This window comes from Halobacillus sp., from assembly GCF_049282395.1.
In the GTDB taxonomy this organism is placed as follows: domain Bacteria; phylum Bacillota; class Bacilli; order Bacillales; family Halobacillaceae; genus Halobacillus.
Map to the genome: position 1 here is coordinate 1 of NZ_JBAPTY010000379.1, position 45,429 is coordinate 45,429.

Genomic DNA, 45,429 nt, shown 5'->3' on the forward strand with positions numbered 1-45,429 from the left:
AGCTTTGTAATTTTTTTTGAAATTTCTTTCGGACAACAGACTTCCTCCTTCCATCCGGTACATTATACTACAAAATGCGAGAGCCTTTCCACAGCAGTGGTATAATTTCTATGGTCCAGAAGCTTCACAAAAGAAAAAGCCTGCAGTTCGCAGGCTTTTTCTTTCTTTAGTTATTATTTAGGTTAAATCCTCATCTGTTAAAGTATTCAGCATTTCTTCAACCATTTCCCATTCCTCATCCGATTCGATCTGGTAGAGAGCAAGATCATCTTCTTCATTTCCTTTTTCTTCATATCGAAACGCAAAAACTTCTACCTCGTCTCCCTCATTCTGCTCAGCAGGAATGACGGCAATATAGGATTGTTCCGTCTGCTCTACATCGAATGTGAACAATACTTCAAATAAATGTTCCTCTCCATTTTCATCTGGAATTACAATACGTTCTTCTTTTTCTAGTGCCATGATAAAACGTCCTCCTTATTGTTTGGAATCTAGATAACTTTGCAGAATGATAACAGCGGCCATTTTATCAATGACTTTCTTTCGCTTCTTTCGGCTGACGTCTGCATCCAGCAATACCCGCTCTGCTGCCATTGTCGTTAAACGCTCATCCCAAAGATGGGATGGTATTTTATATTCTTTTTTTATCCACGCAGCGAAACGCTGGCTGGCTTCTCCTCTAGGTCCTACTGTCCCGTTCATGTTCTTAGGAAAGCCTACCACTGCTTCAGTGATGTCATGCTCTTCCATGATCTTTTGAAGCGGTCCGCGAACCGTATTAAAATCAGTTTCATCCCAATGAATAGTTGTTAGTCCCTGGGCTGTCCAGCCTAAGGCATCGGAAATAGCCACTCCTACCGTTTTTTCGCCTACGTCTAGACCTATTTTTTTCATTCATTGCCCTCATTATTCTCTCTAATATAGAACTTAACTAACTCTTCGATTAGTTCATCACGTTCAATTTTGCGAATTAAGTTTCTGGCATCCTGGTGACGCGGGATGTACGCTGGATCTCCGGAGAGTAAATAACCGACTATCTGGTTGATAGGGTTGTAACCCTTTTCTTGAAGAGCACTGTGTACAGAAAGCAGTACAGAGCGCACATCCTGGTCAAACGGTTCTTCTGAGAAGTTAAATCTCATTGTTTTATCCATTGAGCTCATTCATGTCACCTCGCACTTGTTAGTCTTTACTCCATTATATACCTAAGTTTACTTAATGGAAAACTAAGAACCTTGATTTGCATACTCTTTTGCAAATTCTAAGGCCTCAGGAATCTTAGAAACATCCTTGCCTCCAGCCTGAGCCATGTCCGGACGGCCTCCGCCGCCTCCACCGCACCTGGAAGCTGCTTCTTTAATTAAATGTCCTGCATGGTAACCTTCTTCTACTAAATCTTTTGATACTCCTGCAATTAGCTGAACTTTATTTCCATTTGGTGCAGCAAGCAGTATAATACCAGATTCAATTTTTTGTTTTAAATCATCAATCATGGAACGCAAGGCATTCATATCCTTCACATCCACTTGTTTTGCCAGCACCTTGACGCCGTTAATCTCTTCAACTTCGTCAAGAATGGTTGAAGCTTCCATATTAGAGATTTTAGCACTTAGGGATTCATTTTCCCTCTGCAGATCCTTAATCTCCTTATGAAGGAAATCTATTCGTTCAGGTACTTGCTCCGGCTTCGTCTTTAAGCGTTCACCAGCTTGCTTTAACAACGATTCCTTACTATTCATATACAAGTAAGCATCTTTAGCTGTCACAGCTTCCATACGTCTGGTTCCAGCGCCAATACCTGTCTCTGATACAATCTTGAATAAACCAATTTCAGCGGTGTTTATCACATGGCACCCTCCGCAGAGTTCCAGGCTGTAGTCACCTACTTGCACCACACGAACAGTGTCTCCGTATTTCTCTCCAAATAATGCCATTGCGCCTTTTTCTTTGGCTTCCTCGATAGAACTATATTCTACTCTTACAGGAATGGACTGCCATACTTTTTCGTTTACGATAGCTTCAATCTTCTCTATCTCCTCATTGGAAACGGAGCCAAAATGCGAGAAATCAAACCGTAGACGATCCGGAGCCACAAGAGAACCCGCCTGATTTACATGATCGCCTAATACGTCCTTCAATGCTTGATGGAGCAAATGGGTAGCTGTGTGATTCTTAACTATAAAGGAGCGGGATTTTTCATCTATTTCTGCATGAACCCTGTCTCCTTTATGAAGCGTACCTTTTTGGATCACGGCTTCATGCATATGCTGACCATTTGGTGCTTTTTGAACATTTGTTACTTCCAATAGGACGTTATCATTTTCTATACGGCCTTTATCAGCAATCTGACCGCCGCTTTCTGCGTAGAAAGGTGTTTTATCCAAAAATAAGTAGACTGTATCGTCTTCTTCTGCTTGTTCACTAAACTCTTTACCTTTAATCATTTCGACAATTTCTGCTTCCGTACGAAGTTGATCATAACCGGTGAATTCACTGGCTACACGAACGTCCCCAAGTACACCTTCTTGAATCTGCATGGAACCAGTTTTCTGACGAGCGTTCCTGGCACGCTCCCGCTGCTTCTCCATTTCAAGCATAAACCCATCTTCATCAATGGTAAAACCAGCGTCAGCTACATATTCTTCCGTGAGCTCCTTAGGAAAACCATACGTATCGTAGAGACGAAATACTTCTGTCCCAGGGAATACATTACTCCCTTTTTCTGATTCCTGCTTCATAATTGTCGATAAGATGGCAAGTCCATCATTTAATGTTTCGTGGAAACGTTCCTCTTCCGTTTTAATTACGTTTTGGATAAAGGACTGCTTCTCTTTTACTTCAGGATAGAAGTCGACCATAATTTCAGCTACTTCAGGTACTAATTTGTACATGAAAGGCTGATCTATACCAATTTGTTTAGCAAACCTTACAGCCCGGCGCAGCAAACGGCGCAGAACGTATCCTCTTCCCTCATTGGACGGCAGAGCTCCGTCACTGACCGCAAAAGATACCGTACGCATATGATCAGCTATAACTTTAAAGGAAGAATTTCCTTCCTCACTTTCTCCATACTTTCTTCCCGAAATAGACTCTGTTGCTTCAATTAAAGGTTTGAATAAATCTGTTTCGAAATTGGTAGGCGTATCTTGAATAACGCATACAATTCTTTCCAGTCCCATTCCTGTATCAATGTTCTTCTTAGGTAAGGGTGTGTAAGTGTCATCAGGATTATGGTTGAACTGTGAGAATACTAAATTCCAGATTTCTAAATAGCGTTCATTTTCTCCACCCGGATAAAGTTCAGGATCGTGAGGATCATTCCCGTATTTTTCACCGCGATCGTAAAAGATTTCAGTATTTGGACCACTCGGGCCTTCACCAATATCCCAGAAGTTTTCCTCAATACGGATAATTCGCTCTTCATCAATTCCGACAATATCGCGCCAAATAGTATAGGCTTCATCATCTTCTGGATGAACGGTAACAGATAACCTGCTTTCGTCAAATCCGATCCAATCTTTACTGGTCAGGAATTCCCAACCCCACTTCATCGCTTCCTCTTTAAAATAATCTCCAATAGAAAAGTTACCCAACATTTCAAAGAAAGTATGGTGGCGGGCTGTGAACCCTACATTTTCTATATCGTTGGTCCGAATGGATTTTTGTACGTTCACAATCCTTGGATTTTCAGGAATAACCCGCCCGTCAAAGTATTTTTTCAGCGTAGCCACTCCACTGTTTATCCAAAGGAGTGTAGGATCTTCATGAGGAACAAGAGAAGCACTTGGTTCCACACTGTGATTTTTTTCTTTAAAAAAGTCCAGAAACATTTGGCGGACTTCAGCAGATGTCCATGATTTCATACCATTACCTCCTTATTGTTAAATGCATCAAGCTTCATGCTCTTTTATAAACACTCTATTTTATCTGTACGAACAAAAAACTCCCGTCCCTGCCATCGGCAGGGACGGGAGTTTAAATCCGCGGTACCACCCTGATTATAGACATTAAACTGTCTATCACCTCAGACGCCAGTAACGAGGCGCGACTCCGGCGGGGATTAACCGCACTCAGGAATAGCTTTCAGCAACCCTGTCCATAGCATACTTCTCAGCCTGGAATATGCCTCTCTAATTATGGGTAATTGCTTACTTATTTCCTTCACTGTTTTTCGTTCGTATAGTGTCGATATGCGCTATTATAGATAACTGTTCCCTATCTGTCAATATGAATGCGTCCTTTATGAACTTCACTAACAATTACTTTTAGACATGTAAGAACCGGTACAGCTAAAATTAATCCGGGAATTCCTGCAAGTTCACCACCTGCAAGCAAAGCAAAGATAATGACCAATGGGTGGATGTGAATACTTCTCCCCATTATATATGGCGAAAGCAAATTACCTTCAAGCACTTGAATTACAAGGACCACCAGGAGACTAAGAATAAGCGTTTTCACTGAAATGGTAGCTGCTACTATTAGTACCGGTACAGCCCCAAGCAAAGGACCAAAATAAGGAATAATATTCGTTATTCCTGCTATAATTCCAAGAATAAGAGGATACGGCAGATCTACCAGCCAAAAACCAAGCGAGGCAAGGGCCCCTACAAAAAGACTGATTAGAAGTTGACCGCGAATATATCCTCCCAAAGAGTGACTAAGTTCCCTGGTCAGTCTCTGAGCTTCATCATGCCAGGAATCAGGTAATAAACTCATCAAAGAGCGTCCAATCATTTTGTAGTCCTTTAAAAAATAGAATGTCATTACGGGAATGACAGCAACTAAAAAGACCATATCGAAAATACCGCTTAAACTTGTAAGCAAGTTCATTAATTTTGTGCTAATCCATTCTTCGAAATCTGAAAAACTGCCATCCAATTTTTTATGAATACCATCTGGAAACCTTTCAGTTTGAGCATATAACTGCTTCGTCCATCCTTGATAAGATTCCGTTAAAGCAGGAACCTGCTCACTCAACAGTCTTACCTGTGTTAACAGACGGGGATAGCCTTTATAGATTCCTAAACTTACTAAAGAAAAAAATGCGAGGAATATAAACAAGATAGCAAGAGGCCTTGAGATTCCCGTCTCTTCCAGCAGGTTCACAAGAGGATGAAGCAGTAAGGAAAGCACTAGAGCCAAGACAAAGGGCAGAAGGATTCTTCCAATCATGATAATAATATGATCATAATAGGGAAACAGCCATGCTAGTAGTAATAGACTGAGAAGTATAATGAAGAAGATGACGAACCGACGTACCCACTTGGCTGCTTGATCACTCATCCTTGCTTAAGATCCTTGTTGATAGAATATGTCATTGAGAGAGCTTAGACTGCCATCTTCTTCAATTTGATTTATGTTCATTTTGCCATCTTCAATAGCTAACTCCAGACAACAATTCCAACAATAATATTGCTCGTTTCCTATTTTACCAAGATTTTTGCTCTTACAATTCGGACATTTCATGGGGAGCCATACTCCTTTTTTACAAAACAGTATGTCCCTCCGAAGTAAATTCATACATTATTCTATAAGATTATGAAGCCACTCCATTCCTTCCACCACATATGCTTCAGATGGCCTGGAGTGAGGAGTATGCTCCATGATAAAATATCTTCCTTTTTTTTCAGCCAGTATTTCAATCATTGACTTCATATCAAAGGAACCTTCTTTTGTGTTTGGTTCTGGATGAATCGGCACCCAGTAATATTTATCATCTAAAAAACTTACATTATGTACGTGGATAACTGTTGTGTAAGGAAGCAAAGGAACGATGTACTCTTTCCACTTATCACCCGCTGCCATTCGATAATCTCCCATGTCTAAACAGAGAGATAATTGATAGGTGCCCCACACCTCTTCAGGGAATTGCTGAAGGTAGTGGATCCCTGCAGAAGAGCGGTTATGACCAAGTTTAGGTTCGCAGACAATAGAGATTTTGTATTTTTTCTGCAGCTCAGAGAGGTAACGAAGTCCTTCTTCAATCATAGGCTGAGGGTTTGAACGAACAGGACCTTTAACGTATGGAAAGTGAACTAAAATGTATTCCGCCCCGACTCTTGCTGCCAAAGCGACTTCCTGTTCAAAATTTATTCGAGCATCCAGAGGATCGACAGATACATGTTCAATTAGATCGTACTTGCTGTTCCCTCTAATAAGGGGCGAATGAATTCCAAAAGAGACTTGATTCTGTCTAGCCATTGTTAGAAAACGATAAAAAGATGCTTCATCTGGAAATTCTCCAATTTCAATATGACCAATTGCTGACTTAAATAACTGATCAAACTGAGCTGGGTCACTTAAAATGGTACTGCCGGAGATCCCCAATATAGATTTCATAGCTTATCTCCTCATTAACTTCACATAAAATCGTAAGGGGACAATTCTTCTTCCTCATCTTCCGGCACTTCCGGGACCACCTTCTCCTGAAGTTTTTCTTTTAGCCTTGTATAACGAAGGTTTGTATCCGTAAACTTTACGCCTTCGAGAAATGCATTGCGGTCTCCACAGATGATCAGAGATTGCTTAGAACGGGTGATAGCTGTGTAGAGCAAATTTTTCCTAAGCATCCTTTTGTAGCTTCGGACTACTGGAAGAATGACAATTGAAAACTCACTTCCTTGAGATTTATGGATCGATGTGCAATAAGCGAGCATTACATTTTTCAAATCTTTTTTTGGATAAACGATTTCTTTTCCGTCAAAATCAACGACCACCTGTTCTACACCATCTACGTTTTCTTCCTCACGAAATATCGCAACAATTTCGCCTATATCTCCATTATAAACTCCGTCTTCGGGCTGGTTAACCAACTGAATGACTTTATCCCCTTTTCGATAGGTCTGATCATTAAATTGGATATCCCGCTTCTGTTTACTTTTGGGATTTACCACTCGCTGAATCTCTGAATTAAGCTTATGAATGCCAACTTCTGTGCGGTACATCGGGACAAGGACTTGCAATTCTCTAAGGTTAATACCTTTATCGATCGCTTTTTTTACAATATGGGTAACTATATCAGCAAGCTGATTCTCCCGAGCAGGTATAAAATTGAAATCATGCTCCTTAGCCAGTGATACCGCAGTACACTGATTATTTTTAATCTCATGTGCAAGCTGGATGATTTTTGAACCTTCTTTTTGCCGGTACACTTCCGTCAGTTTGGAAGATGGCAGCTGTTCGGAGGCAAGCAGATCGGCAAGTACTTGACCGGGGCCAACAGAGGGAAGTTGATCTTCATCACCTACGAGGAGGACCTGCATACCTGAAGGAACAGCACGGAACAATTGGTTGGCCAGCCAAATATCCACCATCGAAAATTCATCAATGATGAGAACCTTACCTTCTAAAGGATTATTCTGGTTGCGTTCAAATTGTTCATGTCCATCCCATCCGAGCAAACGGTGGATGGTGCTTGCAGGCATACCGGTGGATTCCGTCATACGTTTAGCAGCCCGTCCTGTTGGCGCAGCCAGGACAAAAGGAAAAGGTTGATCGGAGTCATAGTCTTCCGGGTCAATCGAGACGTCATTTAACTCTGCATAAGACTGGATAATTCCTTTAATAACCGTTGTTTTTCCAGTTCCGGGTCCTCCAGTCAGAATCATAAGCTTGGACTGTAACGTTTTCTCAATTGCATTAAATTGGTCTTCTCCATAACTCATTGCTTCCTCTTCTTCAATGCTTCCAATAATTTTCATGAGATCCGCCTGAGTATGCTGGGCTTCCAATTCTTCATCAAGAATACGATCGATATTACGGCAAAAACCGTTTTCTGCGAAATAAAGTGTTGGTAAGTAAATGCGATCCTCTTCCATATATACATATTTTTCCTGACCCAGATGGATGATTTGCTCGGACAGCTGCTCGTATGAGATAGAAGCTTCAAGTCCAGTGTTTAGTAACTGATCAACCTGCATTAGACATTCTTCGGTGGGAAGGTAGGTGTGACCAGCAGACATGCTTTTTTGCATCATGTACAAACATGCTGCTCGGAGTCTGGTAGGGTGATCATGAGAAAGATTCTGCATCCTCGCCATTTCATCTGCCCGGTGAAAACCAAAACCTTCGACTTTAAATACAAGTTGATAAGGATCTTCTTCAATAATGGCAAGAGTTTGATCCTTAAAGACTTCATAAATTTTCTGAGATAACTTCAACCCGAACCCGTATTGGGAAAGATGAATCATCACGTGTTCAAAACCTTGATGTTCCTTTAGGGAATTGTATAATTGATCCGCTTTTTCCTTAGTAAGCTTAGGTACTTTATCTAAAGCAGCTCTGTCTTCTAATATAAACGATATCGCTTGTTCTCCTAATTGATCAACGATACGCTCAGCCGTCCTTTTACCTATGCCGTGAAATAAATCACTCGATAAATAGTGAATAAGCCCATCTTTTGTTTCAGGCAAGACACGATTATACATCTCTACCTCGTATTGCAGTCCGAATTTCGGGTGGTTACGAAATTGACCATAAAAGATATAGGTTTCTCCTTCTTCCAAAGGAGAAAAGTGTCCTTTAATCACCAGTGAGTCCACATCTGTATATTCATTTGTTTCACTTACAGTGATCGCCGCGATGGAAAAATGCTCAGCCTCATTATGAAAGATCATTCGATTGAGTTCACCTTTAACATAAGGACGTTCTTCATTGGATTCAGAAAAGAGCGTTTGTTGTGTCATGCCATCTTTCTCCTTCAATAATTACTCGTTTAACGCTTGTTCCACTTGGGCCTTTGCATGAGAAGCCAGCATGTGCTCAGGCTGAATTTCAAGGGCTCGATTAAAATGGAAGAGTGCTGATTTCGCATCTTCTTTATGAAGAGCGACCACCCCTAAATTGTAGTAAGCGTCACTATGTTCTTCTTCCAATTGTAGCACACGTTTCATAGCCTGTTCAGCACCGTCAATCTGCCCGTTCTGGGCTAAACAGAGTCCATATTGAAATTGGATATCTACATCGTCAGGAGCCAGTTCAGCCGCTCGCAGTAAATAAGGAAGAGCAAGCTTCGTGTATTCCTGATGCACAAAAGTCATCCCAAGCATAAAGTGGACATCGGCTTCATCTAAACCATTTTGAATGGCTTGAATAAACTGCTCTTGAGCTTTCGTGAACTTTTCTTGTTCATAATAAACATTCCCCAGACCGTAATAAGCTGTAGCTGCTTCTCCATCAAGCTCAATAGCTCTATTAAAAAAACGGGCTGCACGTTCATAATCATTCATGTGAGTAAGCAAGTTTCCAAAGTTAATATAACCTACCGGCTGTTTAGGATTTTCATCAATAGCTTCTGTGAAAAGACGGGCCGCCTCCTCATAATTATGATTTTGCATCTCTTCAATACCTTGCTTTAATTTATCCATGTATCTCTCTCCTTCTTTTAATATGTAAAAAAGTCATGTCCTGAAAAACGGACATGACCATTTGCTCAGCCAACATATGTGACAGCAGCATCCTCTTTTAAGACCGTATCAATCGTGGCACCGCCCAGGCAAACTTCTCCATCGTAGAACACGACAGCTTGTCCAGGGGTAATGGCTCTTTCCGGTTCATGAAAGATTACTTTCCAGCGTCCATCTGTCATGGGTTGCACAGTTACGTGGCTGTCCTCTTGTCGATAACGGAACTTTGCTGTACACTCCATGGCTTCTCCAGGAACTTGTCCAGTTGTCCAGTTTGCTTCAGAAGCAATTAAACCATCAGAGTATAAAGCATCGTGATGAAAACCTTGTCCAACGTATAATATATTTGCATCCACATTTTTACCTACCACAAACCAGGGATCTCCAGCGCCTCCAATTCCAAGACCTTGGCGCTGACCGAGGGTATAATACATAAGCCCCTCGTGTTGTCCCTTCACTTCACCATCCAGAGTTTCCATGTTACCAGGCTGGGCCGGAAGATATTCACTCAAAAATTCTTTGAAATTCCGCTCACCTATAAAGCAGATTCCTGTTGAATCTTTCTTTTTAGCAGTAGCCAGATCATGCTGCTCTGCTATTTCTCTCACCTGTTTCTTTTCTAAATGGCCGAGAGGAAACATGACTTTTTCAAGCATTTCCTGGGTCAACTGGTTCAGGAAATACGTTTGATCTTTATTCCTGTCTATCCCGCGGAGCATTTCATACACCCCATTATTCTCCTGCACCTGAGCATAATGTCCAGTAGCTAGATAATCAGCCCCAAGAGATAAAGCATGGTCTAAGAATGCCTTAAATTTGATCTCTTTATTACACATAACGTCAGGATTAGGCGTGCGGCCCGCTTTGTATTCCTCAAGAAAATAAGTAAATACTTTATCCCAGTATTGTTTTTCAAAGTTGACGGCGTAATAAGGAATATCGAGTTGATTACACACTCTAATTACATCTTCATAATCTTCTGTTGCCGTACAAACTCCATTTTCGTCAGTATCATCCCAGTTTTTCATGAAGATTCCGACTACATCATAGCCCTGCTCTTTTAACAAAAGAGCAGCTACAGAGGAATCGACTCCTCCGCTCATTCCGACCACAACACGAGTGTCTTTCGGTTCTTTCATATTTTTCACCTTCCTGTTATGCTCAGTCTTTGTACGATTTGACTGATTTTCTGTGCTGCTTGTATGAGATCCTCTTTGCTATTACTTTGGCCAAAGCTGAACCGAATTGAATTAGTTGTTCGAGGGTCGCCAGTTCCATACATAGCCGAAAGTACATGTGAAGGTTCTACGGATCCAGCTGTACAAGCACTGCCGCTTGAAGCAGCAATTCCCGATAAGTCAAAGTTTGTGAGCATTGTTTCCACGTTCATTTCTGGAAAACTAATGTTTATAATGGATTCAATACTATATTCTTCCGCACCATTAATTGAGTAATTTACGCCTTCTTTGTTTAAAGCATGCAGAAATGTTTCTTTTAATTCTTTGAACTGCTTCCTTTTTTGGCTGCGCTCTCCTTCAATCAGTTCTACTGCTGTTTGGAGTCCTTTCACAGCCGGAAGGTTCTCCGTGCCTGCACGCCTTTTTCTTTCCTGCTCTCCACCATGCTGCAGGGACGCAAGCTTAGTTCCTTCCCGGACATAAAGAAAACCAATCCCTTTTGGACCATTTATTTTATGACCTGACACCGCCATCAAGTCCACCGCCAGCTCTGTTACATCAATTTCCATGAGACCGTATGCCTGAACAATATCAGAATGAAAAGAAGTAGAATGTTCTCTCAGGAGTTCAGCAACTTCTTTTACAGGCTGCATAACCCCTGTTTCATTATTTACCATCATGATGGAAACCAGAATCGTATCATCTCTTAAAGATTTCTTTACATCTTCCGCACGAACGGCTCCATTTTCATCAACAGGTAAATACGTAATATCAAAACCTTCTTCTTCAAGATATTCGACTGCATGTAATGTAGCATGATGTTCAATTGGAGTGGTAATAATATGCTTACCTTCCTGTTCGCGGGCTCTGGCTGTACCAATTATTGCTAAGTTATCAGCTTCTGTACCGCCACTTGTAAAAACTATTTCTTTTTCGTTTGCATGAATGCTCCTCGCAATTACCTTTCTTGCTTCATCAAGAATTTTCCTTGCCTGCCTTCCAAATTGGTGAACACTGGAGGGGTTGCCATAGGTCTCTTCCAAAACAGGAATCATGGACTTAACTACCTTTGGGTGAACGGGAGAAGTAGCAGCATGATCCAGATAAATTCCCTTCATTCATTCTCACCTCCACCTATTAAATATAAAACATGTACGCATCCTGAGTCTGGTCGTCTACATGATCTTTCAAATCTTCAAGAGTGGTTGTGTCCAGTACATCCTTAACGGCATCACGCACTCTTTTCCATAGAGCTTGTTTGGCGGGTTCCTCATCTTCAATGCCTTCCACAGGTGTAATCGGTCCTTCCAGGATACGAATAACATCTCCTGCAGTAATCTCATGAGGTGCTTTTGTCAGCATATAGCCGCCGTAAGCCCCCCTTACGCTTTTAACTAAACTTGCATTTCGTAAAGGAGCAATTAATTGTTCCAAGTAATGTTCAGAAAGTCCATTGTCTCTTGCAATCTGCTTTAGAGATATTGGACCATCTCCATATTTCCTGGCTAATTCAATCATAATGGTTAGACCGTAACGGCCTTTGGTAGATATCTTCATATAAGTCACCTTTCATTATTAAAAACTGTAACAATCGTTGGGACGCTGGTAGCGTATATCCTACAAAAGTTCCTAAAAATAACGCAATAAATACAGTTCCAATTCCTACCGGACCGCCAAGAGCGAAACCAAGCACAGCCACTGTGATCTCAATGCCGTTTCTTACGGTTGAAACTTTCCAACCCATTGCTTCAGAGATCATTAACATTAAACTGTCTCTCGGTCCCGCTCCTATGCCGGAAGATACATATATACCAATTCCTAAGGCAATAACAATAGTACCTAGAATAAATACGATAATTTGAACGGTCAAGATTTCAGGACTTGGAAGCAGCCAATTAAAAAAATCAATAAATATACCAATAAAAATCATGTTTAATATGGTACCAATCTGCGGGAGTTTCTTCTTATAGAAAGCATGTAAAGTGACGATGAGAAGCCCGGCGATAATAGACCAGGTTCCTACTGTTAAACCAAACTGGAGAAACAGTCCGTAATGGAAAACATCCCAGGGCCCAATTCCAAAATCTTTTACTTGCATGGTCATGGATATACCAAGACCAAGGATAATAACTCCTACTATAAAAAAAGTCCACCTAATAAATTTTTCACGCACCTGAGGGTGGTTTAAACTCAACCTAACCCCTCCTCTCTCTATTATACCAAACGTTATTATAGCATGAATGGCAAGTCTCTTGCATTTTCTCAGTAATCCATCTAACCTTACATTTATAACTAAATCTGTTATAGTTCAATGTTGATTTTTTCGTAATATAAGTACCCTTACTATATATAAACCCTTTGTTCGGTTTGAATAGGATTGTACAGCGGTTCCACAAAGAGACGTTCTTCATCGAACATCATCTTCACATATCCTTGTCGAGCCAAGAAGCGTGTAAAAGGACTTATTCCCAAACGTATCTTTCTATGCACCGTATCACGGAATATCATCAAATCAGCAATCAACTTTTGCATAAACATACTTAAAAAGGAGCTTGATTATGAGCCAGCAACCACTCGCATTCCGCATGCGTCCTTCCAATTTAAACGAAATCATTGGACAGTCCCACCTGGTGGACGAAGGTAAAACGATTCACCGAATGATAACAGCAAATCGCCTGGCTTCCATGATCCTATTCGGTCCTCCCGGGACGGGTAAGACATCGATGGCTACCGCACTAGCTAAAAGTCTAAAAATACCCTTCAAAAATTTAAATGCAGTCACTGATAAAAAGAAAGATATGGAAATTGCTGTTGAAGAAGCCAAGATGCATGGACAGCTCGTCCTCATCCTTGATGAAGTCCATCGCCTGGATAAAGCAAAGCAGGATTTTCTTCTTCCTCATCTTGAAAGTAATCGGTTAACTCTAATCGGCTGTACGACAAGTAATCCATATCATTCCATTAACCCAGCGATCAGGAGCCGCTGCCATCTATTCGAACTTTACAAACTCACTCCTGATGAAATTAAACAAGCGATTCAACGAGCCATAGAAGATAAAGAACAGGGGATTGGAGATTTAGAACTTGAGCTTACCTCCGAGGCTCTCGATCATTTTGCACATGCAGCGAATGGAGACCTTAGAGCCGCCTTGAATGGACTAGAGCTCGCCGCTTTCTCCACCCCTATGGAAGACAAACGTATCCCTATTGACTTGGAAATTGCTGAGGAGTGTATGCAAAAGAAAAGCTTTTCTCATGATAAGGATGGAGATGCCCACTATGATGTACTTTCTGCTTTTCAGAAATCAATTCGAGGGAGCGATGTAGACGCATCTCTTCACTACCTTGGACGTTTGATAGAAGCCGGAGATCTCGATAGTATTGGGCGCAGACTTGTGGTTATTGCCTATGAGGATATCGGGCTTGCCAACCCCCAAGCTGGTCCAAGAGCACTTTCCGCTATACAGGCAGCAGAAAGAATTGGTTTTCCCGAAGCTCGTATTCCTTTATCTGTTATTGTTACGGAACTTGCCTTGTCACCTAAGTCAAACAGTGCCTATAAAGCACTCGATGCAGCCCTATCAGACATTCGTAATGGTAAAAGCGGAGAAGTTCCTGCCCATTTGAAAGACTCTCATTATAAGGGAGCTTCACAATTAGGCAGAGGACTAGAATATCAGTATCCACACAATTTTGAAAACGGCTGGGTGGATCAACAATACTTACCTGACACCATCAAGAACCGCACGTATTACGAACCAAAAGCTACCGGAAAATTCGAACAAGCTCTTCAGCAGGTATGGACAAAAATAAAAAATCGTAAATCTACTTAAGTATATTTCCACTTTCTGTTGGCTACACTACAACTAAATCTGAAAAACTACTTTTCTAGGTGTGGACAAAGCAAAGCATTCCAACTTAAAAAAGAGCTTTATCATACAAACCTGGAAAAACATACAGGAGTGGAAAATATGCCTAAAGTAAGACAAGATGCATGGTCTCATGAAGATGATTTATTACTAGCCGAAACGGTTCTTCGCCATATTCGCGAAGGAAGCACCCAATTAAAAGCATTTGACGAAGTAGGAGATGCATTAAACCGTACATCCGCTGCTTGCGGATTCAGGTGGAATGCCGAAGTTCGTCAAAAATATGAGCAGGCTGTAGAACTGGCTAAAAAGCAAAGAAAAGAGAAGAAACGTAACGAAGCTCACCAAAAGCCCGTTTACAAAGAAATACCTGCACGTATGACTTATGAGTCAGAACCTGCAGAAGAACCTGTTATATTCGAAGAAAGTAAGATTGTGAGTGAGCAGCCAGCGATGCAGTATCAGCCAGAACCCGAGATCCAGCTCTCCCATGTCATTCGATACTTGAAAAACCTTCAAAAAGAAACCTTGGGCAGTGATTCAGCTAAAAAACAATTGTTCGAGCTTCAAGAACAAAATAAACAACTGATAGGTCAGAACCAGCAGTTAAATAGACAATTAGAAACTATGACAGAAGATTACCAGGCATTAATCCAAATTATGGATCGCGCTAGAAAAATGGTTATGTTTGAAGAACAGGACTATGCTTATAAACCTCAGTTCCGTATGGAGAAAAACGGTAATCTGGAAAATGTAGCAAGATAAAAAAGGAAGCCCTCTCTTATAGGGCTTCCTTTTTTGTTCTTATGTAAGTAAATTAAAAGACCAATCCCAATTGTGCCGTTGTATCATGAGTTTTGAACCCGCTCCAGGCAGGTGGGTGCCCTGTTCCACACTTCCTGCGTCCTCCCATCAGTGATGGTTAAGAGGCATGCATTCCGTATGGAAACACCGGGCTCCCGTTTCAAAAATGTTCGGTCAAAACGTACATTCGAACAACGTACACATCAGGATTGATCCGTTTAATTTGTAAAACAATCATAGCATATATATATATCCTTATCAACAATAACAAGCTAGATTTAAGACAGTTTTTCTTTTTATTCTTCAGGCTTTAATTGGAGGTGAAGCTCGTCTAATTGAGCCTTGCTTACACTTCCAGGTGCATTGGTCATTGGATCTGCTGCTGAAGCTGTCTTTGGAAATAAAATGGTATCTCGAAGATTCGTACGACCGGCCAGAAGCATAACAAATCGGTCAAATCCAAGAGCAATACCTCCATGAGGCGGTGCTCCATATTCTAAAGCTTCAAGTAAGAAACCGAACTGTTCCTCCGCTTCTTCCTGACTGAATCCAAGAACTTCAAACATTTGATTCTGTACCTCTCTTTGATGGATACGCAGAGAACCTCCGCCCAGTTCATAACCATTTAATACAATGTCGTAGGCTTCTGCATGTACATTCTGAGGATTTGTGTGCAGCTGGTCCATATCCTCTTCCGCTGGTTTCGTAAATGGATGGTGAGCTGCAAAGTATCTCTGTTCCTCTTCATCGTACTCCAGCAGCGGCCAGTCGGTGACCCACAAGAAATTAAAGCGATCTTCTTCAATTAAATCTAGACGACGGGCTAACTTCTGTCTCAGTGCTCCAAGACTGTCATATACGACTGATGTTTTATCGGCTACAAATAGTAGAAGGTCTCCGTCTGATGCTCCTGTCTTCGCTTTAATTAGGGACGCTTCTTCTTCTGTAAAGAATTTAGCGATAGGTCCGTTAAATTCCCCATCTTTTACTTTAAGCCATGCCAGTCCTTTTGCACCGTAGACTTTAACATCTTCCGTCATTTTATCAATATCTTTACGAGAGAACTCATCAGCCTTACCTTCAACGTTAATGGCGCTAACCTGACCACCTGAAGAAACAGCCCCACTGAATACTTTGAATCCAGAATGCTTAACCTCTTCCGACAAGTTTACAAGTTCTAAACCAAATCGTGTATCGGGTTTATCCGAGCCATAACGCTCCATTGCCTCTTCGTAGGACATCCTTGGAAAGGGAGTAGAAACCTCGATTCCTTTAACTTCTTTCATTACTTTCTTCATCATGCGTTCGGTCATAGTCATAATTTCATCCTTAGACATGAACGATGTTTCAATATCCACTTGCGTAAACTCTGGCTGTCGGTCCGCGCGTAAATCCTCATCGCGGAAACAACGGGCAATCTGATAATACTTTTCGAAACCAGACATCATCAGCATTTGTTTAAATAACTGAGGTGATTGAGGTAATGCGTAAAACTGTCCTTCATGTACACGGCTTGGTACAAGATAGTCTCTTGCTCCTTCCGGCGTGCTCTTTGTAAGCATAGGCGTTTCCATTTCCAGGAATTCCTCTTCATTTAAAAAGTTACGGATGGATTGGGTGGCTTGATGGCGAAGCTTAAAGGTCTCCTGCATTTCCTTTCTTCTAAGATCAAGATAACGATATTTCAAACGAAGATCCTCAGAAACTTCGGACTGTTCTTCAATCATAAATGGCGGTGTTTTCGCTTTGTTTAGAATCGTAACAGATTGAGCTGCCACCTCGATTTCTCCTGTGCCGATACTTGGATTAATCGTCTTTTCATCCCTGGCCACTACTTCTCCTATTATTTCCAGCACGTATTCACTGCGAACATTCTCAGCTGTATTTAATGCTTCCTCAGATGTTTCAGGATTAAATACTACCTGAACAAGTCCGGACCTGTCGCGCAGGTCGATAAAAATCAAACCTCCCAGGTCCCTGCGCTTTTGCACCCAGCCTTTCAAAGTGACTTCTTGACCTAAATGGTCTTTACGTAAGGATCCGCTCTGTACACGTTCCATATTTATTCTCCTCCTAACAACTGATTCTTCATATGAGTTTCAATATCACCCAGTGGGATTTCTTTTTGCTCTCCACTTACCATATCTTTCACATTTATCACATTTTCTTCTACTTCACGATCACCCAGAATAAGAACAAATTTTGCACCAAGGCGGTCGGCGGCTTTAAATTGGGCTTTCATTTTTTTGCCCAGGTAATCTTTATCTACCTGAATGCCCGCTTTTCTCAATTGATAAGCGACACGGACTGAAACCTTTTCTGCTTCTTCGCCTAAAGCTACCAGATAACAATCCAGCCCTTCATCAATCGGAAGCTCAACACCTTCTGCCTCCAAAGCCATTAATAATCGTTCCAGACTCATGGCAAAACCAATGCCCGAAGTAGCTGGACCTCCAACTTCTTCCACGAGACCGGTGTAGCGTCCACCGCCGCTCAAAGTGGTAATGGCTCCAAATCCTTCAGCGTCGCTCATAATTTCAAAAGCAGTATGATTGTAATAATCCAGCCCACGAACCAGGTTAGGATCGATCTCATATTCGATGCCCATCAAATCTAAATATTCTTTTACCTTATCAAAATATTCTTTTGAATAGGTATTTAAATAATCCAGGATAGAAGGGGCCGTTTCCATGGCCGGGTGGTCTTTGTCCTTCTTGCAGTCTAGAACGCGAAGCGGGTTCTGATCGAGACGGACTTGGCAATCTGCACATAATTCCTCCCGATGCGGATCAAAGTGGCGAATTAGGGCGTTCCTATGTGCTTCTCTACTCTCAAGATCCCCAAGACTATTTAACACAAGTCGTAAGGAAGTCAATCCCATCTCCCGGTAAGAATCAAGAGCCAGTGCCAGCACTTCAGCATCTATAGCTGGATCATCGCTTCCGAGAGCTTCAATTCCAAATTGGACAAATTGTCTTTGTCTTCCTTGCTGAGGTCGCTCATATCGAAACATAGGACCAATATAAAAATACTTAGTCGGCTGATTAGGTGACCCATGCACTTTGTTTTGAACGAAGGATCTCACTACCGAAGCCGTTCCTTCAGGGCGCAGTGTAATACTTCGTCCCCCACGATCCTCAAATGTGTACATTTCTTTCTGGACAATATCTGTACTATCTCCAACTCCGCGTTGAAATAATTCAGTATGTTCAAAGATAGGAGTGCGAATTTCTTTATAGTGATAGCGGTGACATAATTCCACCAATTTTTTCTCTACATACTGCCATTTTTCTGAGGCTCCAGGAAGAATATCCTGTGTACCTCTTGGGGCATTTATACTCATTAATACTCCTCCTTTATACTTTCCACCATAAAATACCATAAAAAAATCCCCGTCCCTTTTCCTGCCAATAGGAAAAGGGACGGGGATTTACCCGCGTTGCCACCCTGATTGAAGCATTCAGCTTCCACTCAAAGACAGTTAACGCCTGCGGTACGTCTACACCTACTTCATTTCGATGCAGAACCTAAGAAATGTCTTTCATCCATCCATCATAAAGGAATGCTTTCAGCCTTTCTGGCATTCCATCTCTGGTTACGTGGGAATGGACTACTTTTTCCCTCAATGGTTTTAGTCGTATCATTATAGAATTGATTACTATCATATAAGCTTTTTCCTTAGGATGTCAAGCCATTCTCTAAAATATTTATTACTATATTTTAATTCCTTGGGCAGGTACGTTTATCATGCCTGTCGAATAATACACGTGGCCAAAAAATAAGGAGGTGAAATTAATATGAAGAAAACATGTTTTATGCTACTTGTTCTAATCTTCGGAATTCTTAGTTCAGGTGATTTCATTGTCTATGCCGATCAGATGGTCGTCAAAGAGGACGTGGTCAATGTTAGAAGCGGTCCAGGGACAAACCATGAACAGATTACCCAGGTTCATAAAAATGAGGTTTATGAATACATAAATGAACAAGGACAGTGGGTTCAAATTCAACTCAGTAATGATCGTCAGGGCTGGGTAGCCGGGTGGCTTGTTCAGAAAAACGATCAGGCAATGGATAAGAAGGAAAACTCACATTTATCGTTGAATTACAATGGCACCAATATTAGAAGCGGTCCTTCTACAGAAGCCTCTATCCTGGGGCCCGGTCATAAGAATGAGCAATTTAAAATTATCGGAAAAGAAGGTTCCTGGTATGAAATCCGTTTTCAGAATCAAAAAGCTTACGTGGCAGACTGGATTGTGAAAACCCAGCAGAAGCAGCCAGTAGATTATGAAACGGCTTCCGATTCCCAACCTAATCTGAATGGTAAAACCATCATAATTGATGCCGGCCATGGCGGACGCGACCCCGGGTCCATTGGTTTCACAGGAATCTTGGAGAAAGACTTAACGTTACAAACCGCTGATGCTTTGAAACACCAGCTTCAAAGTCAGGGAGCAAATGTTATATTAACACGAAAGAAAGATGAATACTTGGCGCTTGCTGTCCGCAATTATCATTCTTTAAATTCACAAGCTGATGCTTTCATCAGCCTCCATTTTAATAGTGCCCCTGTAAATATTTCTGCAAATGGAATCAGCAGCTACTACTATCACTTTAAAGATAAACATCTCGCGGCATTAATTCAGCAGGAAATGGTTCATGAGACTCGTTTGACAGACAGAGGGGTAAGGCTTGGAAATTTTCATGTGTTACGCGAAAATAATAAACCCGCTGTACTCTTAGAACTTGGCTTCCTTTCCAATAAGTCTGAGGAAGGTGTAGTGACCTCACCTTCTTATCACACAACTGTCGGCCAAGGAATAGCCAGAGGGTTAGTTCGGTACTTCTCAGATTAATTTTTCAAAATATCTAAAACGAAACATAAAGCCCTGGAAGTTTATAACGACTTCCAGGGCTTTATCTTCTTATCTTTCTTTACTGTCCAGTATCAACGTCACTGGACCAGAGTTAGTCAGAGCAACATTCATCATTGAGCCAAATTCTCCTGTTTCGACTCCAACCCCTTCATTTTCAACCATATGATTGAACGTTTCATAGAGCTTTTTAGCCTGATCAGGTTTTGCTGCCTGCATGAAATTTGGGCGACGGCCTTTACGGCAATCTCCGAACAAAGTGAATTGAGAAATAGACAAAAGCTTCCCACCCAAGTCTACAAGTGAATGGTTCATTTTTTCATCATCATCTTCGAATATTCTCAGGTAAGGAATTTTCTTAGCTAAATACCTTGCATCTTCTTCCGTATCTTCATGAGACACTCCAAGAAGAACGACTAGTCCTTTTTGAATTGAACCAACATCCTCGTTATTAACTTCTACACTCGCTCTTGAAGCACGCTGTACCACTGCTTTCATTTCAATGCCACCCCTTTTGTGTCCTATTACTGCATAACCCGTCGGACCGTATAAACCTCTTGAATCTGCTTGATACGCTCCACAATTCTCCGTAGATGACTCGTGTTTTGGATCAGAATTGTAATATGAATGGTGGCCATCTTATTTCTGTCAGATTTACCAGAAACCGCGGTAATATTAGTTTTTGTCTCATTAACTGCCTGGAGAACTTCATTCAGAAGTCCTCTGCGGTCATATCCCCATATTTCAAGGTCAACATGGTACTGTTTTGAATCCGTGACAGAAGTTTCCCATTGCACAGGAAGGAGCCTGGTTTGTGCTTCTTCCGTTTTCACATTAGGACAATCCGTTCGGTGAACAGAAACACCTCTCCCTTTCGTGATGTATCCCACGATATCATCACCAGGTACAGGGTTACAGCACTTAGACAACCGAACGAGCAAGTTGTCTACTCCCTCCACACGAACTCCTGAATCTTTCTTACCGCTCTTCGCAGGCGTTTTAATTTCAGTTGTACTCACATCCGCCAATGTTTGTTCCAGGTTCTGCTGTTTTTGTTTCTGTTTTCTCCATCTTTCTGTAATCCTGGTTGCGATTTGGGCTGCTGTAATTCCTTGATAACCTACAGCAGCAAACATATCATCTTCACTGCTAAAATTGAACTTCTCAGAAACACGAATTAAATTATCAGGAGTAAGTACATCTTTAGGCTGAATTCCGAAATTCCGAATTTCCTTTTCAACCAGCTCTTTGCCTTTCCCGATATTTTCATCTTTTCTCTGCTTTTTGAAAAATTGCTTAATTTTGTTCTTTGCCTGGGAAGTTTGTGCTAATTTAATCCAGTCTTTGGAAGGACCGTACGAATGTTTGGAAGTCATGATTTCTAGAATATCTCCGGTATTGAGAACATAATCTAATGGCTCCATTTTACCATTTACTTTAGCACCGATCGTTTGATTGCCTACTTCAGTGTGTATACGATAAGCAAAATCAATAGGGACAGAACCAGAAGGCAGTTCAATTACATCCCCTTTCGGTGTGAACACATAGACCATATCTGAAAATAAATCGACTTTCAAAGATTCCATAAACTCTTCGGCATCATGAGTTTCACTTTGCCACTCCAAAATTTCTCTAAACCAGGTCAGTTTTTCTTCAAACGATTGTTCCGCCGCACTTTGACGCCCTTCTTTATAAGCCCAATGTGCAGCAATTCCATACTCCGCTATCTCATGCATATCATGGGTGCGGATCTGAACTTCCAAAGGATCGCCTTTTGGACCAATTACAGTCGTGTGCAGAGATTGATAAAGGTTAGGTTTTGGCATAGCAATATAGTCTTTGAAGCGACCAGGCATCGGCTTCCAGCAAGTGTGAATGATCCCAAGAACAGCATAACAGTCCTTTATACTGTTTACCGTAATTCTGACAGCAAGCAGGTCATAAATTTCATTGAATTGTTTATTCTGCAAAACCATTTTTCTATAAATACTGTATAAGTGCTTAGGTCTTCCATTAAGATCTGCATCAATATTAACGTCCTTTAACTGACTGCGAATCTCATCCATAACTTCTTCAATGTAATGTTCCCGCTCGTTTCGCTTTTGTTTCATTAGGTGAACAATCCGGTAATATTGCTGTGGATTTAAATAACGCAGCGCTGTATCTTCGAGTTCCCATTTGATTGTAGATATACCAAGACGATGAGCCAAAGGTGCAAAAATCTCCAAGGTCTCATTGGAAATTCTTCTTTGCTTTTCAGCAGGAAGGTGCTTCAACGTCCTCATATTATGAAGGCGGTCAGCCAGCTTGATAAGAATGACACGGATGTCTTTGGCCATTGCCACAAACATTTTCCGGTGATTCTCCGCTTGCTGAGCTTCTTTAGATTTGTATTTAATTTTTCCTAACTTCGTAACCCCATCGACTAGCATGGATACTTCCGTATTGAAGGCTTTCTCTATTTCTTCAATACTCACTTCTGTATCTTCAACTACATCATGAAGAAACCCTCCTGCTATCGTTTCCGGATCCATTTCCAGGTTCACAAGAATCCCTGCCACTTGAATAGGGTGGATTATATAAGGCTCCCCGGATTTACGGAACTGGTCGCTGTGTGCCTCTTCAGCAAACTGATAGGCACGGCGAATAAAGGCAAGGTCATCCTCATTTAAGTATGTGCTTGCTTGTTCTATTACTTCTTCAGCTGTTAGAACTGTATCTTTCGCCATTCAATCACCCTGGTTTCTGTAGACTTTCTTTAAAAAGATATTTGATTTATATTATCAAAAAAAGCAGGTGAAATGTAAAGAGATAGACGCTGTCCCCTCACCTGTAAAACAAAGAGCGCCCTATTTGAGGGCACTCCTTCTAAGTTAGTATTGCATTAATGTTAATACATCGTACCCATCAAGCTTACTGCGTCCATCTAAATACGTAAGTTCTATCAGGAAAGCACAGCCGGCAACCACTCCGCCCAGCTGTTCTACAAGATTAATCGTCGCTTCAATTGTGCCCCCGGTGGCAAGGAGATCATCTACAATCATGACACGCTGACCTGGTTTAATAGCATCTTTATGAATCGTAAGGATGTCACTGCCATATTCAAGGCCATAATCTACTTTGATCGTCTCTCTTGGAAGCTTCCCTTCCTTACGGACAGGAGCAAAGCCAATTTCTAAAGCATAGGAAACAGGACAGCCGACAATAAATCCGCGTGCCTCAGGTCCAACTACGATGTCTATTTCTTTATCGTTTGCATACTCAACGATATCGTCAACCGCCGATTTAAATGCCGGACCGTTGTCCATCAAAGGAGTAATATCCTTGAATTGAATGCCTTCTTTAGGCCAGTTTTCTACAATAGCGATATGTTCTTTATAATCCATTAACTACTTCCTCCTTGGAATGCTTGGAACTCTGGTTCAAATAAATGTTGAACCATTCTTTTAACTCCTTGTACGTGGAATAATACAAAGTTTGTTCCATGTATAAACGCTCTTCACGCTCTTTATATAAGGTAGATTCTGTTAAATCTTTCTGTGAAGGTTTTGAATTTATCGTTACAATTCCATCTTTTATTCTAACAAATTCAAGTTCAAAAAACACCTTCGAAATAAATTCAACCATAGAGTGATCCCAGCCTTTTCTCTTAGCCAGCTGTTCACCTTCCTGTCTAAGATTGAATTCCTTACGCTTCAACAGCATACCATAAAACCATTTGAAATGATCACGGGTCGGCCAGGTTTTTAAAAAGGTGCTTTCTTCCAGACGGTAACAGGCAAAAACTTTACTTACAGAAACACGACTGAGAAGTTCCTCTAATTGACTTATCCGCTCAGGTAAATCTAATAGCAGCAGCCCATCAATCATGTTACCCTCGGTAAATTCTTCAGGGGGATACACAGGAATATTGTGAGGTGCATTAACTTCTCCCTGAAATGATACCGCTGCATAATGCTCATTTGCAGGTATTACAAGTTTTTTCTCCACATGTTTTGATCCCCGCAGATCAAATAACTGCCAGTCATTCACTCGTAAATCTTTAACCATAATCTGAAGGTTTTTTCGACCATTCCATTCGTTAATTCCCAATTCGCCGACTACCTCTAAAGAGTCTGAAGGAGTCAGGTGCGGATAAACATCTCCCATACCGAATGCAATACCATCCACTCGTGACTGTTCTTTTTGAAATTGCAATTTCAAATGATTTTTTTTACTTCCGATCAGTCTGAGCTCTTTAGGAGTATGCTTTAAGTGAAACAGCGGTTTAGGATTTCCCATCCCAAAAGGCCGGAGCTGATCGATTTCTTCGATCTGTTTTATAGAGATGTCATCCAGTTCAAGAGTGGCTTCAATATCCAAAACTTGCTGGTAGTCATCCTCCGTTAACTTCTGTTCTGCGAGATCGTTCAGTGCTGTTCTTAGTTCGTCAATTTTCTCTACTTCTAAAGTCATCCCTGCCGCTTGGGCATGACCTCCAAAATGAAGAAAACGATCCCTGACTTCCATACAATTAGCAAAGAGATCAAACGCATCGATACTTCGAGCAGATCCCTTTGCTTCTCCTTTTTCAGGGTCAATTCCCAGAACAATAGCAGGTCTGTCGAATTGACGTACAAGTTTAGAAGCAACAATTCCTAAGACTCCCGGGTTCCAACCTTCTTTAGCAACCACAATTACGTTCTCAAGATCCTCAGACCTTGAAGATAGCAGTTCTTCAGCCTCTTTGGCAATCTCAGCCACTATTTTCTGACGTTCCTGGTTAATTTGATTAATGAATGAAGCGATTTGCTGAGCTTCTTCCCTCTCATTAGAAAGAAGCAATTCTACTGCAGGCGTAGCATCTTGCAAACGTCCTACAGCATTCATACGAGGACCGATGGTAAATCCAATCGTTTCTTCATTCATCTCACCTTCAATACCGCAAACTTCACGCAAAGCCAGTACCCCCGGGCGTTTTGAGCGGGAAATAGCTGCAAGTCCCATTGAAGCAAGTACTCGGTTCTCTCCCTGAAGCGGAACCAGATCAGCAATGGTTCCAATCACGACCAGATCCAGATAATCCTTAGGAAACCTTCCCAGTAAAGCTTCCGCAAATTTAAAAGCAACACCTACCCCTGCCAATTCTTGAAATGGGTAGCGGCTGGACGTTTTTGGGTGAATGATGCTATAGGCATCTGGTAATACTTCTTGAACTTCATGGTGATCAGTTAAAATCAGATCTATTCCTAGCTGTTTAGCTACTTCAGCTTCATGGATGGCTGCAATTCCGGTATCTACTGTAATGATAACGGAATATCCAGAATCCTTTGCGAATAAGAACGCTTCTTCATTTGGTCCATATCCCTCTGTAAAGCGGTTCGGTATATAGAAGTCACAATACGCTCCAGCTTCTCTTAAAGCCTCAATCATTAAAGTTGTTGAACTTACACCGTCCGCATCATAGTCTCCAAAGACAAGAATGGATTCTTCCCGATGAATTGCGGTTTTAACTCGCTCTATTGCCTTCTCCATTCCTTCCATAAGGAATGGATCATGTAAATAATCAATAGAGGGGTTCAAAAACTGTTCAACAGCGTCTGGCTCAACAATTCCGCGCTTCTCAAGCATTTGCTGGGTTAGCGGGGTAAGTCCCTGCTGAACCTCGAATCCTTCGACATTCTCATTATATGTAAACTGCCATTTCATCTTACTTTGTATCATAAGTTCACCCCTGACCCATCTATTATACAAGAGGGGACCAGGGGTGGCAAACGCCTTTTTTACGTTACATTTCTATTCTCGTTATCTTCTTTAGCCTCAACCGACTCATCCGGGGCTTCATCAAAACCGGAGGAAGTTGCCGGCTCGTTAGATTGATCAACTTTTTGCTTTAAAGAGCGATTTTCTCTCTTTAACTTAAAGTAACGGACGGCTCCTACAGATGCCGTAGCAAGCCCGCCTAATAATACGGATATTAAGATAACCAGGATCAGGGGTGCTTCACCTGTACCGAACATATAATTAACTTGGACAGGGTCCACATTGATCACAGCAAAGATAGCAATAATTAAAGCAAAAACAAAAGCAAAAATAATATAAGATTGCCCTTTCACGTTTTTTCCTCCTTTAGCCATTCGACTTTGATTTTCATATGAAAGAACATAGATTACCTGTTTAGCCTTTGATCTATAAAACCAAAATCATACATACAGTTCATTAGATCAACTAATACCATTCATTTATCTATACCCAAATTCTCTATTTTTCAATCAAAAAAGCAGCCTCACCTGTTGGTGAGGCTGCTTCATATAATTATACTTGAGGTCCATCAGTTTTCTTCTTCTTAACAAACTGAATCGGGTTATCTTTAATGTTCTTCCCACGCCAGATCAGCCATAACTGAGAGGCAATGAATAAGGAAGAGTACGTTCCTGCAAGGAGTCCTACCACAAGAGCAAAGGCAAAGTTTGTGATCGATGAAGCTCCAAAGAACAGGAGCATAATCGCTGCAAAGATTACAGTGATGACCGTATTAATACTCCTGGCTAATGTCTGCATCAAGCTGTCATTTACAACTTTAGCAAGTTCCTTGAAGGACTTGACCTTCTTCTTCATCTTTAAGTTTTCACGAATTCGGTCGAACGTAACAATTGTATCGTTAACTGAGTAACCAACAATCGTTAAGATAGCAGCTATAATTGTAATATCAAACTCGAGTCTTGTAAGACTGAACAATGCAATGATAAAGAAAGCATCGTGAAGAAGGGCGATGATAGCTGTCAACGCAAAGTAAAATTCAAATCGAATGGTTACATAAATAATAATCCCAATTGAAGCATACAAAACAGCTAATGCAGCATTCTTCGCTAACTCCTGACCAACTACAGGGGAGACAGTGCTTACATTTGGCGTATTACCGAATTCATCTTCATAGTAACTTTGAATTTCTCCAATTTTATTTTTGCTTAATTCGCTGTCAAAGCGAGCAACAGCAATTTCATCATTGTCTCCAGAGATTACTACTTTCTTAGGGGAAACATTAAACTCTTCTTCCATGGTCTCCTCAACTTGTGAAGCATTAATATTGCCATCGGATAAAATGGAGACCCTTGAACCGCTTGTAAAATCAATACCCAGGTTCAGACGGAAAACAGCAAGAGCCAGAATGCCGGCTGTAATCAAGACAATAGAAATTGTAAAGAATCTTTTCCTTAAACCAACAAAGTCGAACTTACGGTTCATAACTGTAGCTTCAACTTCTTCGCCTTCTTCTAGAGAATGGATATCTTCCGGCTTCACACCGAACCACTTCGGACGTTTATTTAAAAAGCGGCTCTTCACCCATAATCCCATAAGAAGACGCGTACCATATACAGCTGTAATAAAACTGACTAAGATACTTACGATCAGCATCGTAGCAAAGCCTTTTACAGAACTTGTGCCAAAGATGAAAAGAACAGCAGCTGCAATCAGTGTGGTAATGTTCGCATCGAGAATGGTGGCGAGGGAACGTTTATTACCAGCTTTAAAAGCTGACATTACTGATTTGCCGGCTTTTAATTCTTCTTTAATTCTTTCATAGGTAATAATATTGGCATCCACCGCCATACCTACACCGAGAATAAGTGCAGCTATCCCTGGGAGGGTCAGCACCCCGTTCATGGCTTCAAAGACCACTAATATTAAATACACATATGCAGTCAATGTCACAACAGCTATAACTCCAGGAAAACGATAATAAGCCATCATGAATAAAAATATTGTGGCTATACCAATTGCACCAGCAATGATTGTTTTATTCATTGCCTGTTCACCGAATTGAGCTCCTACTGAGGTAGAATAGGTTTCTTCAAGATTTACTGGAAGTGAACCTGCATTTAAGAGATCTGCTAATTCTTTTGCTGACTCTACGGTAAAGTCCCCAGTAATCTGTACGGAAGAACTTCTAACAGGTCCATTCTGAAATTTAGGTGCTGAAAGGTAAGCCGGATCAGCTTTTCCATACTCCTCAGCAAATGATGTCTCTTCATTATAGTCCAGCCAGATAACTAGAACGTCTTCTGGATAAGGCGTACTTGGATCATCCGGCGTATTATAAACTTCTTCAGAAACGTCATAAAACTTACCAGGATCTTTTACGCCAAGAGAAACGGCCGGACTATTGTTCTGGTCATAAGTTTGCTGGGCACTTCCCTCAACCAAGTCTGATCCGTCTAAATATTCTTCTCCATTCGCGCCGCGGAAAGAAAGTTCAGCTGTAGTAGCTAATAAATCCCTTGCCTCCTGCTGGTCCTGAATACCGGCAAGCTGTACACGGATCCGTCCACCATCTTCAATCGAAATGTTCGTTTCACTAATCCCCAGTGTATTCACTCGTCTGTTCAGGGATTCAACGGTCGCTTCCAGGACCCTCTCATTCACTTCTTGTCCTTCATTTAAAGGCTCAACATCATACAGGATTTCAAATCCGCCCTGCAGATCCAGACCTAAGTTTATATTTTTAGTAACACCTGTTACAGTCGTCCCTATCGTAGCTGCTAATAGAATCAGCACTAGAAAAAAGGCGACGATACGCCCCCGCTTCACCATAACGTTTATTTCCTCCTTTATATCTTTCCCACTTGCTTTTAGCGTAAGCATCGCTTTGCCTGCTTATTAAGTACATGTAAGCCATTATCTAAGTTGAAAATTTCATTCGATGATCTACCCGTAACAATTTTACTACTATTTTTATTTTTGGCAACATCTTATAGATGTTCATTGCTTTAATAAATTGTTTTGCCAATTTATATCACCTGCTTTTTCTTCTTCCAGTCACGCTTATTAACCATCCCTTTTCAAGGATTAATCTAACATATGTATGGATAACCTTTGGCAGCAACTCAATTATTCGGCACTATTTCTTTGATTACTTCTTTTGAACACTAAGCTAAGCTGCCTTAACCCCAAAGCACCTCACTTTCATTTCAGGGAGAATTCTATTCCTTTGTCATCCCTTGTCCACTTCTAAGCATATACTTCATTGTAGCTGAATTTTAATCCTTTGAGAAGGCGGATTGTTTTTATGTCTAAGCAAACCTTTTTACATGGGGCCCTCATCCTGGTAGCTGCGGGGCTGGTCACTCGTCTGCTTGGGTTTATCAATCGGATTGTTGTTGCTCGTGTGATGGGAGCCGAAGGAGTAGGGCTTTATATGATGGCCCTGCCTACTTTGATTCTAGCGATTACCATTACACAGTTCGGTCTTCCTGTAGCTATATCAAAACGCGTATCGGAAGCTGAAGCCACAGGCAATGAGAAGAAAATTAAAAGTATCTTAATAGTCTCCTTGTCGATCACCGGTTCCTTAAGTATTATCTTTACGGGCGCTTTATTTATACTCGCCCCTGTAATCGCTTCCTACTTTCTAACTGACCCGCGTGCTCTTTTTCCTTTATTAGTCGTCACACCGATTATACCGATCATTGCTGTTGCATCGGTAATTCGAGGTTATTTCCAGGGAAGACAGAATATGAAGCCTCAGGCTCTGTCTCAGGTTATTGAGCAAGTAGTCCGTATCGGCGGAGTACTTGTTTTAACTAAACTCCTTTATCCTTATGGTGTCGAATATGCCGCAGCAGGAGCTATGGCGGCCGTGGTTTTAGGTGAATTCGTTTCATTGATTTATATGCTGAGACAGTTCAATCTGCAAAAATCGTTTAAACTACGCAAGACCTGGAAAAAACATGTGGGGAAAGGAAGACAAACTTTTCAAGAGTTAATGGCTATTGCGCTTCCTACCACGGGCAGCCGCTTTATCGGTTCCCTTACCTATTTCTTTGAACCTATTCTTGTTGCCCAAAGCCTTGCTATAGCTGGTTTCGCTGCAGCAGAATCAACTAAACTTTACGGGGAACTAACTGGATATGTACTTCCCTTGCTTTTCTTACCTACTTTTTTAACCCATGCTCTATCAACTGCCCTTGTACCTTCGATTAGTGAAGCAGCGGCCATAGGTAAAAAAGAAACTATTCAGTACCGAATTATGCAGTCCATCCGCCTTTCATTAGCTTCTGGAGGCGTCATTACAGTCGTTTTCATGATTTTCCCTGCCGTTATCCTAATGACGGTCTACGGTACAAGCCAAGCTGCTTTTATGCTGCAGTTTATGGCTCCATTCTTCTTGCTCCATTACATTCAGACACCGCTGCAGGCTACATTGCAAGCGTTAGATTTAGCTCAGCCCGCGATGTGGAACACGCTAATTGGTTCAATTATTAAATTTATTGTATTAGTCAGTTTAAGCTCCCGCCCCGAGTTTGGAATTCACGGTGTGGCCATAGCTATGGTAGTAGGCGTTGTTGTTGTTACTCTGCTGCATCTTGGAGTACTCATTAAACACAAGGTCATGACCCTTCCCCTGGACATGTTTACACGTTTCGCGCTGGTTGTTGGTATTACCGGCTATGTTGGTTTTACAATGAAGCAGTACCTTCTTCATGAAAGCAGGCCGATTCCACAACTCCTATGGATGGGTTTCATTCTTACACTTCTTTATCTGGCACTTCTGTTTCTATTCAAACTTTTACGCAAAGATGAGTGGAAGTTGATACCGTGGAAGAAAATCTTTCATAAAAAATAACCGCTTATAGAAAGCGGTTATTTTATTGAAATTGATTTTTTTCATCTATAGAAACTTCGCCTTCCTCATTAATCGTACATAAAGAAACTTTATCTAAAGATTCATATCCCTGTTTTTTAAGTTCATTTAACAGCCAGTTCTTATTTTTACGTATATTTTTCAAGCCGCTATATTGAATTTCTCCATCCGCGACGAGTACTACGGCATAAGAGGAATGACCCTGATCATCTTTTTCAAAAACCGATAGTTTACCTGAAGGTTCTAAGATAGCATAAGCTACATCATTTACTTGCTGAATTCCATGTTCGCGCAATTGTATAAGTAAATCATTAAAATTATAGCGCTGCCGTTTCATTTCGTACTCGTCTACTTTACCGTGTTTAATAATTACAGAAGGCTTTCCATCAAACCATGTTCTAAACCTCTGATTCTTTAACGATATCCAGGCACTGCCGAGTTGTATAATTAATAACACAGCCATTGGAACGACTGATTTCCAAATGGATGAATCGGGTTGTTCTATTAAAAACACTCCAATTTCAGCGAGCATAATAAAAACAACCAAATCCATGACACTTAGCTCACCGATTTCTCTTTTCCCCATAAACCGAAACACAAATAGAATAATTAAATAGGTAAGAATGGTTCTTAATATAAGAGACAGGAAAGCCACTGGTGCCCACGACCTTTCAAGAGGATACTCTCTTATAAGATGACCCATTCTTACTTTTTTATGATGAGAAGGGAAGCAAATATCTAAAATAAATGTAAATGGACGCGATCAATAAAGATAAAATCAGGACGGGAATACCATAAATCGAAAATTTAAGGAATGATATAGGCTGGCGGTGACTCGCAGCTATACCCGCTACCACAACATTCGCGGATGCGCCCACCAGTGTCCCATTTCCTCCAAGACATGCGCCTAAAGCGAGTGACCACCATATAGGATCCACATTCATCATTCCGTAACCCTGGAGTTCCTGCACAACTGGAATCATAGCTGCCACAAATGGAATATTGTCTACTACCCCAGAAAGCACCCCCGCACTCCATAACATGACCATTGAAGTAATAGGCAGGTCCCCGCCAGAAATCCACACCATCATACGGGCCAGTTCATCAATAACACCCACCGTTTCTAAGCCGCCTACCAGCATAAACAAACCCATGAAGAAGAATAAGGTTACCCACTCCACCTCTTGAAAAACGTGTTCAACATCGAGCTCTTTGTCAGTTAAAAACAGCAGTAATAAAGCTCCGCTGACAGCGATGGTGGTAATATCCATATGTACAAATGGATGCATCATAAAACCGGTAATAGTTAAAATCAGTACTGAAACCGACTGGAATAATAAACGGGAGACCTTTAGATGTTCACGCGCGTCCATTTCCAAAAGGGCAGCAGCCAGTTCAGGATTGTAGATTAATTGCTTGCGGAATATAAGAAGTAAGATAGTTAACACAGACCCAAAAATCACGAGCACCACAGGGCCTAAATGATAAATAAAGGATAGAAAACTAAAATGTTCTACAGCCTGTCCTATCATAATGTTAGGTGGGTCACCGATCAAAGTAGCAGTTCCGCCGATATTTGAGCTGAATATAGTAACAAGTAAATAAGGAAAAGCCGGAAGCTGTAATCGGTCAATTAACGTAAGGAGTACAGGAACGAAAAGCAGAACGGTTGTTACGTTATCTAAAAAGGCAGAGCCAACAGCAGTAAATGTAGCACTTACGGCAAGCAAAGGTATAGGACGTCCTTTCACCAGCTGAGCTAAACGAACAGCCATATAGGTGAAGATTCCAGTTTTCTTCGTGATGGAAACCAGCACCATCATAGAAAAAAGCAAAGCCACTGTCTCCCAATCAATAAACCCAAATGCCTCCTCCCACTCGTACACTTTCGTCACTAATAGAAGAACACCGCCGGCTAAGGCTACAAGTGCCCGATTCCATTTCTCCGTCATAATTAAAACATAGCTCGCTACGAATATGAGTAATGCAAGTAGAGTTGTCATACACCTTCCCCTTTTATAAGGACTTTACTTTATACGTATTCAAGGAAGAGGGAAAATATCTACTTCTATCTAAGGCTTAAACATGCATATAGTGTTAATGACAAGCTTAAGAAGGGGGATTTATTTTATGAAAAAATTTACGCAGGGCGTCCTTGGATATGGAATCGGCTCTATTCTTCTGCTCATGATTATTTCCGCGGCTGTATTGGCTCTTTTCCTTCGTTTTACATCTATGGAATATCAAACCCTCAATCAAGCAGCTCTGATCACCGGTTTGAGCATTTTAGCATTTGGTGGAATGATGGCTGCTTACAAAGGTGAGCAGAAAGGATGGCTTTCCGGGGTTATGACAGGTCTTATTTTCGTGGCGGCTATGGCTTTATTCCAAATCATTTTTGAGAATCAATTTATATCTCTGCCGCAGCTCAGTTATTTCGGAGGATTGGTTCTAGCAGCCTGGCTCGGAGGAATGATTGGGGTCAATTTGCCAAGACGAACGGCAAAAAGATAATTGAACATGAGAAATCCCGCTGCAAATACAGCGGGATTGTAATCATTAGTCCTGATTTAGTTTCTCACGAACAGATGAACGATCGAATTTCATTTGCGTTCCATCCTGTACCGTAACAACTAGAGATCCTTCATCTATAGCATGGACCGTACCATGGAGACCTCCGATTGTGATGATTCTATCGCCTTTTTGCAAGTCCGCCTGCATTTGTTGTACTTTTTTCTGTTTCTTTTGCTGCGGACGAATTAATAGGAAATAGAAAATGACAAACATTAGAATAATTGGTAATAAACCGACTAATGTATCCATTTAATTTCCCCCCTTCTAAAAGTTCTTCGCATTTGGTTTATTGAAACCATATTGTTCAAAGAATTCTTCTCTAAAGTCTCCGAGTCGATCTTCTTTAATGGCTTCACGCACTTGCCTCATTAATTTTAACAGAAAATAAAGGTTATGATAAGTAGTTAATCTAAAGCCGAATGTTTCACTTGATTTAACCAGATGTCTGATGTAAGCGCGGCTGTAATTGCGGCATGTGTGACAGTCACAATTTTCATCAATGGGACGAAAATCACGGGCAAACTTAGCGTTGCGGACCACCAGACGTCCATTAGAAGTCATACATGTTCCGTTCCGTGCGATCCGAGTAGGCAGTACACAATCAAACATATCTATGCCCCGCATGCTGCCATCAATTAGTGAATCGGGTGAGCCTACCCCCATTAAATAGCGTGGTTTTTCATCAGGCAGAAGAGGAGCAGTAAAATCAAGCACCCGGTTCATAACATCTTTTGGCTCACCAACGGAAAGTCCTCCAATAGCATAACCCGGGAAATCCATTGAAGTAAGATCTCTTGCGCTTTGCCGGCGCAAATCTTCATATTCTCCTCCTTGGATAATCCCAAACAGCCCCTGATCATGAGGTCTCTGATGGCCTTCCAGGCATCGTTCAGCCCAACGGCTAGTCCGCTCCACTGACTTTTTCATATAATCATGCTCGGCCGGGTAAGGAGGACACTCATCAAACGCCATCATAATATCAGCACCAAGTGAATTTTGGATGTGCATGGCTTTCTCAGGTGAGAGAAATAACTTCTCTCCGCTGATATGGTTACGGAAGTGAACGCCTTCTTCTTCAATCTGTCTCAAGTCACTTAAGCTGAATACTTGAAATCCTCCTGAATCTGTAAGGATGGATCCATTCCAGTTCATGAAAGAATGGAGACCTCCTGCTTCTTCAACGATATCTTCCCCGGGACGCAGCCACAGATGATACGTGTTAGAAAGTATAATTGGAGCTCCCATTTGCTCGAGTTCCTCGGGACTCATCGTTTTTACCGTTGCAAGCGTACCTACCGGCATGAACATTGGAGTTTCAAATGATCCGTGAGGTGTATGGACTTTGCCGAGACGCGCCCCGGTTTGTTTACATGTTTTTATTAATTCATATGTGATTGCCATTATTTCTTTCCTTTCTCCACTTCAAGCAATAATCTAACTAAATAATCAGCATCGCATCTCCAAAGCTGAAGAATCGATACTTATTCTCCACAGCTCTAGCATACGCTTCCAGAACAAAATCACGACCTGCAAAGGCACTGACCAGCATAATCAGCGTGGATTTAGGCAAATGAAAATTCGTAATCAGTCCATCAATCGCTTTCAGCTTTTGGGGTGGGTAGATAAATATATCCGTCCATCCGCTAGCTTCCTGAAAGGTGCCGTAATCACGGATGATGGTTTCCAGCGTCCTTGTGGAAGTTGTACCTACAGAGATAATTCGACCTCCCTGGTTTTTCACCTGATTCAATTGGTCAGCCGTTTCTTGAGATACTTGGTAGAACTCAGCATGCATATCGTGGTCTTCCACCCTATCGACACTAACAGGACGAAAGGTTCCAAGTCCGACATGAAGGGTGAGATAGGCTATAGTTACACCGGAAGCTTGAAGGTTTTCAAGTAGTTCATTAGTAAAATGAAGTCCGGCAGTAGGTGCTGCTGCAGAACCTTCTTCCTTCGCATATACAGTCTGGTAACGTTCCCTGTCCGACAACTGCTCCTTAATATAAGGGGGAAGCGGCATCTCACCAAGGGATTCCAGCACTTCCATAAAAATCCCTTCATAAGAGAACCTGACTTTTCTTCCTCCATGCTCCTGCACCTCCGTGCATTCAGCTATTAACTGTCCGTCCCCAAACACGATACGAGAACCTGGTTTTACTTTTTTAGCAGGTTTGATCAGTACATCCCACTCGTCTTTCGAATCCTGGTGGAGGAGAAGAACTTCTACTTTTCCTCCCGTGTCTTCTTTTGCTCCAAATAGCCTGGCAGGTAGTACGCGTGTATCATTTAAAACGAGGCAGTCGCCTGGCTTTAATAGCCTTTCAATATCTGAAAAACGGTAATGTTCTATTGTTTCAGCGCTCCGGTCGCAAACCATGAGACGTGAAGAAGAACGATCCTGAAGCGGTACCTGAGCAATAAGCTCTTCGGGCAGCTCAAAATCATACTGCTTAATATCCATTTAAATCCCCTATTCTTCCTTAGCGTATTTTACCAATAATATAAAATATAAGTGATAGAACAATACTCGCAACAATAGACGTCATAATTGGAAAATAAAAGGTGGTATTCCCTTTTTTAAAAGACAAATCACCTGGAAGTCTGCCAACAAAACTCCATAATAGTCCTATCACGATAAACACAATCCCTATAACAATAAATATTTTTCCGAACCCAGTCAAGTTCCGGGCACCTCCCTATGGAAGTGAGCGTATGCTTTAGGTGTTACGACACGTCCACGCGGAGTTCTTTGTATAAATCCAATTTGAAGAAGAAACGGCTCGTACACATCTTCAATCGTCTGAGACTCTTCTCCAATTGTAGCCGAAATAGTATCAAGCCCCACTGGCCCCCCTCGAAATCCATCCATAATGCCTTTTAAAAGCTTGTGGTCTATATAATCCAGGCCTTCAGCGTCTACTTGAAGCATCTCTAACGCTTCTTGTGTCGTTTCGAGAGAGATCACGGATTCACCTTTGACCTGAGCTATATCCCTTACCCGTTTAAATAATCGGTTGGCAATACGAGGAGTTCCTCTCGAACGCCGGGCGATTTCAACAGCAGCATTAAAATCAATTTCGACATGAAAAATATCAGCTGTCCTCTCTACTATTGAGCACAATGCCTCTGTTTCGTAATATTCCAACCTGCTGTGGACTCCGAACCGATCACGAAGCGGCGCCGATAATAAACCGGCCCTTGTGGTGGCTCCGACCAGAGTAAAGGGAGGGAGATCAAGGCGCATCGATCTCGCACTGGGCCCGCTGCCTACAACAATATCCAGACAAAAGTCTTCCATGGCCGGGTACAGGACTTCTTCTACTGATCTTGGTAATCGATGAATTTCATCTATAAAAAGAACATCCCCAGGTTCTAGTGAAGATAAAATTGCGGCCAGATCTCCCGCCCTCTCAATGGCAGGTCCAGCCGTTGTCCTGAACTGCACACCCATTTCATTGGCAATAATAGAAGCAAGCGTCGTTTTCCCGAGCCCCGGAGGACCGTAGAGAAGTGCATGGTCCAGAGGTTCCTCTCTCATCTTTGCTGCTTCAATAAAAATATGCAGATTTCGTTTAGTCTGGTCCTGACCAATATACTGTTTGAGCGTTTCAGGTCTCAAACTAAGTTCAATGTCCTGATCTGTTTCCTGCAACTCGCCGGAAATCATTCGATCTTCCACATTAGTTCCCCCTTCCAGTTATGACTTCATCAGTAGCTGTAACCCTTGTCTTACATAATCATCAACACTGCCTTCACTGGTTTTTTGAAGTTCTGTTCGTGCCAATTTAATTTCTTTTTCTGTATATCCCAAAGCCTTTAATGCTTCAAGTGCATCTTCTATACGCTCTCTTTTTTCTTTTGAAGTCAGTTCCTCTTGATAGAAAATTGTATCTTCATTCTGCTCATCAGGCAGCCATACAATCAATTTGCCTTTTAAGTCCAATATCATCTGCCTGGCGGTCTTTTTTCCGACACCAGGAAATTTAGTTAAGTACTTATCGTCTTCCTGTTCAATAGCTGAGACGAATTCAGGTACACTCACCGTGCCAAGTATAGCTAAAGCACCCTTTGGACCGATTCCGGAAACATTTAAAAGCTGGGCGAACAGCTGTTTATCTTCTTTTTTCCTGAAGCCAAATAATGTTTGTTGATCTTCTCGTATATAGTGGTATGTATAAACTTTAATTTCACGGTTCAAACAATCTTGAAAGTTGTAAGGGTTAGCACATAGAATCTCATAACCGATACCACCTGTTTCAAGAGTTATAGACGCATCTTCAATTAAGCTTAATTGACCTTTAACATAAGTAATCATAGTTGGAATTCCTCTCTTACCTGTATTGCTTAGCACTCTCTATTGTAACACACAAGCACATGTTCGCCCATGACAGAACCGGAAGAAGAATGTAGATTCCTGCAGTGTTCAGCCACATTTAATCGACTTACTTCACAAATCATCGCGCCTCCCAACTTACAAAAAAATAAAACAGCCGTCTATGACCATTCATAGCGGCTGTTCTTCTCCAGCATACTGCTTAACGACTTGCTCAAAATGAGAGGCATCCTTAATTTTAATGCCATCTTTCAATTCTGACTTCCTCTTCGACTCTAATGGTTCTATAGGGATAGGCTTAAAGGATTCTATAACCTTCCCTTCAGAGGGAGCCCCCTCAAAGACTGCCAACTCTCCATCTTCCGTAAGTCCGAAATACCCCTGTTGCTTAGTCAATGGAGAGATATCTTTTACTTGTCTTTTGAAAACGATCTGATCCAGCTCCTGAGATTCTATGGACCATCCTTCATAAGCCGACCAGAAATCCACCATGGACCATATTGTTTCTTCCTTATGAATGGTCTCCGTTACACCATCCAGGTAATGCTGCTTTAATACCACCTTTATCGTTAAAGGTTCCGGATTCACTAGAGTTTCCACAGCGTTTTCTTCTGTTTTATTAATTACCGTTCGTTGATAGGATAAATCCTCTGCTCTAAGAGAGACTTCTTCTTCTGCAGCAAACCATTGCCATCCTGCAAAAATTAAACTGGCCGGTATAATCCATAACCATCGATTCATCGCAGGTTCCCCCTAACTAAAAAATAACTTCTGCCCCTAGTATGTCCAGGAACAGAAGTTATTATGATAGAAAGACAGCGATTAAGATAATTTCTCTAAGATGGTTTCATCAGCGTCTAAGTTATGATATACCTCTTGAACATCATCATTATCCTCAAGCATATCAATTAACTTAAGCATCTTTTCTACGCCCTCTTCATCCAGAGGTGTGTACGTTTCTGGAATCATCGTAACTTCACTCGTCACAAATGAATACCCGCTTTTTTCAAGCGAAGCCTTCACTTCAGAAAAGGTTTCAGGTTCAGCATAAATTTCGAATTGCTCCTCTGTTGTTTCCATTTCCTCCGCTCCGGCCTCGATTACCTCAAGCATCATCTCTTCTTCGTCCACCTCTGTTTCCCCGCGATCAACCACTAAGTAGCCTTTGCGGTCAAACATAAAGGAGACGCAGCCATTTTCACCAAGATTTCCATCGTTTTTATTAAAGGCATGCCGCACATCTGCTGCGGTCCGGTTTTTATTATCCGTTAATACTTTAACCATAACAGCTACACCGCCAGGACCATAGCCTTCATACGTGTACTCTTCGTAGTTTACCCCTTCAAGATCGCCTGTTGCTTTCTTAATGGCACGATCGATATTTTCATTCGGCATATTATTTGATTTAGCTTTATCTACAGCTAAGCGGAGATTGGGATTCATCTCTGGATCCCCGCCGCCTTGCCTGGCAGCCATGAATATCTCTCTTGCCAGCTTCATAAAAAGCTTACCCCGTTTGGCGTCTTGCGCACCTTTTCGGCGTTTTATATTACTCCATTTTGAATGACCAGCCATGGACATTCTCCTCTCCAAAGCAAATCTTTTCCTTCATCAATATACCACAATTTCCCGGTGAGAATAAAGCGAATTACTTACCGTCCTGGTTTTGCTGAAAGAACTCTCTGATCTGACTTTTTAGTTGAGCTGGAGCCTTCGAAGCCTTCAACCTGGCGTTCAAATCCTTCATATGATCCCAATTATTATTATTGGTATAAATAACGATTGGTTTATCTGTGATTTCTTTGACTTTTGCCTCAACCTTCTTAGGAATGGACTGATCTCTTCGGTTATATGGATTAATCATCACGGCTATATAAACTTTCTTGTCATCCGTAAAAGCCTGGGTCATTGTGACTTCTTCTAATTCATTAACCTTCTTCATGATCGCCATAGAATCTTCGTTGTTAAACGCATTATCATGCCCTCTGTTGGTCTCTTTAAATTTGGAGTTACGGAATTCTTCTTCTGCTGTACGTTTGAACCAGCTGTCTTCTCCAGTAGGAATCTGACCTCTACGTTTGATACCAGGGTCCCCTCCATAGGTGATGGGTTCGTAGTAAGTGGTTTCTTCTTTAGCCTTTTCGTCGGGCTGCGCACCACATCCAGCCGTTAGTAAAACTGTAAACATTAGAACCATAAAGTATTTCCACATAAAAAAACATTCTCCTTTTACCATTACTATGGTTTAAGGAGAATGTTTTAAACAGTTAATTTTACCCAACCTCTTATTGAGGAGGTGAAGGGGGAAGATTACGTTTATGAGCGGATTTTTTATGCATGGACTCTATAATCTTTCTATCTTCTTCAGGAATTTCTTCCCCGCGCAGGAAGGCATCAATTTTATTATAACTTGTTCCCATTTCATTCTCATCGGTCTGCCCTTCCCATAGACCGGCACTTGGCTGTTTATTAATTATTTCATCAGGAACGCCTAAATAAGCAGCCATCTCGCGCACTTCACCTTTCGGCAGGTGAACTAATGGTACGAGATCCACTCCGCCATCCCCGTATTTAGTAAAATATCCGGTGTACCATTCAGCAGCATTATCTGTACCTACTACTAAATATTTATGGTTCTGAGCGATGGTATATAACGTACTCATACGCAGCCTTGCACGTAAATTTGCGTCTGCCAGTTTTTCCTGGTTTGCGTCGAAGATTCCGTCCGCTTTCAGTTGGCTTTTGATTGTTTTAAACATAACTTCATGAGTTTCAGTCAAATCTACTGTTATGCAGGATAAACCACATGCGTTCGTCACTACTTCAGCGTGTTCTTGGTCGCTTCCTTGACTTTTACAAGGCATAATAACTCCAAGAGATTGATTCGGGAATGCACGTTTAATTAAGTTTGCGACTACCGCGGAGTCAATTCCCCCACTCACTCCTACCAGTAAGCCTTCTACATTTGCCTGTTCCACTTGTTCTCGTAACCATGTAACTAATTCATTAACTTTATGTTCCACCGGATTGTTCATCCTCTCACACATATGATACCTTATCTTAGCATATGTTCAGCATATCGGACAAACTTCCTCCGGCTTTCCCATGCTTTCTCTAATTTCTTTATGTGCTTGGAAAGAGATACTTCTCCCCTGAGACATCGCCTATAACCGTAAAGCCACTCCCTGAGGATATCAGCAGGAACCAATACTCCTTTTAACCAAATGTCAGGGTCCGGAGTGTGCTTGAAATACTGAAGAAGCAAAGCTCGTTGATTCTCCAGATAAGGAAGAAACCGCTGTCCCAATTGAATATGATCATATAGGTGAGGTCCGGTGTGCAACAGATCAAAATCAATTAGTTTGATCTCATTTTTATTATTAATTATAAAGTTATGATGAGCGACATCCCCGTGCAGCCATTCGTTATTTTCCCATGCCTTTTCTTCTACTTCTCCCCAGGGATGATTGGAAAAGCGTTCAAGTTGGATGATCATGTTTAAACGAAGCTCTTGGTAAACACTTCTTTTTCTGTACTCTGAAAAGACATCCTGAGTTTCCTCGAATTGCTCCAAACGTCTTTCCCATTTAATATAGAGTGGATCTCGAGGGATAGCTAATGTAGCAATCCCTTTGGTAGTGCGATGAAATTGATGCAGCACTTGCACAGCCTTTTCTCTGTCATAATGATTGTCAAAATCTGCATGTTTACCTTGGACCCATTCAAAAAGCCCCCACGCGCACCCCAGCTTACTTTTTGTGTAGATATTGCCTTGAAAAGGCAGAGGACGAGCAGCTGCGATTGAGGCATAGTTCCAATCCTGAAAGAAGCTGATCTGCTGTTCTAACGTTTGCGCTCTCCTGTATCCTTTTAATATCATAGGCTGACCATTATAGAGAACTTTATAAACTTTAGGCTTAATTACCTTCTCTAATCTAATTGGTAATTTCTCTTCTTGCAAGAGCCATTGAAAAAGGCGATCCGTATATGAATCGCCTTCTGTATGCTCAACTTTCATCTACATCATCGTCCCGCCAAGGACCCTGATACGGCCCCATTGGCCCAGCCTGCGGGTAACCACTCCCCATCGATTGTGGCATGCTGTACGGACCCATTCCATATGGGCCTCCGCCCTGATGCGGACCCCAACCGCCCATTGGGTATTGCATAGGTCCATAGGCTTGAGGGTACCCATGATGCGGGTAGCCATGATGGTAATAACCCGGATACATAGGCTGACCTCCATATCCCATTGCTGGAGACCAGTCCTGAGGCCCCCCAGCACCATCCACGCCGCATCCGCAGTCCCCTCCTGCTTGAGCTCCCTGGACCATAGGTGAGGAACTTTCCTCATATTCTTCTCCCATATAGCCTTGCTGGTGAGGGTACATAGGCATGTTATGCTGAGATGGCATCTGCATAGGCATATAAGCTGGCATCATTACAGGATGAGGCGGGCAGCAATAAAAGTCAGTATGCACCAGTTGCGGCTGCATTGGCGGCTGCATTGGCTGCTGCATCGGTTGCTGCATCGGCTGTTGCATTGGTTGCTGTATCGGCTGTTGCATCGGCTGTTGCATTGGTTGCTGCATCGGCTGGAAGTAAGGCTGCTGAACAGGCTCCTGATACTGTGATTTCCCCTCCTCCTTTGGCGACTCCTCTGAAGGCATTTCATCTTCTTTAGGAGCTTGCGGCATTGGCATTTGAGGTAAGTGAAAAGTCGTGTAATAATTTTGCATTTGCTGGTCGATGCTTGGCATTTGAATCGGCATATTCATTTGAATAGGCTGTACAGGCATCATCGGTTTATCCATAACACCTTTTTTGACAGGCTTTTTCTCGTCCTCTTTGATGACAGGAATCGGTTTAGGTGATGTGTCTTTATAAGGTGGCATGGAAGGCATTTCTTTCTTCGGCATCATCTGCTTAGGCGCTTCCTTCTTGACTTGCTTCGTGCCTTGTGGAACCTTAATCTTCATACCCTGCATGATCATATCAGGATTAGAAAGCTGGGTATTAACTGATTTCAATTCTTCAAAATCTACCCCATACTTTTTGGCAATCTTCCAGAGTGTATCCCCTTTTTGCACAATGTGAATTCTCACCATTGCAACTCCCTTCCTGTGAATCTAAAAACTAAAAAGGCAATAATAGCTTCATAACACTCTATGCAGTTCAAGCCAAAAGATTGATGAAAAAGCCTATATTTCTTTTGAATATTAAAAAGAACCTCGCCAAAACCTTGATATAGACAAGATTTTGACGAGGCATAAATTAAGCTCTCCGAATAGGAGAAGGAATATCTAATTGGTAACTTGGATAAGTTCCAAGAATTTTTAACTGACACCCTAAAGCTTCTAGTTCAGCCTGCACTCCAGGAAAGAGAATCTGGTCATACGGCTGATCAACATCTATTAAGAAAAAGTAGTTGCCAAGCCCGGTTTTCATTGGTCTTGATTCGATTTTAGATAAGTTCATCTTTCTCCAGGCGAAGGCTGCAAGGACCTGGTGAAGGGCCCCCACATAGTCTTTAGGCAGCGTTACCATTACTGTGGTCTTCTGTTTTGTTACGAATTGGTCTTTTACCTTTAATGTCATCGGATTCTTTTGGACGACTGCGAAACGTGTATGGTTATTATCGTAGTCATGAATGTTCTCAGCAAGAATCTTCAACCCATTTTCTTCTGCAGCCAGATGATTTCCAATGGCTGCTGCTCCAGTTCCTGTATCCGCTACAATTTCAGCAGCCCTTCCAGTGGAAGCTGTATATTCTAGATCTGCTTGCGGATAATTCTTGTGCAAATACTGATGACACTGAGCAATCGCATGACTATGAGAGTATATTTTCTTAAGGTCATGGTCATGATGATCTGGATGCACAAGCAAATGCTGTTTGATCGGTACTGTCAATTCAGCAATAATGGACTGATTCACCTGATGAACCAAATAATCTATGGTCAAGTGGACAGAGCCCTCTATAGCGTTTTCAAGGGGAACGACTCCCGTATCTACCTCACCGTTTTCCACTGCATCCAGGCAGGCTGGTATGCTTTCATATCCTATATAAGTACCACCATCGAACAAGCCATCGACGGCCATTTTTGTAAATGTTCCTTTAGGTCCTAAATATCCAATCCGTTGTTCCGCCATATCTTCCCCTCCAATTAAGCTCCCGTACTTAGAATTTCTACTCGATCCACAAAGTCGAGTTTATGAAGCTGCTGCAGCATCCGTTCTATCGTACCAACCATTCCAGTCGTGTTAAGCGACAAGGTAACATTCGCCTTTCCCTGTAATGGAATCGTCTGGTGAATGGTAAGAACATTACACCCGGACTGTGCCACCGTACGCAATAAATTGGATAACGTACCCGCCCGGTCTTCTAAATGAAAGAAAAGAGTAATCATTTGCTCTTTTACCATTGCCTGAAAAGGAAATACTGCATCTCTATATTTATAAAAAGCACTCCTGGACAGTCCTACATGCTGAACAGCTTCAAATATAGATTCAGCTTTACCACGTTCTAACAGCGCTTTAGCCTCTATGGTTTTTTTCATGGCTTCAGGGAGAATGTCGCTACGGACTAAATAAAATTTTTCGTTATAATCCGTCATCCAATCCTCTCCCCTCATTAATCTACAAATTCGAATTCATAATCAAGTACTCTGACTGTATCCCCATCTTTTGCTCCCCGTTCTCTTAAAGCATCATCCACACCCATACTGCGCATTTGTCTGGCAAAACGGTTAATGGACTGATCCCTGGAGAAATCCGTTCGTCTAAATAAGGATTCAATCTTTTCACCATATAATACATAAGCTCCATCGTCTGCTCTTGTCAATTGGAAAGGAGCTTCTTCCTTTTCAAATTTATAAACGACTCGCTCATCGACTTCTTCAACAGATTCTTCCTGCTTCGGTATTTGATCCAATTTATCAGCTACTGTATAAAGAAGCTCATCCAGCCCGTCACGAGTTATTGTAGATATAGGAAATACCATAACGCCTTCATCTAGCTGCTCTTTAAATGCCTTCAGGTTCTCTTCAGAATCAGGCATATCCATCTTATTGGCTACAATGATTTGAGGACGATTTTCCAGTCTCTTGTCGTAAGAAGATAGTTCATTATTGATTGTGACATAATCTTCATAAGGATCGCGTCCTTCCACACCCGACATATCCACGACGTGAAGCAGCAGCCGTGTTCGCTCTACGTGGCGCAAGAACTGATGACCAAGCCCGACACCTTCATGGGCGCCTTCAATCAGCCCAGGCAGGTCCGCCATTACAAAACTGCGGTGATCCTGACTTTCCACCACCCCTAGATTGGGGGATAAAGTTGTAAAGTGATAATCTGCAATTTTAGGTTTTGCTGCAGTTACCACAGAAAGGAACGTTGACTTCCCTACACTAGGAAATCCTACTAACCCTACGTCAGCCAATAATTTTAATTCCACGACAACATCAAGTTCTTCACCAGGTTCACCATTCTCAGCAATTTCTGGTGCGGGATTTCTTGCTGTAGCAAACCTGGCATTGCCACGGCCGCCTCTCCCGCCTTTTGCTATTACGGCTCGTTGTTTATGTTCAGTTAAGTCAGCAATGACCTTATCTGTGTCCACGTCCTTTACAGTTGTGCCCGGAGGAACGCTGACCACTAGAGGATCAGCATTTTTACCATGTTGCTTCTGGTTCATGCCATTTTCTCCACGAGCCGCCTTGAAATGATGCTGGTACCGAAAATCCATTAGGGTATTCAACCCTTCATCC

General features: G+C 41.7%; 42 protein-coding genes, 1 other RNA gene and 2 other annotated features. Of the genes, 5 read left to right on the forward strand and 38 right to left on the reverse strand.

Features of this window, described 5'->3' with window-relative positions; translation table 11 throughout:
- Positions 1–177 precede the first annotated feature (177 nt).
- From WAM07_RS15695 to WAM07_RS15750, 12 genes are all read right to left on the reverse strand, one after another.
- Positions 178–462, reverse strand: coding sequence for a DUF1292 domain-containing protein (locus WAM07_RS15695; RefSeq protein WP_422168335.1), 285 nt, complete (start codon positions 460–462; stop codon positions 178–180).
- A gap of 15 nt (positions 463–477) precedes the next feature.
- Positions 478–894 carry a Holliday junction resolvase RuvX gene (ruvX, locus tag WAM07_RS15700; RefSeq protein WP_422168337.1) on the reverse strand — a complete coding sequence of 139 codons (417 nt, stop codon included), beginning with the start codon at positions 892–894 and terminating at the stop codon, positions 478–480.
- Complete coding sequence (locus tag WAM07_RS15705; protein ID WP_422168339.1) at positions 891–1,163, reverse strand: IreB family regulatory phosphoprotein; 273 nt, start codon at positions 1,161–1,163, stop codon at positions 891–893. The genes ruvX and WAM07_RS15705 overlap by 4 nt, the downstream gene beginning before the upstream one ends.
- Before the next feature lie 63 nt (positions 1,164–1,226).
- On the reverse strand, positions 1,227–3,863 hold the full coding sequence (gene alaS / locus WAM07_RS15710) for an alanine--tRNA ligase (RefSeq protein WP_422168341.1): 2,637 nt from the start codon (positions 3,861–3,863) through the stop codon (positions 1,227–1,229).
- A 97-nt stretch (positions 3,864–3,960) separates the two neighbouring features.
- Positions 3,961–4,174 (reverse strand) — a binding site (T-box leader).
- A 41-nt stretch (positions 4,175–4,215) separates the two neighbouring features.
- A complete protein-coding gene (locus WAM07_RS15715; RefSeq protein WP_422168343.1) occupies positions 4,216–5,283 on the reverse strand; it encodes an AI-2E family transporter in 1,068 nt (355 codons plus the stop codon).
- A gap of 240 nt (positions 5,284–5,523) precedes the next feature.
- A complete protein-coding gene (locus WAM07_RS15720; RefSeq protein ID WP_422168345.1) occupies positions 5,524–6,339 on the reverse strand; it encodes a sugar phosphate isomerase/epimerase family protein in 816 nt (271 codons plus the stop codon).
- A 20-nt stretch (positions 6,340–6,359) separates the two neighbouring features.
- The gene (locus tag WAM07_RS15725) at positions 6,360–8,684 is read right to left on the reverse strand and encodes an ATP-dependent RecD-like DNA helicase (protein WP_422168347.1); all 2,325 of its coding nucleotides are present in this window, start codon (positions 8,682–8,684) and stop codon (positions 6,360–6,362) included.
- 21 nt (positions 8,685–8,705) lie between these two features.
- Positions 8,706–9,365 (reverse strand): tetratricopeptide repeat protein, encoded by a 660-nt coding sequence (locus WAM07_RS15730; RefSeq protein WP_422168349.1) that lies wholly within the window; start codon positions 9,363–9,365, stop codon positions 8,706–8,708.
- Between the two features lie 65 nt (positions 9,366–9,430).
- The gene (gene mnmA, locus WAM07_RS15735) at positions 9,431–10,543 is read right to left on the reverse strand and encodes a tRNA 2-thiouridine(34) synthase MnmA (protein ID WP_422168351.1); all 1,113 of its coding nucleotides are present in this window, start codon (positions 10,541–10,543) and stop codon (positions 9,431–9,433) included.
- Between the two features lie 5 nt (positions 10,544–10,548).
- Positions 10,549–11,700, reverse strand: a complete 1,152-nt coding sequence (locus tag WAM07_RS15740) for a cysteine desulfurase family protein (protein ID WP_422168352.1) — start codon at positions 11,698–11,700, stop codon at positions 10,549–10,551.
- 19 nt (positions 11,701–11,719) lie between these two features.
- Positions 11,720–12,139, reverse strand: coding sequence for a cysteine metabolism transcriptional regulator CymR (gene cymR / locus WAM07_RS15745; RefSeq protein ID WP_014643856.1), 420 nt, complete (start codon positions 12,137–12,139; stop codon positions 11,720–11,722).
- Positions 12,093–12,776, reverse strand: a complete 684-nt coding sequence (locus tag WAM07_RS15750) for a YczE/YyaS/YitT family protein (RefSeq protein WP_422168355.1) — start codon at positions 12,774–12,776, stop codon at positions 12,093–12,095. The genes cymR and WAM07_RS15750 overlap by 47 nt, the downstream gene beginning before the upstream one ends.
- A gap of 364 nt (positions 12,777–13,140) precedes the next feature.
- Between WAM07_RS15750 and WAM07_RS15755 the strand changes: the two genes are divergently transcribed.
- On the forward strand, positions 13,141–14,415 hold the full coding sequence (locus WAM07_RS15755) for a replication-associated recombination protein A (RefSeq protein WP_422168356.1): 1,275 nt from the start codon (positions 13,141–13,143) through the stop codon (positions 14,413–14,415).
- 138 nt (positions 14,416–14,553) lie between these two features.
- Positions 14,554–15,216, forward strand: coding sequence for an RsfA family transcriptional regulator (locus tag WAM07_RS15760; RefSeq protein ID WP_422168358.1), 663 nt, complete (start codon positions 14,554–14,556; stop codon positions 15,214–15,216).
- Positions 15,217–15,275: 59 nt separating this feature from the next.
- On the opposite strand, the gene ssrS is transcribed toward WAM07_RS15760, so the two are convergent.
- The 3 genes from ssrS to hisS form a co-directional block, all read right to left on the reverse strand.
- A non-coding RNA gene (gene ssrS / locus WAM07_RS15765) (6S RNA) lies at positions 15,276–15,468 on the reverse strand.
- Between the two features lie 83 nt (positions 15,469–15,551).
- The gene (gene aspS, locus WAM07_RS15770; RefSeq protein WP_422168360.1) at positions 15,552–17,315 is read right to left on the reverse strand and encodes an aspartate--tRNA ligase; all 1,764 of its coding nucleotides are present in this window, start codon (positions 17,313–17,315) and stop codon (positions 15,552–15,554) included.
- A gap of 2 nt (positions 17,316–17,317) precedes the next feature.
- Positions 17,318–18,598: a histidine--tRNA ligase gene (gene hisS, locus WAM07_RS15775; RefSeq protein WP_422168362.1), complete on the reverse strand. Its 1,281-nt coding sequence runs from the start codon at positions 18,596–18,598 to the stop codon at positions 17,318–17,320.
- A 72-nt stretch (positions 18,599–18,670) separates the two neighbouring features.
- Positions 18,671–18,890 (reverse strand) — a binding site (T-box leader).
- Between the two features lie 162 nt (positions 18,891–19,052).
- Here hisS and WAM07_RS15780 point away from each other — a divergent pair.
- Positions 19,053–20,111, forward strand: coding sequence for an N-acetylmuramoyl-L-alanine amidase (locus tag WAM07_RS15780; protein WP_422168364.1), 1,059 nt, complete (start codon positions 19,053–19,055; stop codon positions 20,109–20,111).
- Positions 20,112–20,180: 69 nt separating this feature from the next.
- On the opposite strand, the gene dtd is transcribed toward WAM07_RS15780, so the two are convergent.
- The 6 genes from dtd to secDF form a co-directional block, all read right to left on the reverse strand.
- The gene (dtd, locus tag WAM07_RS15785; RefSeq protein WP_422168366.1) at positions 20,181–20,627 is read right to left on the reverse strand and encodes a D-aminoacyl-tRNA deacylase; all 447 of its coding nucleotides are present in this window, start codon (positions 20,625–20,627) and stop codon (positions 20,181–20,183) included.
- Between the two features lie 26 nt (positions 20,628–20,653).
- Positions 20,654–22,858, reverse strand: coding sequence for a RelA/SpoT family protein (locus WAM07_RS15790; protein ID WP_422168367.1), 2,205 nt, complete (start codon positions 22,856–22,858; stop codon positions 20,654–20,656).
- Positions 22,859–23,002: 144 nt separating this feature from the next.
- Entirely contained in the window at positions 23,003–23,515 is a 513-nt protein-coding gene (locus WAM07_RS15795) for an adenine phosphoribosyltransferase (protein WP_422168369.1), read from the reverse strand.
- On the reverse strand, positions 23,505–25,832 hold the full coding sequence (gene recJ / locus WAM07_RS15800; RefSeq protein WP_422168371.1) for a single-stranded-DNA-specific exonuclease RecJ: 2,328 nt from the start codon (positions 25,830–25,832) through the stop codon (positions 23,505–23,507). Before recJ ends, WAM07_RS15795 begins: the two co-directional genes overlap by 11 nt.
- A gap of 59 nt (positions 25,833–25,891) precedes the next feature.
- Positions 25,892–26,224: a LapA family protein gene (locus WAM07_RS15805; protein ID WP_422168373.1), complete on the reverse strand. Its 333-nt coding sequence runs from the start codon at positions 26,222–26,224 to the stop codon at positions 25,892–25,894.
- A 199-nt stretch (positions 26,225–26,423) separates the two neighbouring features.
- Positions 26,424–28,700 carry a protein translocase subunit SecDF gene (gene secDF, locus WAM07_RS15810; protein ID WP_422168399.1) on the reverse strand — a complete coding sequence of 759 codons (2,277 nt, stop codon included), beginning with the start codon at positions 28,698–28,700 and terminating at the stop codon, positions 26,424–26,426.
- A 475-nt stretch (positions 28,701–29,175) separates the two neighbouring features.
- Here secDF and spoVB point away from each other — a divergent pair, with 475 nt between their 5' ends.
- On the forward strand, positions 29,176–30,732 hold the full coding sequence (gene spoVB, locus WAM07_RS15815) for a stage V sporulation protein B (protein WP_422168375.1): 1,557 nt from the start codon (positions 29,176–29,178) through the stop codon (positions 30,730–30,732).
- Between the two features lie 22 nt (positions 30,733–30,754).
- Here spoVB and WAM07_RS15820 read toward each other — a convergent pair whose 3' ends face one another.
- Together WAM07_RS15820 and WAM07_RS15825 are read right to left on the reverse strand one after the other, a co-directional pair.
- On the reverse strand, positions 30,755–31,453 hold the full coding sequence (locus WAM07_RS15820) for a YetF domain-containing protein (protein WP_422168377.1): 699 nt from the start codon (positions 31,451–31,453) through the stop codon (positions 30,755–30,757).
- Between the two features lie 10 nt (positions 31,454–31,463).
- Positions 31,464–32,753, reverse strand: a complete 1,290-nt coding sequence (locus WAM07_RS15825; protein ID WP_422168378.1) for an ArsB/NhaD family transporter — start codon at positions 32,751–32,753, stop codon at positions 31,464–31,466.
- 127 nt (positions 32,754–32,880) lie between these two features.
- On the opposite strand from WAM07_RS15825, the gene WAM07_RS15830 reads away from it, so the two are divergent.
- Positions 32,881–33,264: a TIGR04086 family membrane protein gene (locus WAM07_RS15830; RefSeq protein ID WP_014643873.1), complete on the forward strand. Its 384-nt coding sequence runs from the start codon at positions 32,881–32,883 to the stop codon at positions 33,262–33,264.
- 45 nt (positions 33,265–33,309) lie between these two features.
- Here WAM07_RS15830 and yajC read toward each other — a convergent pair whose 3' ends face one another.
- The 15 genes from yajC to obgE form a co-directional block, all read right to left on the reverse strand.
- Positions 33,310–33,573: a preprotein translocase subunit YajC gene (gene yajC, locus WAM07_RS15835; RefSeq protein WP_014643874.1), complete on the reverse strand. Its 264-nt coding sequence runs from the start codon at positions 33,571–33,573 to the stop codon at positions 33,310–33,312.
- Positions 33,574–33,588: 15 nt separating this feature from the next.
- Positions 33,589–34,725 carry a tRNA guanosine(34) transglycosylase Tgt gene (gene tgt, locus WAM07_RS15840; protein WP_014643875.1) on the reverse strand — a complete coding sequence of 379 codons (1,137 nt, stop codon included), beginning with the start codon at positions 34,723–34,725 and terminating at the stop codon, positions 33,589–33,591.
- Positions 34,726–34,762: 37 nt separating this feature from the next.
- On the reverse strand, positions 34,763–35,788 hold the full coding sequence (queA, locus tag WAM07_RS15845) for a tRNA preQ1(34) S-adenosylmethionine ribosyltransferase-isomerase QueA (RefSeq protein WP_422168381.1): 1,026 nt from the start codon (positions 35,786–35,788) through the stop codon (positions 34,763–34,765).
- A gap of 19 nt (positions 35,789–35,807) precedes the next feature.
- Entirely contained in the window at positions 35,808–36,008 is a 201-nt protein-coding gene (locus WAM07_RS15850) for a DUF2905 domain-containing protein (protein WP_014643877.1), read from the reverse strand.
- Positions 36,005–37,006, reverse strand: a complete 1,002-nt coding sequence (gene ruvB, locus WAM07_RS15855; RefSeq protein ID WP_014643878.1) for a Holliday junction branch migration DNA helicase RuvB — start codon at positions 37,004–37,006, stop codon at positions 36,005–36,007. The genes WAM07_RS15850 and ruvB overlap by 4 nt, the downstream gene beginning before the upstream one ends.
- An 18-nt stretch (positions 37,007–37,024) precedes the next feature.
- On the reverse strand, positions 37,025–37,642 hold the full coding sequence (ruvA, locus tag WAM07_RS15860; RefSeq protein ID WP_422168382.1) for a Holliday junction branch migration protein RuvA: 618 nt from the start codon (positions 37,640–37,642) through the stop codon (positions 37,025–37,027).
- A 189-nt stretch (positions 37,643–37,831) separates the two neighbouring features.
- The gene (locus WAM07_RS15865; protein WP_422168384.1) at positions 37,832–38,401 is read right to left on the reverse strand and encodes a BofC C-terminal domain-containing protein; all 570 of its coding nucleotides are present in this window, start codon (positions 38,399–38,401) and stop codon (positions 37,832–37,834) included.
- Positions 38,402–38,482: 81 nt separating this feature from the next.
- Entirely contained in the window at positions 38,483–39,235 is a 753-nt protein-coding gene (locus tag WAM07_RS15870) for a YebC/PmpR family DNA-binding transcriptional regulator (RefSeq protein ID WP_422168386.1), read from the reverse strand.
- Positions 39,236–39,308: 73 nt separating this feature from the next.
- On the reverse strand, positions 39,309–39,872 hold the full coding sequence (locus WAM07_RS15875; protein WP_422168388.1) for a YhcN/YlaJ family sporulation lipoprotein: 564 nt from the start codon (positions 39,870–39,872) through the stop codon (positions 39,309–39,311).
- A gap of 73 nt (positions 39,873–39,945) precedes the next feature.
- Complete coding sequence (gene nadE, locus WAM07_RS15880; protein WP_422168390.1) at positions 39,946–40,683, reverse strand: NAD(+) synthase; 738 nt, start codon at positions 40,681–40,683, stop codon at positions 39,946–39,948.
- 32 nt (positions 40,684–40,715) lie between these two features.
- Entirely contained in the window at positions 40,716–41,678 is a 963-nt protein-coding gene (locus tag WAM07_RS15885; protein ID WP_422168392.1) for a phosphotransferase, read from the reverse strand.
- A complete protein-coding gene (gene safA, locus WAM07_RS15890) occupies positions 41,668–42,768 on the reverse strand; it encodes a SafA/ExsA family spore coat assembly protein (protein ID WP_422168394.1) in 1,101 nt (366 codons plus the stop codon). Before safA ends, WAM07_RS15885 begins: the two co-directional genes overlap by 11 nt.
- 166 nt (positions 42,769–42,934) lie before the next feature.
- Positions 42,935–43,810 (reverse strand): prephenate dehydratase, encoded by an 876-nt coding sequence (pheA, locus tag WAM07_RS15895; protein WP_014643886.1) that lies wholly within the window; start codon positions 43,808–43,810, stop codon positions 42,935–42,937.
- 14 nt (positions 43,811–43,824) lie between these two features.
- The gene (locus WAM07_RS15900; RefSeq protein WP_224892893.1) at positions 43,825–44,274 is read right to left on the reverse strand and encodes an ACT domain-containing protein; all 450 of its coding nucleotides are present in this window, start codon (positions 44,272–44,274) and stop codon (positions 43,825–43,827) included.
- A gap of 17 nt (positions 44,275–44,291) precedes the next feature.
- Positions 44,292–45,429 (reverse strand): GTPase ObgE (gene obgE, locus WAM07_RS15905; RefSeq protein WP_422168397.1); only part of this gene is annotated, 1,138 nt, incomplete at its 5' end.

Coding starts and splice junctions, on each gene's coding strand:
- WAM07_RS15695 (WP_422168335.1), bottom strand. CDS start 462: ATGGCACTAGAAAAAGAAGAACGTATTGTAATTCCAGATGAAAATGGA.
- ruvX (WP_422168337.1), bottom strand. CDS start 894: ATGAAAAAAATAGGTCTAGACGTAGGCGAAAAAACGGTAGGAGTGGCT.
- WAM07_RS15705 (WP_422168339.1), bottom strand. CDS start 1,163: ATGAGCTCAATGGATAAAACAATGAGATTTAACTTCTCAGAAGAACCG.
- alaS (WP_422168341.1), bottom strand. CDS start 3,863: ATGAAATCATGGACATCTGCTGAAGTCCGCCAAATGTTTCTGGACTTT.
- WAM07_RS15715 (WP_422168343.1), bottom strand. CDS start 5,283: ATGAGTGATCAAGCAGCCAAGTGGGTACGTCGGTTCGTCATCTTCTTC.
- WAM07_RS15720 (WP_422168345.1), bottom strand. CDS start 6,339: ATGAAATCTATATTGGGGATCTCCGGCAGTACCATTTTAAGTGACCCA.
- WAM07_RS15725 (WP_422168347.1), bottom strand. CDS start 8,684: ATGACACAACAAACGCTCTTTTCTGAATCCAATGAAGAACGTCCTTAT.
- WAM07_RS15730 (WP_422168349.1), bottom strand. CDS start 9,365: ATGGATAAATTAAAGCAAGGTATTGAAGAGATGCAAAATCATAATTAT.
- mnmA (WP_422168351.1), bottom strand. CDS start 10,543: ATGAAAGAACCGAAAGACACTCGTGTTGTGGTCGGAATGAGCGGAGGA.
- WAM07_RS15740 (WP_422168352.1), bottom strand. CDS start 11,700: ATGAAGGGAATTTATCTGGATCATGCTGCTACTTCTCCCGTTCACCCA.
- cymR (WP_014643856.1), bottom strand. CDS start 12,139: ATGAAGATATCTACCAAAGGCCGTTACGGTCTAACCATTATGATTGAA.
- WAM07_RS15755 (WP_422168356.1), top strand. CDS start 13,141: ATGAGCCAGCAACCACTCGCATTCCGCATGCGTCCTTCCAATTTAAAC.
- WAM07_RS15760 (WP_422168358.1), top strand. CDS start 14,554: ATGCCTAAAGTAAGACAAGATGCATGGTCTCATGAAGATGATTTATTA.
- aspS (WP_422168360.1), bottom strand. CDS start 17,315: ATGGAACGTGTACAGAGCGGATCCTTACGTAAAGACCATTTAGGTCAA.
- hisS (WP_422168362.1), bottom strand. CDS start 18,598: ATGAGTATAAATGCCCCAAGAGGTACACAGGATATTCTTCCTGGAGCC.
- WAM07_RS15780 (WP_422168364.1), top strand. CDS start 19,053: ATGAAGAAAACATGTTTTATGCTACTTGTTCTAATCTTCGGAATTCTT.
- dtd (WP_422168366.1), bottom strand. CDS start 20,627: ATGAAAGCAGTGGTACAGCGTGCTTCAAGAGCGAGTGTAGAAGTTAAT.
- WAM07_RS15790 (WP_422168367.1), bottom strand. CDS start 22,858: ATGGCGAAAGATACAGTTCTAACAGCTGAAGAAGTAATAGAACAAGCA.
- WAM07_RS15795 (WP_422168369.1), bottom strand. CDS start 23,515: ATGGATTATAAAGAACATATCGCTATTGTAGAAAACTGGCCTAAAGAA.
- recJ (WP_422168371.1), bottom strand. CDS start 25,832: ATGATACAAAGTAAGATGAAATGGCAGTTTACATATAATGAGAATGTC.
- secDF (WP_422168399.1), bottom strand. CDS start 28,700: ATGGTGAAGCGGGGGCGTATCGTCGCCTTTTTTCTAGTGCTGATTCTA.
- spoVB (WP_422168375.1), top strand. CDS start 29,176: ATGTCTAAGCAAACCTTTTTACATGGGGCCCTCATCCTGGTAGCTGCG.
- WAM07_RS15820 (WP_422168377.1), bottom strand. CDS start 31,453: ATGGGTCATCTTATAAGAGAGTATCCTCTTGAAAGGTCGTGGGCACCA.
- WAM07_RS15825 (WP_422168378.1), bottom strand. CDS start 32,753: ATGACAACTCTACTTGCATTACTCATATTCGTAGCGAGCTATGTTTTA.
- WAM07_RS15830 (WP_014643873.1), top strand. CDS start 32,881: ATGAAAAAATTTACGCAGGGCGTCCTTGGATATGGAATCGGCTCTATT.
- yajC (WP_014643874.1), bottom strand. CDS start 33,573: ATGGATACATTAGTCGGTTTATTACCAATTATTCTAATGTTTGTCATT.
- tgt (WP_014643875.1), bottom strand. CDS start 34,725: ATGGCAATCACATATGAATTAATAAAAACATGTAAACAAACCGGGGCG.
- queA (WP_422168381.1), bottom strand. CDS start 35,788: ATGGATATTAAGCAGTATGATTTTGAGCTGCCCGAAGAGCTTATTGCT.
- ruvA (WP_422168382.1), bottom strand. CDS start 37,642: ATGATTACTTATGTTAAAGGTCAATTAAGCTTAATTGAAGATGCGTCT.
- WAM07_RS15865 (WP_422168384.1), bottom strand. CDS start 38,401: ATGAATCGATGGTTATGGATTATACCGGCCAGTTTAATTTTTGCAGGA.
- WAM07_RS15870 (WP_422168386.1), bottom strand. CDS start 39,235: ATGGCTGGTCATTCAAAATGGAGTAATATAAAACGCCGAAAAGGTGCG.
- WAM07_RS15875 (WP_422168388.1), bottom strand. CDS start 39,872: ATGTGGAAATACTTTATGGTTCTAATGTTTACAGTTTTACTAACGGCT.
- WAM07_RS15885 (WP_422168392.1), bottom strand. CDS start 41,678: ATGAAAGTTGAGCATACAGAAGGCGATTCATATACGGATCGCCTTTTT.
- safA (WP_422168394.1), bottom strand. CDS start 42,768: ATGGTGAGAATTCACATTGTGCAAAAAGGGGATACACTCTGGAAGATT.
- pheA (WP_014643886.1), bottom strand. CDS start 43,810: ATGGCGGAACAACGGATTGGATATTTAGGACCTAAAGGAACATTTACA.
- WAM07_RS15900 (WP_224892893.1), bottom strand. CDS start 44,274: ATGACGGATTATAACGAAAAATTTTATTTAGTCCGTAGCGACATTCTC.